Source organism: Ruegeria sp. BE9, assembly GCF_056538765.1.
This window is the reverse complement of sequence record NZ_JBQFTS010000001.1, coordinates 1248183-1304794: the sequence shown is the minus strand read 5'-3', so window position 1 is coordinate 1304794 and position 56612 is coordinate 1248183. Positions and strand designations below refer to the sequence as shown.

Sequence of the window (56612 nt, the reverse complement as noted above, 5' to 3'; positions counted from 1 at the left end):
TGCCGAGTTAACCGGCCCCGACGTGATCTTCCACGTTGGGTAATATGCGTTTGATCGTTCATATTTTCCAACATTTCTGAAGCGTTAAAATTCCTTCAGGATCAATAATCGTGGAATGTCAGGTTTGGTAAATCGAATTATTTTGATCAGAGCGTTCAAGAAATTTAGACGAATGACCAGCCATATCCGGGATCCCATTCACCCTGTTAGACAGAGCGTCAAGGGCGGGGCGTGACACCCCCAAACGTAAAGGATGGGTATGGCGGAAAACCGAAATAGGCTTCTGCATGTCGGGGGAAATTGTCGTACTTTTCGGACCAAACGGTTGGGAGTACAGACCAGGGGGAACCATTTTAGACCTGCAATAGGGGGGCGTAATATTGCCTCCTAACACGCGTGCTTAAGGTTCCAGAAATCTTGTACAGAACGGCACATCAATTAAGCTGCGTGCAAGCAGATCTAATCAATGTGCCGTTTCGACTAAGTTAACCTTTATTGCGTGCCAATTTGCACAGTGCTCCAGACGCAATCGTGGTCGGACAGAGGCGTACCCGTGTCGGAGACGGAGCTTAAAACTCCAGTATCGCAAAGGTCGAAGCCTCTGCCAGCCAGCCAATCCAACTTCATCTTTCTGTCGGGGTGGGGGGTGATGAGGCTTGGTCGGGTCGTATAGCCGGGCGCCGTGAAATCCCAAGAGTATCCATGGCTCTTGGCCAATTCGAACAGAGTTTCCCGCTCCCAATCAAAGTCCGGCGGCAGGTGGTTCCCTGTGTTCAGGTCGCCACCGATTAGAACCGGAATATTGGGCGCGAATTCATCAATGGCTTCAAGCAAAAGGTCGAATTGCGCGTGACGGTGTTGCGCGTCTGCATTGCTTTCCAGATGTGTGGAAACCACGCAGACTGACCCGCTTTCCGTCGGCAGAACGGCGGCAATGGCCATCCTTCCGCCGACCCGAGGTTGACCGGGATCAGCAGCACCGCCATCCGTGGAGAACCAATGTCCGTGATCGTCTAGTCGGATTAACGCAGTGCGCTCAAACGGGACCGTGGACAAAATCGCATTTCCGTGCCAGCCCCGTTCGTTGAAGTCGTCATTGCAAAACGATCGTTCGGTGGGGCCGCCCAAATCGAGCTCGTGAAACTCGACCCCAAAGGCGTAGACCATACCCAGAGCATCGGCCATCTCTTCTGTGGTATGACGCTGGGAGGTCCGCGCCATTCCATGATCGACTTCGGACAACAATACAACGTCCGGTCCAATCGGGCTCAAATGCGCCGCAGTTTCCTTGGGAAACAAGCAACGCTCGACGTTCCAAGCCGCCACAGTGAATTGAGAGGGCAGGCGCTTTGCGCTGTTGTGTCCGCCAACCTGAAGCGCGTTCATGGCCGGAAGACCGGACAGCAGCTCGCGATGGGCCTCAGCAGTGCGCGGCGCAGCCAATATTTTCTGATGCTGTTCCGAAGTTACAGCAGGCAGAACATCAACAGTTTCGGTTATCAAACGACTTTTCCCGTTTCCTTATCGAACAACCGTAGGGCGTCGGGTTTCAAAGTAATGTGTGTGTCGCCGACCTGTGCCGCGTGGTCCTTACCTACCATGACTGTAAATGACTGCCCGCCAAGTACGCCATGCAGCAGGCGGTGGGCGCCAAGCTCTTCCAAAATATCGACGCGGAATGGAACTGTGCCATTTGCGTCAAGTTCAATATCTTCAGGGCGGATACCGAGTGTAACCGGACCGCTGGCGGCCTGTGGGGCCGGCATGATCCCATCATAACCGTTGATCCGAACCTGACCCTGATCCACCTGTGCCTCGATCAAGTTCATTGGCGGGGCACCCATAAAGGATGCAACGAAGACAGAAGCCGGGTTGTGGTAGATTTCGCTCGGTGTACCGATCTGCTCAATCTGGCCAGCGTTCAGAACGATAATCCGGTCGGCCATGGTCATCGCTTCAACCTGATCGTGGGTCACGTAAACGGCAGTGGTGCCAAGACGACGTTGCAGGGCTTTGATTTCGATCCTCATCTGATTGCGCAATTTCGCGTCCAGGTTCGAAAGGGGTTCATCAAACAGGAACAATGCCGGGTCGCGCACCACGGCGCGGCCCATCGCGACACGCTGGCGCTGCCCGCCCGACAGTTGCGCCGGTTTGCGATCAAGGTATTCGGTGAGGTTCAGCATCTTAGCTGCGTCTTGCACCTTGGCATCAATCTCGGCCGCGGGCATGCCGCGGTTCTTTAGTCCGTAACCGATGTTTTTGCGTACGGTCATATGCGGATATAGAGCGTAGTTCTGGAACACCATTGCGATGTCACGATCTGCCGGATCAACGTTATTGACGACCCGGTCTCCGATTTTAAGCGTACCTTCGGTGATGTCTTCCAGCCCTGCAATCATCCGCAGCAGCGTGGATTTACCGCAGCCCGAAGGGCCGACCAGAACGACAAACTCGCCATCCTGAATATTGAAGCTAGTGGTTTCAACGGCCTGAAACCCATTGGGATAAACCTTGCGGATGCCCTCTAAATTGACCTGAGCCATGCGCGTATTCCTTATTTGTCGGATTCTGTAAGGCCCTTGACGAACCAATTCTGGAAGAAGACCACGATCGCCACAGGCGGGATCATGGCCACGATAGCCAGCGCCAGGGCTTGACCGTGTTCGGGGATCTGACTGTCTGTATAGGACAGGACGATCTGTTTGATGCCGCGGACCAGCGTAAAGAAGCTCTCATCCGTGGTGATCAGTGTCGGCCACAGATACTGGTTCCAGCCGAAGACGAACATGATGATGAAGATCGCAGCAATCATCGTCCGGCTAAGCGGAATTAAGATGTCGATAAAGAACTTCCACGGGCTGGCACCATCGATGCGTGCAGCCTCGGCCAATTCTTCGGGAACCGACATGAAAAACTGCCGGAAAAAGAACGTTCCTGTGGCTGACGCGATCAAGGGCACGATCAGGCCGGTATAGGTGTTGGTCAGGCCTAGCTTTTGGATCGCTTCGTAAGACGGCAGAATACGCACCTCAAGCGGCAGCAGCAGGGTGGTGAAGATCATCCAGAAGGCCAACGTAGCAAATCGCAGGCGGAAGTAGACAATCGCATAGGCCGCCATCATGGAGATGATGATCTTACCGACAGCAAAACCGATCCCCAGGATGAACGAGTTCATCAGCATAAGCGTGCCGTCCACTGTTTGTGTAAATCCGCCCTTTTCAAACATGGCGGCGTTGAAGTTCTTACCTAGGTCATCGCCAATCGTAAGCTGCAACCCCTCGCGGTGAATGGTCACCGCGTCATGGCTGGCAGTTGTAAAAGCCAACAAAGGGGGAAGGATCATCAGCAACGACCCAAGGATAAGCACCACGTGGTCGCCAACAGTTTCCCAACGTATTTTGCGAGAGCGGCGGGTTGTGACAGGTGTTTCGAGCGTTGTATCAGCCATTGTCAGCCCCCCTCAAGTATAGTGAATCCGGCGTTCAACCAGCCGGAATTGAAACACGGTCAGGACCAAAACAAGCACCATCAGAACAACGGATTGTGCCGATGACCCTCCCAGATCATTGCCGCGGAAACCGTCCAAGTAGACTTTGTAAACCAACGTCATGGGATTGTTGCCCGGTTCACCTTTCATCAGCGCATCAATCACACCGAAAGTGTCGAACATCGCATAGGTGATGTTGATGATCAGAAGGAAGAAAGCGGTAGGGGCCAGCAGAGGGAATGTGACCTGCCAGAACCGTCCTGTGGCCGAGCGATTATCGATCATTGCGGCCTCGCGCACGGAACGCGGAATGGATTGCAACCCGGAAAGGAAGAAGATGAAGTTGACCGGGATCTGTTTCCAGACCGACACGATGATCATGGCAGTGGCCGTTGCGTTGTAGTCGACCCCTAACTTAAAATCCCAGCCGAAGAACCCAAAGAACTTGGTCATTGGGCCAGTGCTTTGGTCAAAGAACAAAATGCCCAGAAAACCTGCGACAGGGGGCGCGATGGCATACACCCACATCAGTAGTGTGCGGTAAGTTTTTGCCCCACGGATAATTTTGTCGGCTTTCACGGCCAGCAAGAGGGCAATCGCCAGCGAGAAGAAGGTCACGAGAACAGAAAACACCACCGTGAACCAAGCGATGCGCTTGTACTGATCATTGCCCACCAGCGACGTATAGTTATCCGCCCCGACAAAGGTCGATCCGAACCCGAAAGGGTCTTGCAGAAAGAACGAAGATTGTAGTGCCCAACCCGCAGGCCAGTAAAAGAAGATGGCTATAATCATCAATTGTGGCAGCAGTAGCGCCACCGGTAGCCAGATATTGTCGAAGCCCGCGCGTTTCATGACCCGTCCGTTTAGAAGAGAAGGGATGGTCGCGCCAAGACGACGCGACGATCCATAGGAGTGATCAGGGGGTTAACCCTGGGTCTTTGCGAAGCGGGCCAGCAGTTCGTTGGCTTCTGCTTCGATGGTTTCAAAGGCTGTTTCCACGTCGGTTTCACCGGTTAGGATACGGCCGTACTCGCGGTTCATGATGTCGCGAATTTGGACGTAGAAACCCATGCGATAACCTTTGGTGTTCTCACCAGCTTTGTCCTGCAGTTGGTTGACACCCACTGCCGCTGCGGGGAAGCGGTCATAGTGGCCATCGGTCTTGGCAAGCTCATAGGCGGCCTCGGTGATCGGTACATAGCCGGTTTCCTGATGCCAGAAGTACTGGGTTTCAGGTGCGGTTAGGAAACGGAAGAACTCGGCTGTCGCCTTGTTCTCTTCGTCCGACTTGCCCGACATCGCGAACAGAGCGGCACCACCGATAAAGGTCTGTGTCGGCTCGGCGGTAACGGCTTCCCAATAAGGCAGTTCAACGGCGCTGAATTCGAACCCTAGGTCTTTCTGCAAAAGACCGCCGAACGAACCTGACGATCCCAGCCACATGGCCACTTTGCCTTCTTCGAATGGCTTCTGGTTGTCGCCCCAACCGGTACCGTACCATTCGAACATACCGTTTTCTTTCCAGTCGTTCACGGCGGTGAAATGTGCCTTGATGGCGTCGTTGTTCACCAAAATCTCGGTGTCTGTACCGTCATAGCCATTGTTGTTGGTCGCAAACGGCAGATCGTGGCGCGACATGAAGTTTTCGGTGAAGATCCAGGGCAGGTGCGACTGGCTAAGTGCGATATAGCCCGCGTCTTTCAGTGCCGGCGCGGTGGTTGTCTGGAACTCTTCCCAGGTCTTCGGCGGGGTGACGCCTGCAGCTTCTAAGGCATCGACGTTGTAGTACAGAATAGGTGTCGACGAATTGAAAGGCATGCCGATCATCTTGCCGTCGCTGTCGGCATAGAAATAGCGAACACCAGCGATATAGTCGTTGATGTCGAAATCAGCGCCATTATTTGCCAGAAGATCCTGAACCGGGATGGTCGCGCCTTTGGCTCCGATTACGGTTGCGGCGCCGGCATCAAACACCTGCATGACATTGGGCTGTTCGCCTGCGCGGAACGCAGCGATACCGGCGGTCAGCGTCTCTTCGTAGCTGCCCTTGTAAACCGGAGTGATCTTGTATTCATCCTGCGAGGCGTTGAAGTCCTCTGCGATTTTGTTGACGGTCTCGCCCAACTGACCGCCCATCGCGTGCCACCAGGTGATTTCGGTTTCTGCAAATGCAGCGGTCGCGGTGAACGCGATGGTCGCGGCAGTCGCGCAAAACTTCATGTTGGTCATTTCGATCCTCCGGTTCGATTCCGGCCCCTTGCAGCAAAGAGACCGGTGGCATTTTTTGCCAGGTTGTTGCGCAGGCTCTCCTGCAGCGTTGTTCAACGTGCAGTCCTCCGACCTGCTTTGTGAGCCGTGTCTGGATTCTGCACACGTGCTCACATAATGTTACCGTATGACAGTTCGATGAAAGATTTCTAGCAATATTGACAAAATTAACCAAAAAAGAGGACAGCTTGATTGTGACTGACGATGCAAGCAAACCCGCCGAAAGGCCCCGTCGCGTGACCGCGCAAGCCGTAGCTGACGCAGCCGGGGTTTCTCGATCGTCCGTGTCCCGAGCCTTTACTCCGGGTGCCTATCTTGACGCAGGTAAACGAAGAAAAATTCATGAAATGGCGGCACGTATGGGGTATCAGCCCAACGCTTTGGCCGCGGGGTTAAAGGGCGGTCGGTCGCACCTTGTTGCAGTATTTGTTGGCAACATGCGCAGCACCTATGACTCCGAATTCGTGAACCGTTTGGTGGGTGAATTGAACGCGCTGAACAAGTGGCCGATTCTGATCGATGGCGGGGATGACCGGGCCGAATCAGCGATGAAGCAGGTGCTGCGATACCCATTGGATGCGCTGATTCTTCGAGGCGGCAGCATGCCTGGGGCTGTGGTGAAACAGTGCAGCAAGTTCGGTGTGCCAATGATCTCGTCAGGGCGTATCGTCGATGAACCCGGGGTCGACAACGTTTGCTGCAAAAACTCGGACGGTATGCAAATCGCAACGCAAAAGCTTCTTGAGATTGGCCGCACTAAGTTCGGTTACATTTCGGGTATGCCAAGTTTCGCGTCATCTGCCGATCGCAGATCAGGTGTTGTCGATACGTTGGATCGTGCCGGAATAACGCTGATAGCAGAAGAAACCGGCGATTTCACAGTAGAGTCCGGGTACGAGGCGGCAAAGAAAATGCTGCAAGCGCGCGAGTTGGACGCACTTGTTTGTGCAAATGATGCAAGCGCCATTGGGGCTTTGACCGCAGCGCGCGAACTTGGGGTGGATGTTCCGAATACTCTTTCGGTCGTCGGGTTTGATGACATCGAAATGGCGGAATGGCCGATGTTCAACCTGAGTACTGTGAACAATCCTATTGGACAGGCAGTTGATCACGTTATTTGGTTGCTTGAACGCAGGCTGGCTGATCCTGGTAAGCAAAGCGAAACGATCTGGATCAATCCATTCTTTGTGCCGCGCGGCACGCACTAGCTCGTCCCAACCGCTAGGCGACGGAATGGTTTAGTTAATGAACAAGAGCTTGGCCTCGTTCTTGCGCAGAACGCGTGCCGCGGTTTGGCCGTAGGGGTTTGCCGCCCGGTTCTTGAGTTCTGGGAACAGGTACAGGATTTCTTCTTGCGAGGCTTTGGCCAAGCTGTTGAATGCAACGTCTCCGGGGTGAAAGCTCTCGGTTTCGGCGCCGTTGGAAATCACGATCTCATGTTTGTGAAGCAGGAAGTGATAGTAGGTCACTTTCTGAGGGGCGGTGTCTTGGGTAACCCCGTCCATTGACATGAGGTGTTTGGCGGGCACGAGAACAGAGAACTCACCAAAGTGAACCTCATTCTCTGGTCGTGAAATGAGAACCCGATGGTTTGGCGAAACTAGCAGTGCCGAAGAAGGCACGTTTGGCGCGAATACGCCCTTGGATATCCTGATCGGGTTCAGTCTTTGGACATTGTCTGGTGTGGTCTCGACGGTCTTGCTGCCAATCCATTGGATTGAACGATCTGTTCCGTCCGCTGTAGTCACTAGATCTCCGACCTTTAGATCTTCGATCTTAACTTCACCCTTCGGAGTTTGGATAAACGTGCCCTTTGTAAAACACGGAACGTCGACAACGGCCGTTGGGTCTGTGGTATCTGGCGCGTTTATTCCGGTTACGTTTTGAGGGGTTGATGTGTACACAACGCCGGGAACCAGAGGTTCTGAAGTAACGTATCCGACATGAATTCCGAAAAAGCCCGGGCCGTCGATTTCCACTCGGTACAATGTGATCGTGGTGCCGTCCGGAGCTGTCAGGTTGTACTGTTGCTCAAGGTAGATTGGCCCGCTTTCGAAAGTCACCGATCCATCTAGGTTTGTTACGACCCCATTTTGAGAGGTGTCTTCGCCCTGTTCATTTCGGAACTGGTCGCCATCAAAACGCGTGCCGGTATCCGGTTGACCAGCCTCGGTGAACCCACCAGCATCATCGGTCACGTCAAATACGCGACGATCCGTATTCGGATCGAAAGAGGCGGACAGAGTTGCTGTGCCCCCAGATATCGAAATTATGTCCGGCGCGTAGCCGATAAATGAGTAGTTTGCCATGGGTTCTGCTCGAAGATCGTCCACCAATTGTTTAGGTGCTGGTGGATGGTTTTTTCGATTTATCGATACTGGTTAGCCAACGTCGAAGGAAATTGAAAGGGGAGAGGGGCGTAGTTTTTCCCTTTCAGGGTAGGCTAAATGACGCCCCCCCCAAGTGTCCCCATGCTCCTTTGGCAGCTAAACGACGCGAATTGTGCAGGGGTCAGAAAGACATGACCCGCTCAACAAGCCAAAAGGTTGCAATCGCACCGATGCCGTAGCTGATGGTTGTTCCTGCCAAACTGCCTGGTGATCGCCAAAGGGCCGCAGCTTTCGGTGCGATGGCACGCAATAGATAGGCGGTGATCAAAACGCACCCGACAAAAGCAAGCTGCCCGGCTTCTACGCCGATGTTGAAGGCAAGTAGCGCCGCGGCGATGTCCTGTTCGGGTAAACCAATCTCTCGCAAGGCGCCAGCAAAGCCCAGCCCATGCAACAGACCGAACCCAAAGGCGATTACCCACGGGAACCGTTCCGACAAACGTTCTTGCCCGTCCCGGGATTTGAGCGCTTCGACAGCCAGAAACACAATGGACAAAGCGATTACCGCTTCGACCGGAGGTCCGGGGACTGAGATGTGACCAAGTGCAGCCAAGGCCAGCGTTATGGAATGGGCAACAGTGAACGCCGTGACGGCACCGACCAGACGCCAAAAATCCCGGATGAGAACTAACAGGGCAAAGACAAATAAGAGGTGATCCCAGCCTTCCAAAATATGCTCGAAACCGAGTGCCAGATAGCTGCTGAATATACCCAGCGTACCGGGTTTCTCTGGAACGATGTGGTCCGTTTGATCAGGCGTAAGTCGTACTGTCTGGGTTGCTCCATCCAGTGCTTGAAGCCTTAACAAAACATCAGTGCGCTGTGTCGAAAGACCTTGTATTGAGATCGTTCCCTGAGCCAAGCCGTCAGGGCAATCCGATACCCAAGCGGAAATCCAGGCAGAGCCATCGAATGCAGGTTCAGGACCGGTTGATGGGGAGCAGGACGACGGCATTTGGAGTTCGATTGCCATCGGTTTGCCTGTCACATCTGGCTTGCGCCAAAACACTTGCCACGTTGTATCCGACATTTGCCTGATATCGGCAAAACCCGGTTCCAATGCATGACCGAACGCCTGAAAGCCAGGCATCATGGCCAACGTTAAGACAAGCAGAAACCGTTTAATCACTGTTCCAGCCTCCGGGCGATGTCCTCAGGCGATGGGGTAACCAGCTCGTATTTCGCCTTTAACGTTTCGAACTGAGCATCAGACAGATCCGAGGTTAAGCTGCGCCGCCAATCAAAAAGAACATCCTGTCGAATTTGCTCAAACGGAGGCACGTGTGCTGGCTCACTACCATCGATGCGTACGAGGTGAGATCCAAATCCGGATTGAACCGGCCCCACCCATTGGCCCTGTGGTTGCTCCATGAGAGCGGTGTAAAAACCGCGACCAAAGCTGGCGTCCACTTGCTGTGCTGTGCTGAGAGGTATTGCTGCGGGTAATAGGCTGGGTGCACTTACAAGTTGCGCCGGTTCAGAACCATTGTTCAGCGCGTTGATCATAGCCTGGATTTCTTCTTGGTCTGGATTGGAAGCCAAGTTTACTTGCTGAAACGCCACACGACCCGGCACGACAAACCGATCGTTGTTTTCGGCCAGATGGCTCTGCAGGGTCTCATCATCGGGTTCTGTTGCCTGCGCCAGCGACAGAGTCAAAAATTCCATCTTTTGAGCCAGCCTGTTCCGCACCACGGTGTCATTGCGGTCCAGCCCAAGGGCGCGGGCCTCACGAACCAAAACCTCTTGCCGCAACAATGAGGATTGCAGGGCAGAAAGTTCCTCTGGCGTGGGAGGGCGTTGCCATGTGGACTGGAATTGATCAACGAGGCGATCGATATCTTGTTCATCCACCACAATACGGGGGGCTTCTGCTGCTTCCCAAGCAGATGGATTCAGGTAGCTGAACCAAGCAAAAATTGCGACGCCAAGAAGGAAGAAGTGAAACAAAGGTTCTTTGAGCAAGGACATATCTGACCGCGTTTTTGGTTTCAAAACAGGCCGATAATCAGTGTGGCCCGTCCGCTCATCTTAGACAGATGTTTGTCGGGTTGGCGAGTATTAGGTGCTTCTTAAATGTAGGACTGAACGCAATAGACCAGCACACCGGAGATCAGGTTACTTCCAGTGGCGCAGGAAAGATGTGGGCGGCGACTGCAATAAAGAAGAGAACGCTGCCGGTCAGTACGAATACATGCCAGATGGTGTTGTGGTATGGCAGAGACTCGAACAGATAAAAAATAACGCCTGAGGTATAAACCAAACCGCCTGCAATGATCAGGTACAGTACAGTGGTTGAGAGTTCGTCCAGCATCGATTGGCCAGCCCAAACGGCAGCCCAGCCCATCAGCAGATAAAGCGCAAGTCCGAACCACCGAAATCGGTTAGGATCAATGAGCTTTAGTACAGAGCCAAGCGTCGCACTGGACCAAAGGCCAAGTAACAACCCCGGGGTTTGAACGCCCGATATCATAAGGAACGGGGTGTATGTGCCCGCGATCTTGACGTAAATTCCAGAGTGATCGAGGCGGCGTAAAACATCAGACCACCTGTCGCTTTCGATCATGTTGTAAAGCGCAGAAAAGGTCAGCATCAGCACCAATGTCACACCGTACACTGAGGCTCCGAAAACGGCCGCTGGTTCTGAGCTATAAAAGACGGTCATAGTGATCAAAACGGGGGCGGCCACGAGGGCCATTGTCACCCCCAAAACATGCACGACACCGTCACTAATTTTCTCGGATCTGCTGTATGCCGGGCGGATATCTGCAAAAGACCACATATCAATAACTTAATTGCCGTCAGTTGATGCGGCAAGTTTGCGGGCCAGCGAAGCAGTCACAGATTGTTTCGAGCAGAGCGCAAAGATTTCAGTTCGGTTTATCGCTCTGCTTTGGGTCTTTGTATCGGTTTAAATCCAAAATGCCTGCTTGGATTGGTTCGTTCTTTAGAAAGATTTCATAAACCTGATCGCTTACCATCCAGAACTCTGGGCTCGTTCGGCGCACGCCATAGCTTGCGACCACATCCATGAAATCACGCTGTGATCGCACACTTTGAATGACTTCAATGAAGGTGGGTAACTGATTGTTTTTGATTTTGAAAAACAGGTTTGGGTAACTGCCTATCAAGCCCGGTAAAATCGTCAGGGTATCGTCCGTAGGCATTCGTCGCGCGGCTTCGTCGAACAGAAACGCTACGTTTTTGTGCGCCTTATCATGCACCAGCGTGAAAAGGTCAGTTGTGCCGTCATCTTCCTCGAGCAACAGGACTGAGAGGTCGGGCAAATACTGCACCCACTCCCCGGGTTGTTCGGCAAGAACCCGCAGAGCAGACCCATCGACTGGCGAACATTCTGTTTCGGAACATCGGTTGATTGGATCTGATATAGGCCACAGTCCATCACCTCGGGCAAGCAGTATCGAAAAGAACTCCTCTTTCGGCTTGGTGCTCTCAAACGCAATCCCCGTTGGAAAGCTGTTGTCTACATGTCGGCGGTGCCAATAGGTGTGAAACTCGGCCAGCACGCCTTGGTACCAACCCTCGTGCATCTTCTGGCGCGCTTCTTTTGGCATGAACCACAGGAAAGTGTCTTCGCTCTCCATCCTAAGTTCGTCCATGTATAGGCGTGTGGCCAATTGATGCTCGACTCGTCCGAACACATCGTATCCCGCGACAAGATCATAATAGATACGTTCGAGAATGGGATAGTCGATGACCCAGCCGGTTTCGGGGATGGAGCCATGAAACCCGGTCATCGCCGAGGCATTGTCGAAGTGGCGGAAGACCGTGATCAATGCGTTGGGGTTGCTCTGGTCGCCGTCCCATATCGCGTCATAGCCAAAACCGTTGTCGTGCGCTGGGCTGTTTCGATATCTGGCATCCCGAAACTCAAGGTATTTGACCTGATTTTCATGAGAAAACCCTTGCAGGTCACCCAGTGTACCTTCAGCAACAGTTGAAACCGGTAGCTCGAGGTAAGGGGCACCCTCTCGCAAGAAACTGGGGTCGGTGATCGAGAGGTCGGCGTCTGGGCTAAGGAAGCTGACCCAGAACCGATCTTCTATCACATCAACGGCTGTTTCTCCGTGACATACCGGGCCTCGGATAAAGCTTCGAACAAAGAAGAGTGCGTCATCCAAAAGAAACTGATAGCGGCTTCGGACCGGTATATCAGCGAAAGTGCTGAAAGGGTTGCCGCCTTCGGCGTCGCCATAGGGCGGCAGGCTCGAGAGTGTCCAATCGGGCGTTAAGAACAATTGCTCGAACCTCGCCATGCGATCCGGTCCTAGCTGGTAAACGAGGTGCTCCTTGTGCACGATCGTTTCCTCGACCAGTTCAAGCCGGTAGAAAAACGGTGAGGTGCCAGGGTCATCGAAGGGGCGTCGGGTGGCGATGACATCGATTTCTTGTCCGTTCGGCGTGGTCGAACGCACCAACTGAAAGAACCGTCTTGAATTATCTCCTTCGAAATGCAGCCGGGCCAAGAAGAGGTGTTCGTAGACGTACCGGCTCATTAGTTGGCTGCGCAAATCCTGATTGTTCAGAAACCCTTCCCATGTGTCGATTTGTGCTTTGATTGTATCGGGCAGGTCAAATTGTGCAGGAGAAAGCCGTGCGCCGTTGCGAGCCCACGAAACAAGGGTCTCGAACTCGCTGTCTTCAAGAGGGGCGGCTGCGAAAGGCATGCCACCCATTGGATTGTTCTCGGCATAACTTTCGAACTCATCAGGCTTTGGGCACGCCATTGCGCGATCTGTTTCCAATCCGATTTCTTTCGGCACCGGAGCGTTGGCGGGCATTGCATTCTGTCGGCCCAACTCCAGATAGCGTTCGAGTAAACTTGGGGCGGTATCGGACGTGCCGGCACCCTGAGTTACAGAATAGAAGCCAAGAGCCCGCCATTCGGGGGTGGTTTGCGCATCGATACCCAGACGAGTGGGCTGCGCATCTTCGAGGCGCTGGGTGTGATAGACAACTTGCTTACTCGCACCGCGCAAAATCCCATCCGGCGAAGTTAGCTTTAGCTGGCACGGCGCGTCATAGCAGCTGTGACAAACTACACAACGGCGGTCCAGTATCTCTTTAACATCTCTGTAATTGGTCGAGGTCGTTGTCGTCTCAGATGCGCTTTGTGCCGATGTGGCGGAGGGAGCAAGACCAGCTGTCGCAACAAGCAACGCAATAACACCGCTTTGAACAGTCCGAACAGTTAACATTCGCATACCCCAACTTGTGCAACGCCTGTCACGACGTTGAAACTTGGAGCGATTTTGATCTGTAGAGGCGTGCTGATCAAACAAAATAACCTGTGACCCTACGCCAACGCGGATTTTTGGCCGCCAAGGAAACTGCCGTTTGTGACTGTGGTAACCGTTCTAGAGGCGGCGGGTGCGCGGCAACAGCACGTGCCGATAAAGGATATCAGCTGCAAGCAGAACCCCAGCCAAGCAATAAAACAGGATCCCGTTGTAGATCGCCCAGACATTCAGCGGCGTGAAAAAGACGGTAGCCGCAGCGATGCAGGTGTTCACCATCAAAAAGGCCAGCCAAATTTGTGTCAGTTTTCTGGTGTATTCGACCCCCGACGGGGGCAGGTCAGGCTCCTTCAACCTTGCGAGTGTTTCGATGAGAGGCTTCTTTTTCGAAAGGCTGATCGCAAACACCAATGCCATCGACCCGCTCATTGCGACCGGATGTAAGAGGTATGCCTGATCAGCGAGGGCCAAATAGGCGAGGGCCATTACGAGCAGATATAACACCAGTTGCGGAATTAGCAGATCAGCCGCGCTGTGCCGTGTCATCGCGAACCTAAGTATGGTCAGCACGACTGCTGCGGAAAACAGCCACAGGGGCCTTTCCTGCAATGTTCCCCATAGGGCTGCCAGTGGGAAAAAGACCAAAGATGCGACCAGTACAGCGGAAATCGTCGCCCTTAAAATAGGCATCGCCTTTTTGGTCGCTCGTATCAAAGGTTCGCAACGACCACGTCGACAACGTCTTTTACGGTTCGCGCCGACTTGAATTCATCCGCTGAGAACCGCTTACCGATGTCGCGCTGAAAGCGAACGATCAGATCAACGGCATCAATGCTGTCCAGATCCAGATCCTCGTACAAGCGCGATTCCGGCTGAACGTCTTCTCGCGAAACTTCGAAATCTTCTTCCAGGTAAGTCTTCAAAAGTTCCAGAATGTCTTCGAAGTTAGCCGGCTTGGACATTGAGGCCCCCGTTTTCGGAAAAGATCTTTTGAGCCAAGGTCGAAACAGAGTGAAAAGCGCGTTTCACATCGTCAGTGTTGGCATCCAGCTTGACGCCATAGGTCTTTTGAATGGCAACGCCGATTTCCAGAGCATCAATGGAATCCAGCTCTAACCCACCGTCAAAAAGGGGCTCCTTGGACGAAATGTCGGCCTCGGACACATCCTCGAGCGCCAGAGCGTCGATGATCAGGGTCTTCAGTCGGTTTTCAAGCACTTCAATATCCAAGGGAGGTCTCCAGAATCTGTTGTGCATTTCGTGAGAGATGCCGTTTGCGAGTCGGCAAAGGCAGGTCGATATCACACAGTTGCCCGGTCGATACAACGGGCAACGCGGTGACCGTCATGGACAGTTTCTCTGGGGGCACACTGTACCATGGTGAGCCTTTCATCAGGGTGCGGTGGTTCAGTGTAATGGTGATCGGAATGATCTCACATTGAGTGGCGCAAGCGACGGCTGCGAACCCTCTGTGAAATTTCATTTTATTGTCGGCCGGGGTGCGTGTGCCTTCGGGAAAAACAACTATGGATTTTCCGGAATTGATCACATCGATGCAATCCCGAGCCAGTTTTTCAGGGTCTTCATCATTTCGGATATAATTTGCTCCGGTGACGGCTGGTGACACAAAAAAGTTCGAAAAGAGCTGATGCTTCACGATGCATTGCACGTTGGGCATTCTGGAAATCAGCGCGATAACGTCGATCAGGGTAGGGTGGTTGGCAATGATCAATCGACCTTTGCCATTGGCCGAAGGCGCAAGGTTCAGATGGTGCATGTCGCGGAATTCGAAACGGGCGACACCCAGCACGGTCATCAGTTTCAAAAAGAACCTGAAGGCAAAGTTCACACCCAGTTGGCTACGGCGTTCCAGCTCAACGGGGTCTTTTTCGATAAAGGCAAGTAGTCGGAACCAGATCGCCCCCAACAGCAAGCTACCAAAGCCGAAGGCAGAAAAGGAGATGCCGGTGGCCAGCACACGCCAATAGTAGTTCAATTTACGCATTGGCGCATTTCACAAGAATGTCCCGGCGAGTTCCCAAAATCCGCACCTCTGTCAAAGCTCCGCTCAGCAGGCGTACGAAAGATCGGGCGTTTTCCAGTCCGGTAGGGGGCTGAGTTGTCTGATTTTTTGCGCAATTTGAAATTGAGATTTCGTTAACGTGATGTGGCGTTTGGACTGCGGACAAAGACAAGCAAAGCGTAAAGTGATCCTTGGCATCCTCGGACGCGTGGTCCCGATACTCGGTTGGCAGAACGGCATCGTGAAACAGGTATGTAACCGGGCGTTCCGGAGTAAACGCCGCTCGGGTCAGAGCCTCTGTCAAACCCATCGCAAAGCTGTCAGCCCCGGCGGAAATGCCAGTGTGAGCGGATTGAAGCGACTTTATCAAAGTGGCGAACCCAGGAACCGCATTGTGTACGGATGTTGAAAACGCTGTCGGCGAAATAAGTTCCCGCGCATTCAGGTCGTTCAGAAGCTTGAGAGTCTCGGTCATGTCAGAGTAACGCGAGGCAAACACCAGGTCCGAACCCTCAGGATCTTCGGCGCTCAAGTAGGTTCCCAAGGCCGTGCGTGCGAATTCGCTAAGACGTCTGCGGAGCTTTGGGGGCAGGTGGCTATGTGGCGCGTCAACAAAACCGGCGCACTCTTGGCCGTCTTGATCTTTGATCTGGACGCCCCAGAACCGACAGGGGCCCGCGAAAAATGTCTGCTGCGGAAGGGTCAGTTCAGGGGCCCTCCGCTTGCCTTGGCCAATTCAGATTCAATCTGGCTTTGCAGCAGGATAATCCACTTATTGTAGTTCCGGTGAATCCGACCGCCTGATTGAAGCAGGTTAGTGCTGTCGACAAGTTGGATGACGATTTTGTTTGTATCGTACAGGACCTTGACCCTTGCCCGATGGGATCTGACAACAACGGTAAGGTCGACCTGACCCGGGCGTTTGCCAGTAACGGTCCATTGATCACGGGCGCCGGCACCGCGCAGAATTGCGCCTTCGACAGCGCTCATGGAAAGTCTCGTTCCACCCTGCGGTACGACTATTGTCGGGGTGTAAATAGGGGCTTGTCTGGCGATCAGCGGCGGGGTGTAGGCTTGAGTAGTGGGTGCGGCCGAAGAAGCAGGCGTGACGGAGGTTGTGCTTAGCTCCTGTACGTCGCTTACGCATCCTGTCAGGAATAGAGTCAGAGCAATCGAACCAATAATGCTTGAGCGAACTGGCATGTTTCTTCCTGAATAAAGGGATCCAACTTGGGTCTATTATCTCAACGGGTTTGCCTTGTCAGGACCGCTTGGGGCATTCAAGGATGACGTTTGGTCGCAATGGACCTTAACAGCGTCAAGCCGTAGCAGCGCAACAGATGACGAACCCGCATGCTCTCACTCCCGAACTGGTTTTCGCGCAAAGCTGTAGTGTGCTTACCGCGAGCCTGAGTGAGGTGGAGACACTTAGCAGTGGTCCTTTGCAATCATCAGCAATGACCACATCATCACTTCGGTCACAGCAGTCGAAGGCCGTGCGAAAACTGCTGGCATGGGCTGTGCGAGACCGAAAGGGCTATGAGAATGCGGTTCTGAGCGATCCTAAGTCTGGGCCGTTGTCTTATGGATCTGTAATCGCACGAGTTTGGGTTTCGCTTTCACACAGTAGTGATCGTGTCGGGGTGGCCATCTCTGACATCGGACCGGTCGGCTTTGATCTTGAAGTCATCCGGGATCGCCCGAATTGGCCCGAACTTGCGCAGGTTGCTTGGCCAAACGGACCGCAGCCCTCCGATCAAACCGGGTTTTACGTCTATTGGACTCTTTGGGAGGCCTGTGTGAAATGCGATGCCCAAGACATGTTTGCCGAGATTGCCGATCGTTGCACACGATCCCAGCCTGCAGGGTGGGCAAAGGGCAACACCGCAGGGTTCAACTATGCCTTTCGTATTGACGGCCAAAGTGCCCTTGCGGTAGTGCAGCGTCCGATTTGAGCACGCTTCAAACCGCGCGTTCAATCGAAATTGCCGTTACGAGTTTTTTTGACGTTTTAAACGGTATCGGCGTCCTGAAGGGCGCCTTATTCAAACTGATGCGAGCAGAAGAAAATTGAAGCCATACAGGTCTCTTTGCGATTTGCCCCATTGGCCCGCAAGTACGGAGCTGTTCCACGGAACAACCGCCGCTTCAACGGCCGGTGATGTAGTGCGTCTTGCGGGTGCTTTAGCACGGGATATCGCGGACCGTCGCCAAGAAAGTGAAATCGATAGAATAGCGGTCACCTGCGAAGACCCATCGGCCTTTCTCGCTACACTATTGGCGTGTTTTGCGGCGCGAGCCACGGCCATTATCCCGGGTGTGACCTCAGCCGAGGCGCTTGCTGATCGCGATAAGCTTTTCGACTATCTGGTCACGGACGAAGTGGTGACCTCGTCGCTTTCGAAAGACACATTGGCCCCAGACAATGCCGCGTTGGTTATTCCTGAAGCTGAGGCCTGTTACCTGACTTTCTTCACAAGTGGCTCGACAGCGGAGCCGCAGCCTGTGCCAAAAACTTGGCGCCAGATTGAGGCCGAGGCTGAGACTTTGCACCAGCAATTTGGTGCAGATTTGTCAGGTGCTCAGATCATCAGCACCGTGCCGCATCATCACATATATGGTATCCTTTTTTGCCTCGTCTGGCCATTGGGTGCCGGTCTGTTATTGGTTGCTCCGCGCCAAGGCTCGATCGACACTGCGTTGGATCTGGCAGAAGAAATACCATCGGCAGTCGTTTCATGCCCCGCGCACATAATGCGGGTAGGGGTGCGTCAGGCAGCAAGTCGGCCGCCCGTCAAGGTTTTCTCATCTGGTGCTCCGCTGCCCGCGACAGGTGCCATGGCTATTGCCGAAGTGACGGGCGCGCATCCTGTCGAGGTATATGGCAGCACTGAGACAGGCGGGATTGCGTTCAGAACGCAGGCGACACCGGAAGCGGAATGGCAAGTCTTTCCTGGGGTTGAAGTCAAGCAAGCCATTTCAGGCTGTTTGACTGTGCGATCACCTGTGACGCCAAACGCGGACTGGTTCGATACGTCGGATTTGTGCGAACTATCGCCCGACGGGCGCCGGTTTAGGTTGGGCGGTCGCAACGACCGCGTAATCAAAGTTGAAGGAGTCCGTGTATCTTTGCCGCGGATCGAGGCGCTTGCACAGGCTAACGCCTTTGTTTTAGAAGCCGCTGCACTTGGCCTGGACACGGATAAGGGCCACAGACTTGCGATGGTCGCCACCCTCACTCCTGAGGGGGAAAATCTGTTGCAGAGTAAAGGCAAATTCCGCCTTGAGCGCGATCTTTCGACCGCTATCAAAAATGCAGAAAACGCGGCATCTGCGCCCAAGTTATGGCGATTTGTACGCGAAATACCGACGAATGAGCGGGGAAAAAGACAGGTTGCGGCGTTGACCGCACTGTTTTCGAGGTGAAGATGGCAGCGCTCGATCATGGACAGGACCCTCGGGCAATCGATTTGCCTCCATATCGCATCGCTTCGCGAGACGATGATCTTGTTGTGGTGCTGATTGACGTCTTGCCAGATCTGATTTGCCTGATGGGGCACTTTTCGGTTCAGCCAATTGTTCCAGGGATTGCTCTGTTTGATTGGGCTGTACAGCTTGCTGATCAGGTCTTTGCTTGCGGTCGAGCCGTGGTCGGAACGCGCAACCTGAAATTCAAAAAAGTTGTTGAGCCTCACACCAGTCTGGAGCTGACGCTAGAGTATTTGCCCGAGAAAAACCGTGTAAAATTCATTTTCGTTTCGGAGCACGGCCAGCACGCAAGTGGGATTATCGAGTTGGTGCCGGCATGAGTGAACAGGAATTCAAGCCTTGCGCTCTGATCCCCAGCTATAACCACTTCAAAACCCTACCGGCGATTGTTGAGCGGTTGAAGCGACTTGAACTGCCCATAGTCATCGTAGACGATGGCTCTTCCGAACCTGCGGCTTCGGCCATAGCGCAATTGGAACAGGCGGACGGGTCTGTCCATGTCATCTGCAGGGTGCAGAACGGTGGAAAAGGCGCGGCCGTCGTCAGTGGCTTACAAGAAGTCAAAGCCCGAGGTTTCACACACGCAGTGCAGGTTGATGCCGATGGTCAACACGATCTCGATGCGGTTTCCGAATTGCTCGACAACGCCCGGCGGGAACCCAACACGTTGTGGAGCGGCCGACCAGTCTATGACAGCGATGCGCCTTGGGGGCGTCGCATAGGGCGATATGTGACGCATTTTTGGGTCTGGGTCGAAACACTGTCTTTCCAGATCAAGGACACAATGTGCGGCCTTCGCGTTTATCCGGTGGAACGAACGCTGCAGGTTTGTGAGACCGAAGTGCAGGGTCGACGCATGGACTTTGACATCGAGGTCATGGTTCGCATGTTCTGGGGTGGAACTCCGGTGCGTCAGATCCCGGTTCAAGTGAACTATCCCGAGGAAAACCACTCAAACTTCGACGCCCTGCGCGATAACATCGCCATTTCTAAAATGCACACACGGTTGGTGTTCTCGATGCTGTACCGTCGGTTGTTTGGATGGATGTGGTCCGAAAAATCCGGTCACTGGGCCGACCAGAAAGAGCGCGGCACGTATTGGGGAATTCGCTGCGTTGCGACCACTTATCGTGTACTGGGTTCCCGAGCGGCCATGGTGTTGATCGCGCCGGTTGTGATGGTGGCATTTGTGTTCTCGGGCAGCGCACGGCGCGCATCGGGCGAGTTTCTAACGCGCGCCAATGAGGCTGGCGCCCCCTGCGGGAAAACCTTGTATCACAGCCTTTGGCAGTTTTTGAATTTCGGCAGAGCTGCGTTGGACAAAGCCAGCGCATGGAACGGTGATATTCGGGCCGAAGACGTTTGGCTAGGCGCCAGCGTTGCGTCGTTGCGCGACAAGGTTGATGCGGGGCAGGGCATTGTTGTTCTGGTGTCCCATCAAGGTAACCCCGAGGTTCTTAGGGCCGTGGCCTCGAAACACAAGTCTTTCGTGGTGAATATCTTTGCGCACACCAAGCATGCAGAGAACTTCAATAGTGTCCTCAAAAAGCTGGACTCCAGCTCGCACGACCGATTGATCGAGGTTACCTCGCTTAATCCCGTAGTCGCCGGTGAGCTTTATGAGCGGGTGCAAAGGGGCGAGTGGCTTGTAATCGCTGCCGACCGGACACCGGTAGAAGCGCGCGACAATGTAGTCCGCATTCCGTTTTTGGGAGAGGAAGCCGCCTTTCCGACCGGGCCATTCCTAATTGCTCATCTGCTGGAATGCCCTGTGTACATGATGGGCTGTCACAGGCGTGATGGCAGATTTGACGTTACATGGGAAAAGCTGGCTGACCGGGTTCATTTGCCCAGATCAGACCGGGCGCGTGGGCTTAAGGACTACGCAAGTCGATACGCCGCGTTCCTGGAAAATCAGGTCCAAAAGGCGCCGTATCAGTGGTTCAATTTCTTCAATTTCTGGGCTTCGGAGCAGAAAACGCGATGAATATTCCGATAGCAAGCATCACCTTCGGCGACCGAGAAGTCTCTTTTTCCGATGTTGTTCGCCTGGCGCGCCAACCGGGAACGACCGCGGTGGTCAACACATGCCCAACGTACCGTGGCAAGTTGCGGGCAAGTACAGCTTATCTTGACCGATTGCTGGAAGAAGACGGAGAGATATACGGGGTAACAACCGGCTATGGTGACAGTGTCATTCGCGCGGTCCCTCGTTCGCTGGTGCCAGAATTGCCTTTGCATCTTAGCCGGTTTCACGGCTGCGGTCTGGGCGACATGCTGACACCGGAACAAACCCGTGCCGTTTTGGCCGTCCGGCTAAGCTCTTTGACATGCGGATTTTCCGGTGTCAGCGAAGAGTTGCTGGACCTGCTGGCAGGGTTGCTAAATCACAATATCCTGCCACGTATCCCTTCTGAGGGTTCGGTTGGCGCTAGTGGTGACCTGACGCCGCTTTCCTATGTGGCTGCTGCCCTGGTCGGAGAACGGGACGTTCTCTATCAGGGGCAGGTGATGCCCGCAGCACAGGCGCTGAAGATGGCTGGGTTGCGCCCGATCACTCTGCGCCCGAAAGAGGCATTGGCGATCATGAACGGCACTGCCGTTATGACGGCCCTTACCTCACTGGCAATGGAGCGAGCGATCTACCTCGGGAAGCTCACGACCCGAATTACCGCGCTGGCTGCGATCGCTTTAAACGGAAACCCCGCGCATTTCGACGAACGCCTGTTCGAGGCCAAGCCTCACCCGGGGCAGGCCGAAGCGGCGTCTCGTATTCGTGCGGACCTCTCCGATCTGGGGCCGGAGTACACGCCGGCGCGCCTGCAAGATCGATACTCAATCCGTTGCGCCCCGCACGTTATTGGCGTCCTGTTCGACATGCTGCCCCAGTTCTCGCAACTGGTTGATACCGAGATCAATAGTGCGAACGATAACCCCCTGATTGACCCGGACGACCACCGTATTTTGCATGGTGGTCACTTCTATGGTGGTCACATGGCCTTTGTTGCGGATTCGCTTAAAAACCTCGTCGCCAACCTCGCTGACTTGATGGATCGGCAGATGGCGCTGCTGGTCGACACCAAGTTCAACTACGGTCTGCCGTCCAATCTTTCGGGCGCCAGTGAGGCCAGAGCGTCGATAAATCATGGGCTGAAAGCTTTGCAAATCGGGGTGTCGGCGTGGACCGCAGAGGCGTTGAAGAACACCATGCCCGCGAGCGTTTTTTCACGTTCGACCGAGTGCCACAATCAGGACAAGGTCAGCATGGGCACGATCGCGTCTCGCGATGCGTTGCGAGTCTGCACTCTGACTGAACAGGTGGCGGCGGCGCTGTTGGTCTCGGTTCATCAGGCCGTGTTGCTGCGTTTGGAGCGTGGTGAACTGCGTCGTGAACAACTGACGTCCCAGATACGCGACTTTCTGGATCAGCTGAGCCAGACGATACCGCGTGTTGACGAAGATCAGCCTCTGGATGCCGTCTTACGTCAATTGACTGACGATATCCACGATCGTGTGTGGGAGGTATAAGGATGATCTCGGCAAGTATTGAGACGCAAGTCCAGTTCTATGATCTCGATCCAATGGAGATCATGTGGCACGGGAATTACGTCAAGCTGTTCGAAGAAGCCCGTTGCGCCCTGTTGGACAAGTTGGAATACAACTACCCCCAAATGCGCGAGGATGGCTTTGGCTGGCCTGTTGTGGACCTGCGGGCAAAGTATGTAGCCCCAGCCCAATTTGGAATGCGCATTCGTGTGACAGCATCGCTAAGAGAATACCTCAACCGTATGGTCATAGATTATGAGGTCACCGACATAGACACTGGTACCCGTTTGACAAAAGGGCAAACGACGATGGTTTGTGTCGCAGCAGATACCGGTACGCTGCAATTCGAAACATCGGCCACGTTCCGCGAAAAGGTCGAAAAACTAATCGACGTGGCCGCGTGATGGCGCGCGTCTTTTTTCTCCTGCTCTCGCTCTGGGCAACATGTCTTTCGGCCGGGCAAGACACCGCTAAGCAAAGCGGCACTTTCCAACAGACCCGCTACTTGCCCGAACACGACGTGACTTTGGAAACAGCTGGTGCGTTTGCTTTGTGGCCGGGTGAAGGGTTGATTTGGGACACCCAGACTCCGTTTGCTTCGACGTTGATTGTATCCGGCGATGGTTTGTACCAGATGGACCCAGACGGAGGTTTCTCTGCGCTGGATGCCGGGCGCGGGGGGCTTGAGCTGACCATTCTCGACAAGATGCTCTCGGGTGATCCGCAGGCGTTGATCGACGCTGGCATCTTTACGCTTGTTGAAGAGGTGCGCTTACCCAGTGGTGAGACCCGAATTCGCGGAACTATGAAGACGCTGTCGGGCAAAGATGAACCGGTCTCGTTGCGGATTTCCGACGGGCCAGCGCCCGCGTTGAAGGAAATAGTGTTTTGGGGCCGAGATGAGCAGGGGCAAGACTATCAGGCCAGCAAGGTGACGTTCGATTTGGTTGCGGCCGATCAAGCGGATCTGTCGGTCTTGTGGCACCAGTTTCAGGAGGCGCGCTGACCGTGAGCTTTCGACGCCGGGTCACATTGTGGCTCCTTGCTCAGGTGATATGCGTTGCCGTTCTGATAGGCGGCATTTTCAATGGGCAGATCTCTCTGCACAGCGATGTCTCGGCTTTTGATAAGAGCACAAGTCGCAACGCTGCGCTTGACACTGCATGGGCCGAGTTGCGCGCCCGGCAGGCGGGCAACGGTAGCGTATTGGTGTCTCATGCAGACCCGACGCAGGCCGTAGATGCAGCGCTGGCGGTGCAGCAAGGTTTTGCCGCGGTTCCCAAGTTGGCGACCGTTGACTTGACGACGCAGCAGGCGGATGACCTACTTTTTGCAGAACAGTTGCTGGCCGCGTTTCCGGGGGTTCTTTCAGCGAAGGACAGGTTGGATGTTGAACAGTCCGGCGGAGAAGCCGTTCTGGCCCGAGCTCTTGCAGGGTTGGCTGTTCCGGGTATGGCTATGTCTTTTGTTGATCCGTCCCGGGATCCTTTCGATCTGACCGGTAAGGTGTTGTCGTCAGGACTTGGAGATACCCTGCCTGATCAACTGATCAAAGGTGTGCCGGTGTTTCGATCCTCAGATGGAATGAACCACGTTCGGGTACCGTTTGAGGCGCAAGATGACGTAACAGGACTGGCCGATCAGACCGAGCTATCCAATAAGGTGCGATCTGTCGTTAACGAGGTATTGCAGAACCGACCACAGCTTGAGGCGCACTATCTGGGCGGCGCATTTTTTGCAGCTGACATCGCCAAGGCGTCGCGCGCCGAGGCTGAGCGACTGACCTTGCTGTCGGCCGCATGGGTTCTGTTGGTTGTGCTGATTGCCATGCGCTCGATCCGGTCACTGCTAGCGACCGGGCTCGTACTGGGGATCGGTTTACTGTGGGGTATAACGACCGCCTCTCTGATTTGGGGAGGTGTGAATACTGTCGCCCTTGGATTTGCTGGTGGATTGCTTGGGGTCGTTGCTGACTATGTTTTCCACTACTTCTTTGCACGTCCTGATAGTCACGGTCACGTGGCGCGTCCCACCAAGAATGCCCTGATTTTCGGGGCACTGAGTTCGATAGTTGGTTTTGCCAGCCTTTTGTTTGCGTCGTTCGATCTATTGACCCAGATCGCGGTGATTGCTTGCGCGGGGATCGCGGCTTCATTGGCGACAATCCTCTTCCTGTTTCCTGCGATTGGCCTTTTGCCTGTCCGGACGAGCGCTGGTCAAACGCAGTTCAGCACTCAGATGCAGATGCGTCACAAGCAATTGGTTGGCATAGTGATGCATCCGGCCATTGGATTGGCGATGATCGTTTTGGCCTTCTTTGTTCTGAAACCGCCAATGGATGATGTCCGGTCCTTGGGGCACATGCCTACTGGACTCGTCCAAGACGCCGAATTGGCGTCAGCACTGTTTCCAGCAGCCCACCCAACTCGGTTCCTGATGGTTGCAGCCGACGACAGTCAGGACTTGCTGCAGAAAATGGAGGCCGTAGCCCCGTCTTTGCGTCAACTTCAATCAGAGGGCCGCATCAGTTCGGCCTATTTGATTTCTGATCAGATACCCAGCTTGTCTAATCAGGTTAAGACCGCCGAGCTTGTCACCGAAACGCTTGCACTAAGCTGGGTACAGAAAACAGGCTTGGACCTTGAGGAACGCACGCCCGTCCCAGTTACGCTGGAGGGTGTGCGAGCAGTTGCGCCAGGGTATCGCGCGTTGCAAGCGGTATACCAAGCCGGCGATGGACGCGTTTGGGCGGCAATCCCGATTGTTGGGGGAACGGCCGCCTCGGTGGCCTCAGTGGCCGCAAGCCACGAAAGCGTGTACCTGATCGACCCCGTAGACAGCGCAAACAGGGCTTTTGCTCAGTCTCGGAAAGGGGCGCAGGTTGCACTGCTTGCTGCGTTGGGTCTGCTCTGGGCGCTGTTCTGTCTGCGCAATGGCTTTGCCCGTGGAACGCGACTGGCGTTGGTTCCGATGGGGGCGGTGTTTGCTGCTCCTGTGCTGGCCGCACTCGTCGGGGTGCCGCTGAACCTTCTGACCGTGATGTCCTTGTTCTTGGTGCTGGCTATCGGCGCGGATTACGCGATTTTCCTTGGTGATCCCGAACTTGGGACGCATCCGGAAACTTATCGCGCTGTCACGTTGTCGGCCCTCAGTTCGGTTGGTGCCTTCGCCATTCTCGGAACCAGTACGCTGCCTGCCATCCATCAGATTGGCACTGTGCTTTGCGCCGGTCTGGCGGTGGCGTGGGTTCTTTCACCTTTTTCAACTCAAGTCATAGGAACGGATAAATGACGCAGCTTTCGACCTCAACAGGTGTAGCTATCATCGGGGCAGGGCCAGCGGGTTCACTCGCGGCGAAAAGACTGGTCGACGCAGGGCATCGTGTGACAGTGGTGGAGTCCACGCGACATCCTCGGTTCTCGATCGGAGAAAGCCTGCTGCCCTTTTCAATGTTTCCGCTTGAGCGCGCAGGGGTGTTGCCAGAAATTGAGAAGGCTGGCTTCCAAATCAAAACAGGAGCGCGTTTCGTCCGCGGTGCGCAAGCGACCGACATCGACTTTCGCCAGAAATACGAGCCCGGCTGGGGAACGACTTTTCAGGTGCAACGCGCCCGGTTCGATCAAATCCTCGCCGATGCAGCCGATCACGCAGGGGCCGAAATGCGATACGACACGCAGGTGACCGAGGCTGACATTTCGGAGCAGGGTGCGTCACTGTTTCTTCGCGATGTGGATGGTCATACCTCGCGGTTGGATGCGGACTTTGTTTTGGATGGCAGCGGGTTTGGCAGAGTGCTTCCCCGGTTGTTAGACCTTGAGGCCCCGTCCAACCTGCCATTTCGCGGAGCGCTGTTCACGCATTTAGCGGATGGCATTTCCGATCCTGACTTTGATCGCAGCAAGATCGTCATCACAGTCCATCCTCATCACCCGGAAGTCTGGTTCTGGCTCATTTGCTTTTCTGACGGGACCAGCTCTGTTGGGGTTGTGTTGGGCGAGGAGCACGATCTGGGGGCAGATACCGAAGATCATGCGCGCTTACTTTGGAAATGGATTGGCGAAACCCATCTGGGCGACTTGCTGCGCAATGCCCATACGACCCGGCCGGTCGGTTGTATCCGGGGGTATTCAAAAAACGTTCGCACTCTGCATGGCCCGAGATTTGCGTTGCTAGGAAATGCCGCTGAATTTCTCGATCCAGTGTTCTCAAGTGGTGTTACCATCGCCTTACACTCAGCTGACTTGGCTTGTGATGCTCTGCTACGGCATCTTGACGGTAAACGGGTCGACTGGGACGCTGAGTTCGAAACCCCCCTTCGTGCTGGCGTGGATGTTTTCCGGACGTTTGTAAATGGGTGGTATGACCAAAGCTTGCAGCAGGTGATCTTTAACCGACCGGCCGAGATCAATGGTGTCAGCAGAATGGTGACTTCAATCCTCGCCGGATACGCCTGGAATCGAGACAACCCTCTTGTCAAAAAACCGTCGAGCGGACTGGCAGCGATCGCTGGGATGATGGCCTGATGCGACTGTTTACGACGCTTTTCCCAGTTTTGGTTTTGGCGGCTTGTGCCAGCCACGATGATGAGCAAGCAACGCCCCTGCCTGTGCAAGAGCCAACGGTGAAACCGGAAAGCGTTGCGGAACAGCCCGTCAGTGGCAGGACGATCAACTCGTCTGAGCTTGTTTGGACCAAATCTCCGCTGAAGCTACAGCAACGTCTCACGGTCGAAGTAGATGGCGCTTCACGTCAGGCCATGGCGTTTCTAAGCTTGTCTGATGATGTGATCGAGATGCAACTGTTCGATCCGTTGGGTCTACCAGTTGAGACAATCAAATGGATCAACGGACAACCGCAAGAGATCGGAGCAACAAAGCTGCCTGCGCCAGTCACTCCGAACCATATCTTGGATGACATTGTCGTCGCCTTTTGGCCGTACGAAGAATTGGCCCCGCTTTTGAACTCTGGTCTGAGTGTCGCGCAAGACGGCCGTGGCCGCAGCGTTAGACAGGGGTTGCAGTCGCTGGTCACAGTCACATATAGCGAGACCGCCGATCCTTTGGCCGAGCTAACAATAAACAACCATCAACACGGCTACATTCTACGAATATCCTCAGCGGAAGTGTCATGACCAAGCAACCGTACTTTTTGAACGACCTGGGCATTTCCTGCGCCCTAGGGCAGGGCAAAGAGACGGTCCTTGCAGCACTGCTGGCTGGCGACCAATCGGGCATGAAGCCTGATGACACATATTTGCAAAGAGGCGAAACTGTTGTGGGGGTCGTGTCGGATCTACCTCAGACTTTGCCTGAAATGAGTAGGGCCGGGTGCTTTGATACGCGCAGCAACCGCATTCTTTTCAGCGCGATTTCCCAGATTGATGAAGCGATCCGAAACGCCGTTTCTCTTTATGGGCCTGAACGCATCGGTGTTGTAATAGGCGCAACCACTAGTGGAATAGAAGAAGGACGGGTCGCTCTGTCGGGGGAGGATGGTGTTTTACCGGAAGACTTCCGTATCGAGACGCAAGAGCTTGGTAACCCTTCCGATTTTGTGTCCCGGCTTTACGGGATCCTCGGCCCTGTATTCACCGTGTCGAACGCATGTTCGTCAGGGGCAAGTTCGCTTGCGAGTGGAGCGCGACTATTGGCTACTGGTCAATGTGATGCAGTCATCGTCGGCGGGGTAGACGCGTTAGCAAGCCTGACGCTGAATGGCTTTGATGCGCTCTCGTCTATTGCGAAAGGCCTGTGCAACCCGTTCTCAGCTAATCGCAAGGGCATCAATATCGGTGAAGGTGCGGCGGTTTTCCTCATGACACGGCAATCGTCTGAGGTTTCGTTGCTTGGCTGGGGCGAGACGTCGGATGGTTACCACATGAACGCCCCGGATCCCTCGGGGAACGGCGCCATCGTAGCAATGCAAAAGGCGTTGGAGATGGCGACGTGTGATGCAGGTGATATCTCTTACGTGAATCTGCACGGTACTGGCACACCTGCCAATGACTCTATGGAATCTTTGGCGGTGTCACAGGTTTTCGGCGGCGACGTACCGGTGAGTTCTACCAAGCCAATGACGGGTCATACGTTAGGGGCCGCCGGGGCGATAGAGGCAGGCTTTTTGTGGTTGTTGCTGTCGCGCCCGAGTTCCGAGACGACATTGCCACCACATCTGTGGGACGGACAGCTTGGACCGGATTGTCAGTCGCTGAATTTCAGTAAAGCAGGGACAGCCTATGAAATGCCATCTGACAAGGCGGCAATGATCAGCAATTCGTTCGCATTCGGCGGCAACAATTGCAGCCTTGTTCTGGGCAGAAGTGGAACGCCATGACCTTAGCAAGCAGTGTAACTACCGAAGCCTTTGATGACATCACGCAGTTCATGCCGCATGACAAACCGATGGCTCTACTCTCGCGGTTGGTTGAGGTCAAACAAGGACGGTTGGTGGCTGAGGTGCAGATTGGCCCAGCGACAATGTTCTACCGGCCTGAAGAAGGTGTGCCCAGCTATCTGTCTTTGGAATATATGGCGCAAGCGGTTGCTGCGTTAGACGGATTTTGGAAATCACAGCGCGGGAGTGTTCCGTCAATTGGCTTTCTTTTGGGGACACGATCAATGCCGCTCTCGCGTCCTTTTTTCAAGGTGGGTGAGGTGCTTACCGTCACCGTCGAAGAGCATTTTAATGATGGTAATATGGCGTCTTTTGAGGGGATTGTCGTGAGTGGCTCCGAGACGGTAGCCGTCGCGACGTTAAGCGTGTATTGCCCCGACGGGGCCGAAGTGACTGAGGGGGTTCAACATGCCTGAACGCATTCTTGTCACAGGTTCAAGCAAGGGGATCGGGGCGGCGATCGCTCTGAAACTGGCAAACGATGGGTTTGACATCGCGCTGCACTACGGGCGGGACCGCGACGGTGCAGAAACACAGGCTGAAATGATCCGAAAACAGGGTGGAACCTGCGGCTTGTTGTCCTTCGACATCGCAAACCGTGCCCAATGCCGCGAGGTCATCGAAGATGATATTGATCGGAACGGAGCATTTTTTGGTGCAGTACTAAACGCCGGGATAACTCGGGACGGCGCGTTTCCGGCGCTGACTGATGAAGACTGGGACGGTGTGGTCGATACAAACCTCAATGGGTTCTACAACGTATTGCACCCGCTTTTGATGCCGATGATCCAGCGCCGCAAACCGGGGCGCATCGTCACTATGACCTCTGTTTCCGGGATAATCGGTAACCGGGGTCAGACAAACTACGCAGCGTCTAAGGCAGGGTTGATCGGAGCTTCCAAGTCTTTGGCGATCGAGCTGGCCAAGCGCAAGATTACGGTCAACTGTGTGGCCCCCGGTGTTATCGATACAGGCATGACTGCTGAACTTCCGGGTGACATGGTTAAAGCTCTGGTGCCCATGCAGCGTTCGGGCTTGCCCGAAGAGGTCGCCAGTCTTGTTTCATTCCTTTGTTCGGATGGTGCGTCCTACATCACGCGGCAGGTAATCGCCGTAGACGGAGGGCTGCAATGACACGGCGGGTAGTCGTAACGGGTATGTCCGGCGTCACCGCTTTGGGTGAGACATGGGGCGAAATTCGGCAGCGGATGGAGCAAGGCCACACTGGCATTCGATACATGCATGAGTGGGACGACTGCAGTGATCTGAACACTCGGTTGGGCGGGCCGATTGACAACTTTGAACCGCGTGACCACTACAACCGCAAGACCCTCAGAACTGCTGGAAGGGTCGCGGCACTTTCGATGTATGCCACGGACAAGGCGCTCGAGATGTCGGGTTTGGCGGGGGACGCTGATCGCCTGACCTCTGGACGCGCGGGCATCGCTTACGGATCGTCGTTCGGTAATGTCGATCCCGTCGTCGATTTTGCTCGACTGCTGACCGACCGGACTGCGCGCAATCTGAGCGCGGCCAGCTATATCCGTATGATGAGCCATACGTCGGCCGTCAACATTGGTATCCACCTGGGGCTGACAGGGCGGATTTTTCCGACATCCTCGGCCTGCACATCGGGCAGCATGGGCATCGGCTTCGCCTATGATGCGATCAAAGCGGGGCAACAGGATATTATGCTGGCCGGTGGAGCAGAGGAGATGAGCGTCGGCATGAGTGCCGTCTTTGATACGCTGTTTTCAACCAGTGCTCAGAATGATCACCCTGAACTAACCCCAAGACCCTATGACGGCGCGCGTGACGGACTGGTGATCGGCGAAGGCGCTGCAACACTGGTTCTGGAAGAACGAGAGCACGCAATTGCTCGAGGCGCTCCGATTTTTGCTGAGCTTGTTGGTTTCGGCACTAACTCAGATGGCAGTCACGCGACCCGACCGCAGTCGGCAACAATGCAGACCGCCCTCAGATTGGCGTTGGAAAACGCGGGACTTTCGTCGGATTACATCGGCTTCGTCAGCGGTCATGGTACGGCCACAGATGCTGGGGATGTGGCGGAGGTTCATGCAACTGCAGCCGTTTTTGATCGTCCCGTCCCCATGCACTCGCTCAAAGGCCATTTTGGGCATTCCCTTGGAGCGTGCGGAGCCATTGAGGCTTGGTTAGCGATCGAGATGATGAATGATGGCTGGTTTCCGGCAACCGCAAATCTTTCGACCGTTGATCCAAGGTGCGTCCCTGAGAGCGTGACAATACCTGACTTCTTAATAAGCGAAGCCCGCTCACTGAGCCCTGACCACGTGATGACGAACAACTTCGCGTTTGGTGGCATCAACACCTCGCTCATCTTCCGAAAGGTCTAAACGGCGCTTATGCAGGACGTGGTCTCACCGATCTTGGTCACTGGCGGGGCGGGCTATATCGGCGCGCATCTTGTCCGGCACCTGATTAATCAGGGTTGCGAAGTTGTGGTGGTCGATGACTTGTCTAACGGACGCCGTGAGCGTTTGCCTGCTGGGGTACCATTTTATGAAACCTGCATCAGTCAGAAGGCAGAGATTTCTAGCATTCTGGCCCGACATGAATGCCGGGCCGTGGTGCATCTTGCAGCGTCTACATCGGTTGCAGAGTCGGTCCGCGATCCAATGATGCACTTCAGAAACAACCTGTCCCACAGTGTTGATCTTCTGGATGCATGCCAAACCGCAGGTGTTCGTCATTTTGTTTTCGCCTCAACGGCGGCTGTATACGGAGATGCGCCGCACGGAGTCGTTTCCGAAGACACGCTTTTGTCGCCGAAATCCCCTTATGGCGTGTCCAAGAAGATGTTCGAAGACGTGCTGATCAGCTCGGCCCAGCACTATGGAATGAACTGCGCGATCCTTCGGCTATTTAACGTCGCAGGACGTGGGGCCTTTATGAAGGGTGAGAGCATGGCAGGGGGTGAGCCAAGTTTGCTGGATGCTCTGGCGACTTGCCTGACGCGTGTGCGGAATATCGGTAACGCCGAGTTTCGTATTTTAGGCAACGACTACGATACGCCGGACGGAACATGTGAGCGGGATCTGGTCCATATTGACGACGTGACCGAAGCCTTCTGGCGCAGTATCCGGTTTTTGTCCGACACTGGTGAAAACCTGATGGTGAACTGCGGTAGCGGTACAAGCCTTTCGGTCAATCAGATTGTCCAAAGATTTCGCACTGTCATCGCCCCTGCGATTGAGCCGGTATACGCGCCAAGACGCAGCGGAGACATAGCCAGAATTTGTGCTGACATCAGTGCGTTGCAGCGCGCAACAGGGTGGGAGCCCGTCCACAGTGAGCTGGACGTGATCCTCAATTCGATCGCTTAAGGCAGGCGTAGCTGCTTTCAGTAAAGGGCGCGTGCGCCCCGTTCCGAATACGCAGTGATCAAACTTGCTCGTGTTACCGTTTGGAAACTGCACGGCTGTTGCGGGGCAGCTCGACGCTTGCCTCCAATCCCCCAAGCTCTTGGGACGTGCCTAGAACAAGCTTGGCTCCGTAGGCGTTCAGTAGGTCCACGGCGATAGCCAATCCCAACCCGGTTCCAGTGATGTTGGTATCTAGGCGGCCGCCAGAGCGCAGCGCTTCTCTCTGGGATTCCTTTGGGATTCCGGGGCCATCATCCGCAACACGTAAACAAATGCCGAGGTCATCCAATTCCACTGTCAACTGGACGACTCTGTCGCTCCATTTAAAAGCGTTATCCAACAGGTTTCCGATGACCTCTTCGATGTCCTGGGAATCCATGCGTACCCAGAGGTCCGGGGGACAGCTGGTGGAAAAAGACTTACCTTCTCGGTCTGCCATGATTGAAAACAGGCGCGAAAGCCGATCCACCGACGCGGTCAGGTTGGTGCGCGAGTGGGTCAATTCTGCAGTGTTAGAGGCCCGCATTCGGGCCAGAGAACGGCTAAGCTGTGCATCAATGCGGTCCAGCGCTTCTTGCGCAACCTCGGTCTTTGCTCCTTTGGTCGACAGGTCGGCCAATTCATTTCTTAAGATAGTCGCCGGTGTCTTTAACGAATGCGCGATGTCGGCGGCCTGTCTGCGAGAACCGGAAATGATGTCGCGATTTCGTTGTAAAAGTTGGTTCAGTTCCTCGACCAGCGGAGAGACTTCTTCCGGGTAGTCATCCGGCCTAAGCACTTCGTCTTTGTCCCAGCGATGAGCAACGTCCGCACGCAGTTTGCGCAAGGGTTTCATAATTGCCGACATGATCAAAAGCGAGCTCATGACACCGATTACTCCGACCAATGCGAAAACAGGCCAAAGGCTCTGCTGGGCCGCGCGGCGTTCATTTAGCAACTGGCGCTGACTTTCTGATACGCTTACGCCCCACACTGTGCCGTCTTCGTAGGTAATAGTCTGATAGGCGCTTCGGACTATTTCGTTGTCAGGTCCGGGTGTGTTCCAGATTACGGTGCCCACAGAGGAACCTTCGGGTTCAGCGATTGTTTCGTCAAACATCGAGGGCGAGGTGTAGATTTCACCGTCGCTGCTCGTGACTTGCCAATACCGTCCCGAATAAGGTGTGCCGTATGCAGGATCGAACAGCAGATCGCTTAGCGCTTCGGGGGCTTGTGTAGTGACACTCAAGCCGACAACCAACTGGGTGTGCTTGTCCTCAAGATTGCTGTCGAACCTCTCAAGGACTCTGGCGTCAATGAAAGAAAAGACTGCAATCGTTCCGACAGCTACCGAGACTGCACCGGAAGTGATCCCGCCCAGCAAGGCACGTTGACGCAGCGATAACATCCGACTCAATCGATCATATATCCACGACCTCTCACTGTGGAGATCAAGTCAGAACCCAGTTTTTTTCGCAACCGATTTATGAACACTGCAATCGTGTTAGAGTCGCGGTCCCCGTCGTATTCGTAGATATGCTCTGAAAGCTCGGTCCGAGATATTCGGCGCCCAGAGTTGACGGCGAGGTATGTCAGAACGGCGATCTCTTGCGCCGTCAGCTCAACCGGGATCCCGTCGACTGTGACCCGTCCGGTCCGAGTGTCCAGCGCCACATTCCCTTTTTCGATGATCGGGTTGAGCTGACCACTTTGACGGCGCAGGATGGCCCGGACACGCGCTGCAAGCTCAGGCATATGAAACGGCTTGATCATGTAATCATCAGCGCCGGCGTCCAGCCCGTCTACGCGTTCACTCCACCCGTCTCTTGCGGTCAAAATCAAAACAGGAGTGGTGATTTCTGCATTTCGCCATTCGCGCAGTATAGATATGCCGTCGCGTTCGGGCAGACCGATATCCAAGATGATAACGTCGTAGGGTTCAGTTGAGCCCAAATGTAGAGCCTCAACCCCGTTGTGAACGACATCAACGATCCGACCTTCGGCACTAAGCAGCCTTTTGATTTGGTCGCAGAGGTGAGGCTCATCTTCTGCAAGTAGAACTCTCATACAAAGAACCTATTCAATTTTGGTCTGCCTCTTCAAGGTTACCTATTTCCCTTACCCCCGCCATTGCCGCCGGAGTTGCCGCCACCGGAGTTGCCTCCGCTGTTGCCACCGGAGTTGCCGTTGCCATTTCCGCCAGAGTTGCCTCCGCTGTTGCCACCGGAGTTGCCGCCGCCATTTCCGCCGGAGTTGCCTCCGGAGTTGCCGCCGCCATTTCCGCCGGAGTTGCCTCCGCCGTTGCCGCCAGAGTTGCCTCCGCCATTGCCACCGGAGTTGCCTCCGCCGTTGCCGCCAGAGTTGCCTCCGCCATTGCCACCGGAGTTGCCTCCGCCGTTGCCGCCAGAGTTGCCTCCGCCATTACCACCGGAGTTGCCGTTGCCATTTCCGCCCGCGTTGCCTTTGCTGCTGCGGTTTCCAGCAGCATTGCTGCTTTGCACACTTTTGTTCGTTAAGCCAAAGGCGTTAGTCCGAGGTGCCTTCGCAGTCCTGGACTTTGCGCGCGCGGCCTCGGAAATTTGTCGACCAACTGCTGATCTATTGGAAACAACGGCTCCTGTTTTGGCATTTACGATTACACTTAAAATTTTGCCGTTTGGTTTCTTGACCAGGATTCTGTAGTAGATCTCGTCTGCTTTAAAAGCACGTGCATCGACCGGGGTGCCGCCAAAAACCTTCTCCACCCCTTTGATGACACGCTTAAGGCGTATGGCCTTTCCAGTGCTTGTCGCCGCCCGCAGTTCAGACTGCTTCAGTTCTTGCACGGCCGAATACCCTTCCTCGGTGAGGAAAAGAACCATCAGACAGGCAATTAGCAAGAGCTTCTTCATGTATAACACTCTGAAAAACCAGACGTACTACTCTACATAATTCAAGATGAACTGAAGGTGAACGAATAGTTAGCCGCCCGTTTAACTGACCTGCATTCAACTAGAGGGGTTAAATGGTGATTCGGGTTCTTTTGTGTCGTGTGTTCGACACTTTCTAAGAAGTTGATCAAATTTCGATCTTTGGGGAAGTAGTGAAAGTCTCATCGTCCTGCATACTTAAAGTGTCTTGCATTGCTCTAGCCCTCATGGGCTCCGTGGCAGTTGTGATGACTGTCGCGGCCCCAGACTATGCGTTTGCAAAGCCTGGGAACGGAAACGGCAAAGGCGGTGAAGGCAAGGGTGGTGGCGCCGGTAAAGGCAAAGGCGGCGAAGGCAAAGGCGCCGGCAAAGGCAAAGGCGGCGAAAGTAAGGGCAAAGGTTCAGGCAAAGGCAAGGGAAAGGGCAGTAGTGTAGGGAAGGGGGGAGGCAAGGCAGAAGCCAAGGCAGTGGGCAAGACCCGCGCGGGTAAATCCCGAATTGGCCGCCTTGACTCAAAATCTACGAAATCGAAGTCCTTCAAAGGCGGTAAGTTCTCTTTGAGGGACTTGATTGGCGGCAAGCAATCCAAAAGCAAAAAAACAACTGAACGTAAGGTTGCAAACGTAAACCGCAAATCCAAAAGCCGAACTCCTCTGGAGAAATCTGTTCGCCCTGTAGTGCGGCGGGCTGAAAACACCTATGCCAGCTTACTTGGGGCGCATCCTTCGGAGCTCGGAGCGTTAAATGCTGCCAATGCGAGCGAGAATGCTCTGAGAAACGCGGCGCCAAACTCCAGAGTTGGTCGCATTGCCACATACCGCGACACGGTTTTGGCAGGAGACGAAATCAGGGACGATTTGGAGGAGGCTCAGGAACTGTTGGACGGTTTGGATGAGCCCGAACGTCCACTTTCCGAAATCGAGGACGATCTCAAGGACGCTCTGAACGACGTCCAAGAAAATGCGGAGCGCGTTGCAGAGTTGGAGGAGGAGCTGGAGCAATCCGACGATCCCAATCTCGAGGATGAGTTGGAGCAAGCTCAGAAAGATCTGGATGCCTCGAAAGACGCCGCCGAAGAGTTGAATGACGAAAGGAAAGCGGCGGTCGAATACGACGAAGCCGTGACCGAGGTCGAAGATCTCACAGATCAGGTTGAAGACCAGGAAATAGCCGAGAGAGAAGCCTTGGAGGACGCGGCAAATAAACCTGTGACGGATGAAGTGGAAGAGGCAGTGAAGGACCTGTTGGGGATATAGATTCGATCAACCTAAAGTAGATTAAAGTTAGATCAGGAATTTTCCCTCTACCGTTAGGCTAGATCGGTGTAAATTAGTAAGATACTTCAAAACAAATTCGTAGAGAAAATCGGTTCATTGGCTGGAAGTGATTTTCGATTGGATAGATAGGTATAAAGAAAAAGTGCTTATCTATTTCTCTCAAATATTTTTTCGTTAAATGCGATTTCAGGAAGCGAGAAACCTCAATGCTCCTCAGTATTATTTGTGGGGCATGACGGTTGAGTGTCTGCCTGTTCGAGACGGGTTGCTAGTTGAAGCAGCCCATTTTTCCGAGCGCGTATCAGATAAATTTTTGTTGGGCATCCATCTCTGTTTGGGTGTTCGTATTGTGCTCACTGACTTCGCTTTCGGTGTCGATCTTGGTCGCCGTTCTTTCTCGGTTGGGGGAATGTGAAGATCGCCGCATTGCGATCCGCGTTGGTGCGATCATTGGGGTAAAGGTTCTATTAATTTCTTGTTAATAAATAATTAATATTCACTCTCGTTGAAAATTGAACGTCTCTCTCAACTCTTCTCCCAGACCTGTGAGGCGGTCTTGCTCTCACTCTAGCCACTGATGAGAGTCTGAAGCGCCAGTCTGGGCGGCGGCGTGTCGTTCGGCGTGACTCTGTGGTGAAACCTGGGAAGCCACCGCGCGTATTCACTCATGTGAAGTAGTCTGGCTTGGATCTGCGATTCAGTGCATTCGCCACGCAGCAAGCTGCGGACACTAAAATGAGGTGAAATGGAAATCTCCCTTTTGGGTTTGGTTTGGAGTTTCGGAGTTTAACGTCGGCAGGAGTGGAAACAGTTTTCTGTATTATGTCGCTTTGATTTGCGGATATTGGTGAAAATAAAAGGAAAAAAATCAGCGCTATTTAAGAACCTTTGTGACCGAACAGAATCAAAAGAAGTCCATGGTCATATTTTCGAAAATGTGTGTCCGGATTCTGTCAAAAAAGTGCCTTAGAGGAAAACAAAAACACGTTTAACGGGAAAAATTTTGTGTTTGAGGGGACGTTGCCACGTCTTGCGCTTGGTACTGATTGAGAAGGCTAGGGGGTCAACCTCGTGTCTGTGCACAACAAGCACATTCTGAGTAACAGACTGGAGAACAAGTTATGTTGAATGGAATTCGTAAAATCTTCGTAAAACTGCGTCGTGATGAAAGCGGTGCAACGCTTGTCGAATACGGTATTGCACTGTTCATCGCCATTGCGGTGGGTGGCACAATCCTGACAGGACTGGGCCAAACGACTGTCGGAAACTTTGAAGACGCCGACACAGTCGCAGCGGATCGTCCAACGACTGGTGGCGGCACCTAAGCCAAGGATCGAAGAAACCTCTGATCCCCTCGGAAGAGAGGGGATCAGGTACAACCTTACTTGAACATTTTAGTTTACTGCCAACTGCTTAACACGGCGCGTGATCTGAATGCTGTCTGGTCGGGATAACCCCAAAGATTGGAGAGAAAAATGCGTGTAAAATCATTGATGATGACCATTCTAGGGGTTGGTTTGGCCGGTGGCGCGGTCCTGATTGCGCAAGAGCAACTGCAGAGAAACCAGGCCGCCGCGGATCCCACGATCGTTCGAGTTATTGCGGTAGCCGAAGAAATTCCCTTCGGATCGCCGATTGAGCGACACAAGTTAACATCCATCGAATGGCCCGCGGACTCGGTTCCTGGCGGGGTCTTCACAAGTTTTGATGACGTACTGCCAGAACAGGGCAACGATCCGCGCCGGGCGAAACGTGCCTTGGCGCCCGGAGAGATTCTGCTGGCGACCAAAGTCTCGGATTTTGGGGAAAAAGTCACTATTGTTCAAACGCTTGGTGAAAACAACCGAGCGATGGCAATCAACGTTAACGCTCAAACGGGCGTAGGTGGATTTGTAACGCCGGGTGACTTTGTCGACATCGTTTTGACACGCGGCAAGAATGAATCTCTGCGCGCGGTAACAATCCTACAGAACATCCGGGTTATCGGCGTTGACCAAACCGCCGACGAAGAACTTGATCAGCCCGGCGTCGCCCGGACCGTAACTGTTGAGGTTACACCCGAACAGGGTCAACGCTTGGCATTGGCGCAAAGGGCCGGTCGTCTAAGCCTGTCGCTCCGTTCGTTGCAGACAGAGGATGACGAACCTTTGGAAGCCATCCGTCTGAGCGACATTCTGTTGGAAAAATCACCAGTAGAAGATGGCGGACCCAAGCCTGTCGTCAAAGTGCGCCGCGGTACATCTGACATTCAAGAAGTACCGGTGTCCGTCACGACAACTCAAACCAATTAAGCACTTCACTCAAACTCAAGAACGGAAGGGTCAGAGCCATGTTTTCCTCAAGCAAATTCAAACAGAACGAAGAAGGGACTATTCTGGTCTTCGTCGGAATTTGCATGGTGGTGATTGTCGGCATGGCGGCATTGACCTTTGATCTGGGGCGCATTGCATCCACGCAGACGGATCTTCAGGCTTATACTGATCACGTGGCATTGGCGGCAGCCGGTGAGTTGGATGGAAATGGCGATGCCATCACTCGCGCAACGTCCGCCGCCGAAGAAATGATCCAAGATACTCAGTTCTTCGCAGAAGGTAGCCGGGATTTGGGCTCGGCTTCGGATTTCACTTTAAGGTTTCTAAGGGATTTGCCAGATTCCTCCGCTGACCCTAGAGACGAAGATGATGTCTCTGGCTTTTACACCACGGATCCTGAACTGGCGGTTATGGTTGAGGTCACTGCGACACCCAGAACCGTCTTTCTTCCCTTCGGTCGCACCCTGGCGCGCATGATGGGGGTCGCTGATCCAAGAGGGGACGTGCACGCGGTCGCAATTGCTGGTTACACACAATACGCCTGCGATGTGACACCGTTGATGTTCTGTATTCCACCGGATTGGACGGCAAACGCGAATGTTGGATCGACAATCAAGCTACGTACTGGCGGGAATAACTCGGCTTGGGGGCCTGGTAACTTCGGATTTCTCGACCCCACAGATATTGGGATCAATCCTAACGGCCCCTGTGCAGGCGAAACTGGTTCAAAGCTTTACATCTGCCTAGTCGCGGCTCATGGGAACCTAACGCAATGTGTTTCTCAGCGTGGTGTGGACACCGAGCCGGGGCAGCGTAACGGGATTGGCAGTGCCATCTACAACTCTCGCTTTGACATCTTTCAGTCAACGATGAGCAATCTGAAAAACGATGATGCTTATGCGCCAGGACCGCAGGTTATCTCGGGTTGGGAAAACACCGGCGGTAGCTGCCTGAAAAACAACCCTGATCTATCCACGGATACGATGCCGTTCCCACCAGATGATTGCTTTGGCTCCGATGGCCTATGCAATGGTAGTCGATTTGGAGACGGTGATTGGAACAGTGGGCGCACAGCATACCTGGAAATGAATTATGGCAATGGCCCCGATGGTACTCTGGCAGCGCATCCTTTGGGTCCTCCTGCTGGCACTACGCGTCATCAGATCTACTTGAATGAAATTACACGGGCAGCAGGAGGAGACGTTCTTTCCAATCGCAGCGAAACCGGGCGCCCGCAATGTGCGAGAACGACTATACCGATCGATGAAGCCGATCGCCGGACATTCATCGCAGCCGCCGTGAATTGCACCGACAATCCCGTCAGTGGCCGCGCGGAAAACATTCCGGTCCAGGAGTTCGTGAAAGTCTTTCTGATCCAACCATTGGAACAGTCTTCGGGTACTGATTTTGACATCTACGTCGAAGTTATAGAGCAGGTTGGCGGCGGAGCCGGCAGCAGCAGCGAAGACGGGATTTTCCGTGATGTTGTGAGGCTGTACAGATGAAAAAGCTCATCGAATATCTTGCCCGCTTCAAGCGTTGTGAGTCCGGTGCTCCGATGGTCGAATTCGCGATGGTCCTCCCTCTGATCCTGGTGTTCTTTGCCGTGATCGTCGAAGGAAGCCGCATCACCTGGGTTCATCAAGCAACTGCTGCAGGTGTGCGCGATGCTTCTCGGATGATTGCGCGGATTGCGCCGATCGATGCCTGCACCTCAGGTGGGGTCAGCGGGTATGATGACATGGTTACGGGCATCGTAGAAAACCGTTTGGACGGATCCTCTATCATGCCGATTGGGACAACGGTGATTGATGTAACGCCTAGCTGCATTTCTCGAACCGGCGCCTACCGCATTGACCCAACTTCTGTTGTTCAAGTTACAGCGGAAATCCGCATTGACTACTTGTTCGGTAGCATCTTCGGGTTTTTTGGAACGTCACGGAATTCGCTGAACACGGTGATTTCCGACCAAAGCAGGATCTTTGGGGTATGAGAAAGATGCTTCATACCATCCGGTCATTTTGGCGTCAGGAAAAGGGTGCGGCCCTTGTCGAGCTTGGAATGGTTATTCCTCTGTTCCTGCTGCTTATTTTCGGAATTTTGGAATACGGCCGCCTATATTGGTCGACGACGATGGCTCAGAAGGCAATGCAAAAGGCGTCGCGGCTAGCGACTGTCGGACCACCGCAATGCGGTGCACTTCCATCAACACACACTTTGTCCGGCACAGCACCAGGAGGCACACGGTTCGGTGTTCTTTGCCGAAGCGGTGACTTCTGCGCGTCGCCCAACCTTCCTGAGCCGTGCAGTTTAGACACGTCGACTAACTATGGCGGCCGTATTTGGGATGAGATCGCAGCCCTGATGCCATCTGGTTCGGGCCCGGAAAACGTGCGTTTCACTTATTCGCACGACCCGCGTCTGGGTTTCCTTGGCGGTCCCTACACGCCTGTCGTGACGGCAGAGTTGGTGGGGACTGACCCTTCAATAGACTTGAATGGGGACAGCGTTCCAGATTTTGAGTTTCAATTTGTCTTGCCGCTGGGACCACTGGCGGCGCTGGCCGCAAGCGACCCGGCAATCGCGTCGAGAAAAGCGACCGCCATTTCAATTCCCGCAATGAGCACATCGGCCCCGGCCGAAGACCTCGGCGTCGGGGTCCCTGAATAAGGAGTAAGATCATGACAGCCAAACAGATTTCAGTTTTATTGATTTCGCCGGACGAGCAGATCTATTCGGCAATTGAGGGGTCTCTGACTGGAGAGGCTAACTGCAAGTTCACGGGGCGTCAGGATACCATAGCCGGGGTGAACGGGGCGGCCATTTCACTGACCTCACAGCACGACGTCGTTCTGTTCGATGTTGACGAAAACTCCGAAGATTTGATGCAGACGGCCCGAGCAATCTGCGACGCCAGGATGCCGAACGCTATCATCATTGCGCTGGCCTCTGAGAACTTGCCGTTGGAAAAAGCCCGCCAGCTAAAGAAGCTAGGGGTAGATGACGTTTTACCCCGCACGGCGGTAGACGAAGAGATTGTTCCGCAACTCGATGAAATCCGTGCTCGCCGGCAAGCGCAATTGCCTGCCGTTTGGGGCGGGCAGGCGACATTGGGCAAAGTTATCGCCGTTGCAAAATCACGAGGTGGTGTCGGATCTTCGATCGTCGCGGCAAACATGGCGAATGAGCTTCAGTCCAAGGAAGGCTTCTTCAAGAAAAAAGCGGCGAACGAAGTCGCCCTGGTGGATCTTGATTTCCAGTTTGGTTCGATTGCGGCTTTGATGGATATCGAAGAGAGCGACGCGATGTGGCGCATGGCGATGGAAGAGAGCATCCCTGATGGCGCCTTCCTTGAGCAAGCCATGGTCAAATCTCCTTGTGGCGTGGACATTCTTGCTGCTCCTTCGCGCTTCGGTCCTCTGAGCGCAATCAAGGAAGAGCAAATTACGGCAATTCTGGACAGCCTCAAGCGCAGCCATGATTACATTGTCGTCGATCTGCCGCGCGCGTTGGTTGAATGGATCACGCCCGTTCTGACGCAAGCTGATCGGTTGTATTTGGTAACCGACGTAACGGTGCCATCCGTTCGGTCCGCTCGTAAGCTGATGGATTTCTATCAAGCCGAGAACCCGGCGTTGGATATCCAACTCATCGCAACTCTTGAAAAGAAACCGCTCATTCCTGCGGCTCATCATCGGGCAGCGTCTAAACTTCTTGAGAAAGAGTTTGCGCACTGGGTGCCGAAAGACGATCGCACGGTCCGAGAGTCCGTCGACCGAGGTGTGCCATTGCAAGAAGTTTCCAACCGCGCTCCGCTTACTCGGGCAATCCGTAAGTTGGCGCAGGAAACGTCGGTTTCTTTGCCACCGCGTGTTGGCCACTAATAGGTCGCTCCCCATCAATTCGTGACGGTTACAAAAGTAAGAAGGTTATAGACATGTTTCGTGAATTCGACAGAACGGGCCGAGCAGCGCCAGAAGCAGCAAAAATTGTTCCGTTGGACACGAACCAATTTGCTGAAAACGTTTCGGATATTACGGCTTTCGAGGCCGAAAAGATGGAAGCCCAGCGGGGCATCGAAATGGATCGCATCGACCTGAAGGCGCGGATGCACAATTCCCTGCTCGACAAGCTCAACCTGGCGGTCATCGAGAAAGTAGAAGAAGAGACGCTGCGAGGGGAAATCGGCAAACACGTCACTGATCTGCTGAGGGCCGAGGGTCGCGCAATGCGCAGCGAAGAGGTCAAGCTCTTGGTCGAAGAGCTGATGCACGAAGTTCTCGGGCTTGGACCGTTGGAGCCGCTGTTAGCAGACCCAACCATCAACGACATCCTTGTGAACGGTCACAAACAGATTTTCGTCGAACGTTCCGGTGTTCTGGAACAAACATCCGCACGTTTCAGAGATGAGCGTCATTTGCTTCGGATTATCGACAAGATTGTAAGTCGGGTAGGGCGCCGTATCGACGAACGTCAACCTTGGGTGGACGCGCGCTTGGAAGACGGCAGCCGGGTTAACGCAATTATTCGACCCTGTGCGTTGGACGGCCCAGCCCTGTCGATCCGTAAGTTTGCACGGGTTCCGCTAACAATGCAGCGTCTTATCAAGAATGAGGCGTTAAACGAAAGCGCTGCAACCTTGTTGCGCGGCCTTGTCGAAGCGAAGATGAACGTTTTGATCTCAGGCGGCACCGGTTCGGGCAAGACGACAATGCTCAACGCCTTGTCCTCATACATCAGCCCGCGCGAGAGGATCGTGACCATCGAAGATGCGGCCGAGCTCCAGCTGCAGCAGGAACATGTTCTGCGCATGGAAACGCGTCCAGCCGGGTTGGACGGCACAGGTGCAGTCGCCCAGCGAGATCTAGTGCGGAATGCCCTTCGTATGCGTCCAGATCGTATCATCGTGGGCGAGGTGCGCGGCTCAGAGGCCTTTGACATGCTTCAGGCGATGAACACAGGCCACGACGGCTCGATGACTACTGTTCACGCCAATAGCCCGCGCGATGCTTTGTCTCGGGTTGAACAAATGGTGCAGATGGGTGGGATTGAACTGCCTCACTCTGCCATCCGGGCAACCATTGCCTCGGCGATCCACTTTGTGTTGCAGCTCAATCGCCTGTCTGACGGTACCCGCCGCGTCACGTCGATTGCGGAAATCACGGGGATGGAAGGCGACATTGTCACGATGCAAGACATCTTTGTCTTCAAGCGTGAAGGCAAAGATGAAGCTGGCAACATATTGGGCCGGTTCAAGGCAACTGGAATTCGTCCCAAGTCCAGCGACGCCCTCGCGGCAGCAGGTGTTGATCTGTCTAACGTGAAATTCGCTTAAGGAGGGTTGATCATGTTTGATAGTATTCGGTCCTACTTCTCGAACATTAACTTTGACGCGCTTATCGGCCCCGAGATGCAAATAGCCGGGTTCGACGCCAGGTTCGTGATTTCACTGCTCATTTTCCTCGGCGCCTTGCTTGCTTACGAGGGTGTCCGGCAGTTCCTGAAGCGTGGTGAAAACCGGGAAGAGGCAATCAATCGCCGTATTCAGATGCTCAATCAGGGAAAAACCGGTGAGGATGTGTTGTCCCTGCTGAAGCCCAAGGAAGCCAAGCCTTTCCTGAAGTCTTTTCCCTTCGTTGGTGACTTGCCTGGAGCGCTTGCGGCTGCTGGTTTGACCATGTTGCCCGAGATGTTTCTTTTGGGATGCGGAGCAGCCTTTTTGATTTCCGCCATTGGCGGCTCGATGGTGGCTGACCCGATTAAGGTCATTCCTATTTGCGCGCTGGTTTTTCTTATTCTTCCTCTAATCTACTTGGGAGAAAACCTTAAAAAGCGAAGAGCCAGCCTGATCAAACAGCTCCCAGATGCTCTTGATTTGATGGCGCGAGGGTTAAAAGTCGGTCACCCCTTGAACTCTACGTTGCAGAGCGTCGCAAGTGAGATGCCCGATCCGATCGGAACAGAGTTTGGGCTTGTAGTTGATCAGGTCGCCTATGGTGAAGAGTTGACGACTGCAATCAAAAACATGGCTGACCGCGTTGAGGAAGAAGATATCCAATACCTTGCGGTGGCCCTGACCATGCAACACGGAACCGGTGGTGACTTGGCCGGAATTCTCAGAACTTTGGCAAGCGTGATCCGGGCAAGGATGTCGTTGCGCCGGAAGATCAAGGCGATCTCTGCCGAGGGCCGTATGACTGCTTATATCCTGTCATTTATCCCTGTCGGTATTGCGGGGGTCATGACAGTAATGACGCCGGACTACTACGGGAGCGTCATGCATTACCCAGTTTTCTGGCCGGTTATGGGGGGCATAGCTGCCGCGATCGTGGTCAATGCGATCGTTCTTTTTAGACTTGTAAACTTTCGAATCTGAGGAGGGACCTAGGCATGGAGTATCTGAACACAATCCTCGACGGCGGTCTTGCGACTCAGGTTCTTATTTTCACGATTGTTATCATTGGAGCGATCATCGCGTTCTTTGGAATTTCGTCTTCCTTCAGCGAGCGCTCTACAGCCGCTGATCGCATGATGCCAAAACGTCAGCGGCAGACCCTGTCCAGAGTTGTTCCTGAGAAAGTCGAAGGTGACGCCCCCACGGGCTTGAGCGCCGCGTTAATTCCCAGCGATGCCAGCCTAAGGTTTGAAGTGGGCCAGGTTCTGGCTCGTGCAGGTTTTCGCAGTCAAAACGCTATCGCGAATTTCTATCTCCTCAGATTGGGCAGCGCGACCTTTCTGCCGTTGGTCTTCCTTGTTCTGATGAGCTGGCAACCTGCAACAAGTTTTGGCGCCCGCATTGGTGACTATATGTCTGGGCTGAACTCTTTCGAGATTTTCAGGAACCTCGGACTGCTGTGTGGTATCGGTTTCTATATCCCTCAATACTGGATGAACTCGCGGATCAAAGATCGCAAGCGCCGTATGGAAAATGCCTTTCCCAATATGTTGGATCTGCTTCAAATCGGTATCGAGGCAGGTATGGGCTTCGATCAGGCTTTGCTCAAAGTTGCAGTGGACATGCAAACGGTTTCCCCCGAGATGTCCGAGGAGATTTTGATTGCACTAAGTGAGATCCAGGCAGGTCGTGACCGTGAAATTGCATTGATGCGGATGGCACGCAGAACCGGCATCGATGAGATGAGTTCCTTCGTAAGTGTCGTGTTGCAGTCCACGCGGTTTGGCGTTCCTTTATCCTCAGCTTTGACCACATATGCCGAAGAAATGCGCGAGTTGCGTGAACTGCGTGCGCAGGAAAAGGCGAACAAGCTTCCGGTTCAGATGTCCGCGGTTATGGCGACCCTTATGTTGCCGTCCATCGCAGGTTTGATCCTGGCGCCGATCGTAATTCGTTATATCGAAACGTTTGCCCAATAAGGTGGCTCGGCGCCGTGAAGGTGCCAGCCGTTAGTTCAACGACATGATCGCGAGGATGAGGCCCGAAGGCCCGATCGCAATTCCCATCGGGAACTTTTGGGTCTGAAAAGTTGCCTCAAGGGCGGGCAGTGGCTGCTTAACTAGCTTTCTGCACAGTGCCAGAGCGATCATCCCAATGGCCATCGTGAATGAAAGCAATAGCATGTAAGTCGAAAGCGCCGGCACGGGAATCGCCAGAATAACTATGGGCAACATTTTCGCGTCGCCGCCGCCTAGCCAACCCAGAGCGAACAGACCAACGCACAGAATAAAGCTGACGGATGCTGCGCCGAGTCTAAGTAAAGTTTCGTCGAATCCCAAAAACGGCAGTGTGACCAAGAATAAGGTCATACCGATCAAGCAGTATGTATTGGGAATGCGAAATTGCGTCAGATCAGTCCAAGCAATTGCGACAAGCAACGGGGTGAACAGCCAAAGCGTTACCCAAGATTGCCATGTCAATTCAAACATTATGCGCGGGCCTGATAGTGTATCCCGTGAATAGCTTCGCGTTCTTCCAATGAAACCAGCTGACGTGCAAGCATATGAAAGCTATCCAGCGACGTTTTGGAATAGATGTGTTTCAGGTGAGTCCGGACTGTTGCCGGACCAATATTCAATTCGTCTCCAATCGCCTGCGGAGACAATCCACGAGAAATGAGAACGCAGACCCGCCATTCAGCGCGGGTTAGCCCCGCTGGGTTTTCCATGCTCATGATCAATGCGTTCTCGATCGGCTTTTTTAGCTTCACCAAAGATTGCCGGGATATGGCCTCGATAACCAAACCGGGACGGCGTCTTTGGTAGATTTCGGACAATTCTCCAGCAATCACATCAATACCATGTCGGTAGTTGCGATCTGCGTTGCGGCAAAAGTGAAGCTCAAGAAAGTCGAGCTCGTTGCCATTGTTATCTAGGCAAATGAACAGAATATCGTGGATTTTCCGATGCGACATCCAATCAACAACGCCAGTCGAAAGCTCGGTTTCTTTTTTACCTTCTTCCAGGTAGCTGAAAACCGATGCGCGCTTTGGCTTGTTCCTAAACGGACCTAAAATCTCATTTGTCAGCGAGAAATAGATTGGACGAGTTCCGGATTGATTCCGAGTATCTGCGCGGGCCGCGATTCTGTCAGTGCGTTTGTTTAACCAAACACGACTGATCATCCCGCAGTCTGCGCCGAATGCGTCTACAATGGATTCAAGCGCTGCATCCAAAACGATGCCGCCCTGGCTCCATTGAATAAAGTTAATTAGTGCCTTTGTGTGTCGCGTGTCAGGAAGCCACGCTCCGCTTGTGCCACCACCAAGTTCCATCTTGTACCAACTCAAACTTGTAACAACTCATACTCATCACCATTTACTTGGCTTTTTTTGTTAACCTACTCGGGGCCTCACTTCGCACAGAATACATCAAGCACCTCAAACGTCACATGTTTTGTAAGATTATCGGGTGTTTGACATCATTATTGTTGGGCAATTAGCAACAGTACTTGTTCTGGGGGTGTATTGCGCGAGAATTGTCTCTGTTTGATACGTGTGTTAGTTGAAATTCGCATCGCTGAAGAGATTTTCGTAGCGGGGCTTGGGCAACCTGCAGGGCTGGGTGTTTAGCCCCTTAATAGGTGCAGATTGCTGTCAAGGATTTGACGTACCTGCTTGCCAATCGCCGGGGCCTCGGATTCCCTTGGGCCGGCAACGTTCAGAACAGCGCAAGATTGATCGATTAGCCATACCCGAACCTTTTCAGAGCATTTAGCAATGCCGTCTCTCAAGTCCACGACCAGATGCGGCTTTGCAGCAGCTTCCGCAAAAACGATTGTTTGCTGAGTGCCGGGGCTGGTCGATCCGTCGACGAAGATAAGCGTGGCATCGCTGTTCTCGGCGTTGCGCTTTGTCCTTTCGACTACGTCTTCGGCCTCTGTTTCTGTCAGGCCCTTGAAGCCGTCCGGTATTCGGCCTGCTTCGTTCGTTCGACCTTTCGGAACCCAGCCGCCATACGCAAGTCCATTTTCCCGTGCGAATTCCAACGCGGTAATGTCCACACCAGTCTGCCCGCCCGATACAATCTTCATATCCTCGCCCTTCGTTAACATAGGGAGCTTAGTTACAAGGCGCTCTTTCGGCAAATTGGGGGCCACCTTTCTGATTTCTGGGGGAATTCACGACTTGCCCCAGTCGGGCAAAAGGTAGTTCATGTCGAAAAGGCCCGGTATCCAGAAATGGCGCGGTCCAAACCACAGTTTTGTAAAAATAAGCCAATTATCTGGCATCAAGCAGTAACTTACAGGAACCAATAGTGTTAAGCGCCCTGATTAGTGCCGTTGCGCAGCGGTACATGGATATTCGGCTAAAGGCATCGGGCGGGTATGCCGTTCGTATTGTTGAGCGGCCGGGCCTGTGGATGCAGGAACAAGAGCTCGAAAAACTGGTCGCCGATCTGCGAAAGGTGGCTGGAAAAACTCTACCCGCTGGTGAGCTGACCTATGGTGTCTTCGCTGGCGATCGAGACAGGCTCAGGCAATCTGTCATAACTCTGGTCACACGCATCGATGATCAGACGCCGGTAGCTTTTAATGCTCTGGCCCTCATGGAGAATGATCTGGGACACCGCTCCGAAGAGGTGTTGCACCTTGGCTTGGTGATGGTTGACCCAAACTTGCGTAGCCAAGGACTCAGCTGGGTTTTGTATGGCCTGACCTGCGTTCTCATGCTGTTTCGGAATGGTATGCACCCGCTGTGGGTTTCGAATGTTACTCAAGTGCCTGCGGTCGTAGGGCTAGTGGGGCGTGGGTTCGCTCGTGTATTTCCGACACCGGATGGAACAGAACAGAACCGCCGCAGCCTTTTGCATCTTCTGCTTGCTCGCAACATCATGAGGCAGCACCGTCATGTGTTCGGTGTTGGGGAAGAAGCGGGGTTTGATGAAGAGCGCTTCGTCATTACCAACGCCTACACAGGTGGTTCAGACCATTTGAAGAAATCATTTGCCAGCGCAGCGAAGCATCGGGATCAAGCCGTCAACGACTTTTGCCGAGATCAGTTGGACTACGAAAGAGGCGACGATGTTCTGCAGCTAGGACAAATGGATGTGCCGACTGCATTATCCTATATCGGTCGCGAGGTTCCCCGGGGATCTTTTGCTGCTGTTGCTTTGGCAGTGGCGGCGGCCGTCCTCCAACGTCTTGCGATACCTCTTTGGCAGTGGACTGACACGCAAAGAGACTTTGGCATTTTACGGGCAAGGGAGCAAAACAAGTGACGGCTTTTGATTACGCTGATTTCACGAACCGTAATCTTGGTTTCGTTACTGAGGAAGAACAGAACACCCTGCGCGACGCCTGTGTTTTTGTCTGCGGAACCGGTGGGATGGGCGGCAGCGCCATTATGACTCTGATCCGGGCGGGAGTGGGGCGGATGATCCTCGCGGATCTTGACCGCTTTGAGGTCTCCAACCTCAACCGTCAGCTTTTTGCGACGTTGAAAACAGTTGACCATGATAAGGCTTTGGCCACGCGTGATCAGTGTTTGCAGATCAACCCGGATGCAGAGATCGAAGTGTTGGGTGCGGATTGGCCTGACCATGTGGAACGCTTGGTCGAAACCTCGGACGTTGTCATAAACGGCACCGATGACCTGGGGGCTAGTCTGCTGCTGTACCGAACCGCTCGGGCCAAGGGGCGTACTGTAATTGATGCATACGCTTCGCCATTGCCGTCAGTTTATGTGACCGCGCCCAGTGATCCCATGCCAGAAGAGCGTTTTAATTTCCCGACCCAAAAAACCGCTTGGAATGCGCTTACCAATGATATGCGCGACGCGGCAGCTGCGGCAGAGGCCGAATATGTTTTGACCCAGTCTTCGTCCAGGCATCATGTCGATTTGGCGTTGGCAGGCGAGGTGATCGCAGGTAAGCGCAGTCGTATGTCCTTTGCGCCAATGGTGATCATGGCTGGGACGCTTATGGGGGGCGAGGCGCTGAACTCAGTACTGTCTCGTCCACATGGCGCGGACCATCGCGGTTGGTTTCTCAACCCGCACAAAGGCAAGATTGAGCGTCCATTGCCCGGTCTTTTAGCGGCTGTGATGCGCCCATTGGTTCGTCGTCAAATGAACAGGTTGTTAGCGCGATGACGGTTGGGGCGAGCTTGCTGGCTGACTCTTGGGTTTCTTTGTGCGCCGCGCTGGGCGCGCTGGCTGTTTTGATACACTTGCAGGACCTGGTTCAAAGGCCTGAAATCGCCAGACGGTTTCGTTTCTGCCTATGGGTTCTGGTCGTCTTTATGCTAGCTAGGATTGGTCATTGGAGTGGGTGGGGCTGGCTTTTCTCATCTATTACAAATAGTTGTGCTGCAATGCTGCCTTTGGCTGCATTGCTACTGGCCGAGGGGTTGTTACGGCGCCATGCTCCGCCACCTTTAAAACAGATCTGCGCCTGGGGGGCGGTGGCATTCACGTTGCTGGGGCTTCTACAGTTCAGCAGTTTAGAATTCACGCGTTTGGTCGGGCTGTTGTTTTTCCAACTTGTTGGACTTGGTGGCGTAGCACTTTTTGTTTTGCGTCGAGACCAGGAAAGCCTTTCGTCAACTGAAAACAGGACCATCAAACGGATGAGCCTGTCCTTTTTGTTGATCCTCCCATTTCTGGCGACTGACTTTATGCGCATGTCAGTCGTGGACATGCCGGTCCGGCTGGGTGGTGTGGCGGTGTTGGTTCTGTGCTGGTTGTCGATCGGCCTGAATCGTCCCGGTTTCCGATCGTGGGAGACATTGCGGAGTTTCGGGATCGTCTTTGTTGTCACTGGTTTGCTGACACTGGTTCTCGCTGGCATCGTACCGATGGATCTCAGGTCGGGTGTACAGGTGATGGCTGTCATTGTGTCCACTCTTATCCTGTTGGTGATTTGGCGTGCTGCAGCCGCGTTGAGAGTTGAGGATCGACAGTTTGTTGCCTTGCGCGAGATCGCAGAGGCCACCGGGCAGGGGGCAGAGGCAAGCATGGCCTTGCTGCGCCGCGCCGCAGGTGCTCCGAATGCAGTTTTGGTCTCGGAGCCCGAGTTGTTCGACATGGACTTGGAGGCTTTGCGCGCGAAGCTCAGTGAAACACCAGTTCAACAGCTGGGTGTGTCGGCTGATGAGCAGATCAACTGGTTGTTTTCCCGGTTCGACGCAACTCATGCAGTGATGTTGTCCGTCAGGCCATTGCAAGTTGCTATGCTCAATAGCCCTGAGATCGCGGTGTTGGACGGCACCGGTGGTGGGCTTAGGGCGGTTCAGCGGATGGCTGGAATTGTTATGGCAGGGGCAAACCATGATTGAGGTTCGCGAACGGGACTTCGCGAGTTTCTTCGCAGCCCCTTTTTACGCCTATGGCCCAGACACGCCTTATGTCTCGCCCATGAAAGGGGATTTGAGGCGGTTTCTTTCGATCAGTAATCCACTATTTACTGACCGGTCTGACTTTACCTACTTCACCGCCTTTCGACGGGGGCATCCTGTGGGCCGGATTACGGCCCATCTGCATCGCGCTTCGAACGAATTACACAAAGAAGCTCGCGGGTGCTTTGGGTTTTTTGATTGCGCCGATGACCCCGACGCTGCAGCGGCCCTGTTAACCGCGGCTGAAAGCTGGACTCGTTCCAAAGGTATGGCGCGACTGGTGGGTAACTTTAACCTGACTGCAATGCAGCAGGCGGGCGTTATGACCGGAGGGTTTGACCACACCCCTTTCACGGATCAAGTCTGGGGTGCGCCTCATTTGCCCGGGTTGTTAGAGGCAAACGGGTATTCGCGTCATTTTCCGATGAAAACATTCGAACGCCGCCTTGATACCACTCGGGCTTCACAGATTTTGCCTGACGGCCAACGTGCGCATCTTTTAGAGCAAGGGTTCTCTTTCGCACCTGTGTCGCGTTCGACCATAGAAGAAAGGCTCGAGGACGCTCGGGCTATTCTTAATCGCAGCTTCAAAGACAACCCGATGTTCGTACCGGTTACGGCGGAAGAGTTTAGTTTTCAGGCTAAGGATATGAAATGGGTCATGGATTCCCGAATTTCCAAGGTTGTGCATTATGAGGGAAGACCAGCCGGAGCGGTGATTGCCATACCAGACCTTAACCCGTTATTGCGGCGCCTACAGTCGCGTGTGCGACTTTCGCTGCCTTGGCATTATCTCAGGTACAAAGCCCGTCGAAACCGTGCGGTCGTGATCTTCCAAGGTGTCATGCCCGAGTTTCAAGGAAGGTCTGTGAATCCGCTTATGCTGAGTGAGATGACGCGAGACATGATCGCCGCAGGGTACAAAACCGTCGGAGGAACATGGATAGCAGATGAGAACCACGCCAGTTTGAGACAAGCAGAAAAAGCGGGGGCGAGCCCTCTGCATCAATTGCATCTGTTTTCAAAGGAACTGACCTGATGAACTCCAAAGAATTCGAAGATGTAGTTGCAAAGGCGATGCTTGCGCCCTCGGCTCACAACACCCAACCCGCGCGGTGGGCGTTGGAAAACGGGGTGATCCAAGTATTCGCCGACCTATCGCGGCGCTTACCTGTCGGCGATCCAAATGATCGTGATCTTGAGGTTTCTTGTGGTGCCGCTGTCGAAGCGACGGTTCTGGCACTTGCCTCCAAGGGGGGCGGTGCGTCGGTGACTCTTGCTGAACGCGCGGAAAGTAACGGCCTGCGGCTAATAGCAACAGTTGAGCCCAAGGGCGTTGCGAACCCGGAAGATGCAGCATTGGCCTCCCAGATCGACAAACGACTGACGCATCGCTTGGGCTTCGCGCCGACAATCAATACAGCATTTGAGAACTGGGCCGCGGACCACATGGTCTTGGTGACTGATCGGGGTCAGGTCGACTGGCTTGCAGCTCAGATCGACATCGCTTCGGCCAATGTGATGCGATCGAAACCTTTTCGGTCAGAACTGCTAACTTGGATGCGTTTGCGAAAAACCGATCCGAATTATCACGCGGATGGATTGAATCGGAACGTCCTGGCGATGGGGGCGGCGACTGCGGCGATAACTCCAGCGGTTCTGGGAACTGGTGTATACGACTTGCTTTTCAAGTTGGGCCTTGGCCCGACCTTGTCCGGCGAGGCCGCCAGGACGAGCGAGGCAGGCGCAATAGTGTTGTTTCACTGGGCCGAAAATGGATCAAACGTGAAAGCTGGGCGGGCGTTTTATCGAACATGGTTGCAAGCTACCAGCCGAGGGCTTGTCGGCTGGCCCGCAGCGGCGCTGGCGGATGACCTCGCGACGCGACAGGCTGTTTCAGAACGGTTTGCGCTGCCTCAGGGTAGGGTGCTTTTCAACGCATTGCGGCTGGGAGTGGCAAGCGGAGCCACTCCCAACCGCGCACGCTTGTCTTTGCGCGATGTGATCGTTTAAGCGGCGATATTGTCGCCGACCTCCTTCAGCAGTTTTTCGGTTTTCGCTTCCTCAATTCGATTGTGCAAACGTTGGGATTCTTCGCGGTCACGCAGGGTTTTGGTGATCGATACGGTGGTGTGAACCAGCATAAGAGCTGACATAGAGTAGAAGCCTTTTGCCGCAAAGCTGGCTTCTAGAAAATAGATGCCGCCTGCCATCATCGCCGCAGCGACAATGAATGATGCGATGGTGAACACGTTCCATGCGTTGGACTGCGGCAGGTTCATTGTTTCTTCATTATTCATTTTCGTATCCCTTCTGTTTCAGTAGTTTGTGTTGAGTTTGTTCAGCTCGATTTTGACTTGCCGTTTTTGTGCGCTTTCTTTTTCAGGCGCTCGAGAACTTCGTCGGTGCTGGATCGCAAGGGTTTGCCGCAGCCTGCTTCGGCCAGCCGGTCACGGACAGTCTCAGCTGAGCCAGAGGCTTCTAATGCGGTCATGGCACGGGCTGTCGCGTCCATTTCGCTTTGGCGTTCTTGTAGACGGTGCAAGGTGTCCTCAGCCTCGCGCAGGGTAGACAGGCCACTGTCAGGTGCCACTTGTTGCAGGCGTTGTGTCTTGTCCGTTGCAGTGGCCAGTCTTTGGCCGCGCTGAAGTTGGCGTAAACGGGTTTCGGCTTCACGCAGTACGGTCCGCAGTCGAGCAATTTCGGTGTCGAAACGGGCTTGGGCCTGAGTGGACACGTCTCGTTCGGCCTCCAGGTGGGCGATGGTATCGGCAGCGTCACGCGCCAGCGCTTCGCGGTTCTGTTGCAGGGCTTCCAGAGTACGCGTTTCAAGGTCAGCGATCTGCTGGGTCAGCCGATCGTGTTGTTTTTTCTCTTGTTCATTCTGCGCCATCGCTACAGCGACGGCCTTGCGGGACATTTGCACGGCATGGGCGCAGTCGCGGATCTGCTGGCGCAAAATGGGTAGCGCGTGGCGATCAGTCACCGCCGTTGCGGCCTCATGGGCACGGCCTCTTAACAAAGTGGCAAACTGTTTGAACATCCTTGGCTCCTCATTTATGAACATTGTTCATGAAATGACCATGCGATGATTCTGAACGTCGTTCAACAATAAAATTGAACAATGTTCACAAAATGAGGGGCTGGGGATATAAGTGGCTAAAACAAAAAGAGAAATTCTGAAGGAAAATCTTCTGAATGCGGCAGAGCAGAGGGTTAAATCTGAAGGTTTATCTGCGTTGCGCGCACGAGACGTTACTAAAGATGCCGGTTGCGCCCTCGGCAGTCTTTATAATGCGTATGAAGATCTGGACCTTTTGATTCTGGCTGTAAACTCCAGAACTCTTGCCCGTTTGCATACCGCTTTGCAGGAGGCATCTGCGTCGAAGACTGCGCCAGAGGAAAAGCTAATGGCGCTAGCTCTGGCGTATTTAGATTTCGGTACAGAAAACCCGAACTTGTGGGCGGCTTTGTTTGATCATCGAATGCCGCCCGGGGTGCCTGTTCCAGAATGGCATTTGGAAGAGCACGCGCAGTTGATTGCTGAAGTCATGGAACCGCTTTCTGAAATCAGCGCCGGTTTGAACGAAGAAGCACTGGCTTTGCGAGCGCGAACCGTTTTCTCGGCGGTTCATGGGATCGTAAAATTGTCACTTGAGGGCAGGTTTGTGGCTCTGGAAGCGGATGCACTTAGAGCCGAGTTGTCTGACTTTGTACTTCAGTTTCTTCGTGGGTATCAGGCCGCATAGCTGGATAATCGGGAAGATCGGCTGAGGTCGTGGCAACCATCCTTCGTACAGTGGGTGATCGGATGCGATTGGCAGAGTGACGCTCTGCCCGCTACGGGCGGCATGGTAGATAGCGGTGACCAGGGCGACAGAAGCTTCGCCATCCGCCAAAGTAACCGCGGTGTTGGGAGCGGAGGCCAGCGCTTTGCCAACTTCGGTGAAAAAGCCCTTGGAACCCATTGGGTTCAGAAGGCGACTTTTCCAAAGCAGCATCAACGGCCGCCTGACGTGTCGGATCCAGGGCAACAAATGTCCATTTGATGGTGCCCGGGGCATAGGGTTCGACACTGGATGTGGCCGTGAGATGTTCGAACACTATACGTATTCGGGTTTCATCCCGTGCAGCGCCGAGTGTTATACTGCTGGTACACAGCGCCCCGGACTTCATGGTAAAGGCTATCGACGCGCAGTCTTCGGTTTCGATAGGGTTCACCCTTGTTGTTTTCATCGCTGAAACAGCGGCGATTGGCCCGGCAATATGCGTTAGAAGATCGTGATTGTGGATTGCGTGTCACAGAACAGCTCCACCGCGCTCACCCTGCCAAGTCCCTCGCCCAGGTATCGCGTAGTACTCAGTTCCATGCGACAAATGTGTCTCAAGCAAAGCTATCTGAACCTCTCCGGTCAAACCTGCGGACTGCAAGTGGCGTAGCTGAGAAAACGAGGGAATCCATCTGTATTTGAAAACTGGAAAGACCTGCCTGTTCGCCTGTTTGGCGGCATTCTTGATACGCTCAACATCTGCTATCGAACTGGCGAGGGGCTTTTCGCCCCGCGTTTGAGTGCCCCGGTCCCAGTGTGGTTGGCAAAACGGCGGATGACCTCTTCTTCAGTTTCTTCGAACAACTCAATCTCATCATCCATTGAAGGTACGGCAATATTCGTCCGTTGCCCTAAACGGCTGTTCACTTGGCGGGCATGTTAAATGCTGTCCCAAATCTTGGGCCGAAAATTGCTGTCATAGATCAGTTTGATGCTGTTAGATTTCAGCCATTCGATCAGTGCAAGCCGGACGTTGTGTGGAAGGATCGCGTCCGCAATTCCAGATAAGTAAAGCGCGTCATATCGCGCTAATATGCTGAAGTTACAGTCCGCGAATAGGCGCCTCGCGGCTGACTCGCTGCGCCAATAAGTAAAGCTGCGCTCTCCTTCTGGGGTTGTCGAAATAGGATAAAGACCAGGAGATTTGCCCGGGAGAGTTTGAATTGAGGACGCACCGATACCACTCCCTTGATGAACTCTCATATCCGTTGAGACATCGGGTCGTCACCAAGGCAGGTCACATAATCGATG

The 56612-nt window shown here is 54.0% G+C and carries 60 protein-coding genes (2 of these 60 cut by a window edge); 32 read left to right on the top strand and 28 right to left on the bottom strand.

Translation table 11 applies throughout. The annotated features are described in order from the left end of the window. The 6 genes from ACR0EO_RS06370 to ACR0EO_RS06345 all read right to left on the bottom strand — a co-directional run. Positions 1–62, bottom strand: partial view of a trimethylamine methyltransferase family protein gene (locus ACR0EO_RS06370; RefSeq protein WP_480688086.1) — the beginning only. It extends 1480 nt beyond the left edge of the window; the window shows 62 of its 1542 coding nt (coding positions 1–62); it begins with the start codon at positions 60–62; the stop codon falls past the left edge of the window. Positions 63–492: 430 nt separating this feature from the next. Then, on the bottom strand, positions 493–1503 hold the full coding sequence (locus tag ACR0EO_RS06365; RefSeq protein ID WP_480688084.1) for an endonuclease/exonuclease/phosphatase family protein: 1011 nt from the start codon (positions 1501–1503) through the stop codon (positions 493–495). Next, positions 1500–2546, bottom strand: coding sequence for an ABC transporter ATP-binding protein (locus tag ACR0EO_RS06360; protein ID WP_480688082.1), 1047 nt, complete (start codon positions 2544–2546; stop codon positions 1500–1502). The genes ACR0EO_RS06365 and ACR0EO_RS06360 overlap by 4 nt, the downstream gene beginning before the upstream one ends. Positions 2547–2557: 11 nt before the next feature. Next, positions 2558–3451: a sn-glycerol-3-phosphate ABC transporter permease UgpE gene (ugpE, locus tag ACR0EO_RS06355; protein ID WP_480688080.1), complete on the bottom strand. Its 894-nt coding sequence runs from the start codon at positions 3449–3451 to the stop codon at positions 2558–2560. 12 nt (positions 3452–3463) lie between these two features. Next, positions 3464–4345, bottom strand: a complete 882-nt coding sequence (locus ACR0EO_RS06350) for an ABC transporter permease subunit (protein WP_480688078.1) — start codon at positions 4343–4345, stop codon at positions 3464–3466. A 72-nt stretch (positions 4346–4417) separates the two neighbouring features. Continuing rightward, entirely contained in the window at positions 4418–5722 is a 1305-nt protein-coding gene (locus ACR0EO_RS06345) for an extracellular solute-binding protein (protein ID WP_480688076.1), read from the bottom strand. A 233-nt stretch (positions 5723–5955) separates the two neighbouring features. Here ACR0EO_RS06345 and ACR0EO_RS06340 point away from each other — a divergent pair, with 233 nt between their 5' ends. After that, complete coding sequence (locus ACR0EO_RS06340; RefSeq protein ID WP_480688074.1) at positions 5956–6969, top strand: LacI family DNA-binding transcriptional regulator; 1014 nt, start codon at positions 5956–5958, stop codon at positions 6967–6969. 30 nt (positions 6970–6999) lie between these two features. Here ACR0EO_RS06340 and ACR0EO_RS06335 read toward each other — a convergent pair whose 3' ends face one another. The 11 genes from ACR0EO_RS06335 to ACR0EO_RS06285 all read right to left on the bottom strand — a co-directional run bounded on the left by ACR0EO_RS06335 (position 7000) and on the right by ACR0EO_RS06285 (position 16635). After that, complete coding sequence (locus tag ACR0EO_RS06335) at positions 7000–8070, bottom strand: Hint domain-containing protein (RefSeq protein ID WP_480688072.1); 1071 nt, start codon at positions 8068–8070, stop codon at positions 7000–7002. A 202-nt stretch (positions 8071–8272) separates the two neighbouring features. Next, positions 8273–9280 (bottom strand): HupE/UreJ family protein, encoded by a 1008-nt coding sequence (locus tag ACR0EO_RS06330; RefSeq protein ID WP_480688070.1) that lies wholly within the window; start codon positions 9278–9280, stop codon positions 8273–8275. Beyond that, a complete protein-coding gene (locus tag ACR0EO_RS06325) occupies positions 9277–10122 on the bottom strand; it encodes a peptidylprolyl isomerase (RefSeq protein WP_480688068.1) in 846 nt (281 codons plus the stop codon). The genes ACR0EO_RS06330 and ACR0EO_RS06325 overlap by 4 nt, the downstream gene beginning before the upstream one ends. 142 nt (positions 10123–10264) lie before the next feature. Then, a complete protein-coding gene (gene trhA, locus ACR0EO_RS06320) occupies positions 10265–10933 on the bottom strand; it encodes a PAQR family membrane homeostasis protein TrhA (protein ID WP_480688067.1) in 669 nt (222 codons plus the stop codon). 88 nt (positions 10934–11021) lie between these two features. Further along, a complete protein-coding gene (locus ACR0EO_RS06315; RefSeq protein WP_480688065.1) occupies positions 11022–13370 on the bottom strand; it encodes a fatty acid cis/trans isomerase in 2349 nt (782 codons plus the stop codon). Between the two features lie 159 nt (positions 13371–13529). Then, positions 13530–14099 carry a COG4648 family protein gene (locus ACR0EO_RS06310; protein ID WP_480688063.1) on the bottom strand — a complete coding sequence of 190 codons (570 nt, stop codon included), beginning with the start codon at positions 14097–14099 and terminating at the stop codon, positions 13530–13532. 20 nt (positions 14100–14119) lie between these two features. Next, the gene (locus ACR0EO_RS06305; RefSeq protein WP_480688061.1) at positions 14120–14371 is read right to left on the bottom strand and encodes an acyl carrier protein; all 252 of its coding nucleotides are present in this window, start codon (positions 14369–14371) and stop codon (positions 14120–14122) included. After that, positions 14355–14639 carry a phosphopantetheine-binding protein gene (locus tag ACR0EO_RS06300; RefSeq protein WP_480688059.1) on the bottom strand — a complete coding sequence of 95 codons (285 nt, stop codon included), beginning with the start codon at positions 14637–14639 and terminating at the stop codon, positions 14355–14357. The genes ACR0EO_RS06305 and ACR0EO_RS06300 overlap by 17 nt, the downstream gene beginning before the upstream one ends. Continuing rightward, positions 14629–15414, bottom strand: a complete 786-nt coding sequence (locus ACR0EO_RS06295; RefSeq protein WP_480688057.1) for a lysophospholipid acyltransferase family protein — start codon at positions 15412–15414, stop codon at positions 14629–14631. Before ACR0EO_RS06295 ends, ACR0EO_RS06300 begins: the two co-directional genes overlap by 11 nt. Continuing rightward, the gene (locus ACR0EO_RS06290) at positions 15407–16081 is read right to left on the bottom strand and encodes a beta-ketoacyl synthase chain length factor (RefSeq protein ID WP_480688251.1); all 675 of its coding nucleotides are present in this window, start codon (positions 16079–16081) and stop codon (positions 15407–15409) included. The genes ACR0EO_RS06295 and ACR0EO_RS06290 overlap by 8 nt, the downstream gene beginning before the upstream one ends. A gap of 53 nt (positions 16082–16134) precedes the next feature. Beyond that, positions 16135–16635 carry a hypothetical protein gene (locus ACR0EO_RS06285; protein ID WP_480688055.1) on the bottom strand — a complete coding sequence of 167 codons (501 nt, stop codon included), beginning with the start codon at positions 16633–16635 and terminating at the stop codon, positions 16135–16137. A gap of 293 nt (positions 16636–16928) precedes the next feature. Here ACR0EO_RS06285 and ACR0EO_RS06280 point away from each other — a divergent pair, with 293 nt between their 5' ends. The 15 genes from ACR0EO_RS06280 (at position 16929) to galE (ending at position 32225) form a co-directional block, all read left to right on the top strand. Beyond that, a complete protein-coding gene (locus ACR0EO_RS06280; RefSeq protein ID WP_480688053.1) occupies positions 16929–17387 on the top strand; it encodes a 4'-phosphopantetheinyl transferase family protein in 459 nt (152 codons plus the stop codon). A 115-nt stretch (positions 17388–17502) separates the two neighbouring features. Beyond that, positions 17503–18858: an AMP-binding protein gene (locus ACR0EO_RS06275; protein ID WP_480688051.1), complete on the top strand. Its 1356-nt coding sequence runs from the start codon at positions 17503–17505 to the stop codon at positions 18856–18858. A gap of 2 nt (positions 18859–18860) precedes the next feature. After that, a complete protein-coding gene (locus ACR0EO_RS06270) occupies positions 18861–19241 on the top strand; it encodes an ApeI family dehydratase (protein ID WP_480688050.1) in 381 nt (126 codons plus the stop codon). Next, the gene (locus ACR0EO_RS06265) at positions 19238–20908 is read left to right on the top strand and encodes a glycosyltransferase family 2 protein (RefSeq protein ID WP_480688048.1); all 1671 of its coding nucleotides are present in this window, start codon (positions 19238–19240) and stop codon (positions 20906–20908) included. The genes ACR0EO_RS06270 and ACR0EO_RS06265 overlap by 4 nt, the downstream gene beginning before the upstream one ends. Next, entirely contained in the window at positions 20905–22449 is a 1545-nt protein-coding gene (locus tag ACR0EO_RS06260) for an HAL/PAL/TAL family ammonia-lyase (protein ID WP_480688046.1), read from the top strand. The genes ACR0EO_RS06265 and ACR0EO_RS06260 overlap by 4 nt, the downstream gene beginning before the upstream one ends. A 2-nt stretch (positions 22450–22451) precedes the next feature. Further along, positions 22452–22871, top strand: a complete 420-nt coding sequence (locus ACR0EO_RS06255) for an acyl-CoA thioesterase (RefSeq protein ID WP_480688044.1) — start codon at positions 22452–22454, stop codon at positions 22869–22871. Then, the gene (locus ACR0EO_RS06250) at positions 22871–23473 is read left to right on the top strand and encodes a LolA family protein (protein ID WP_480688042.1); all 603 of its coding nucleotides are present in this window, start codon (positions 22871–22873) and stop codon (positions 23471–23473) included. The genes ACR0EO_RS06255 and ACR0EO_RS06250 overlap by 1 nt, the downstream gene beginning before the upstream one ends. Before the next feature lie 2 nt (positions 23474–23475). Continuing rightward, the gene (locus ACR0EO_RS06245; RefSeq protein WP_480688040.1) at positions 23476–25758 is read left to right on the top strand and encodes an MMPL family transporter; all 2283 of its coding nucleotides are present in this window, start codon (positions 23476–23478) and stop codon (positions 25756–25758) included. After that, a complete protein-coding gene (locus tag ACR0EO_RS06240; RefSeq protein ID WP_480688038.1) occupies positions 25755–26990 on the top strand; it encodes an NAD(P)/FAD-dependent oxidoreductase in 1236 nt (411 codons plus the stop codon). Before ACR0EO_RS06245 ends, ACR0EO_RS06240 begins: the two co-directional genes overlap by 4 nt. Next, a complete protein-coding gene (locus ACR0EO_RS06235; protein WP_480688036.1) occupies positions 26990–27598 on the top strand; it encodes a DUF3261 domain-containing protein in 609 nt (202 codons plus the stop codon). The genes ACR0EO_RS06240 and ACR0EO_RS06235 overlap by 1 nt, the downstream gene beginning before the upstream one ends. Further along, positions 27595–28800 (top strand): beta-ketoacyl-ACP synthase, encoded by a 1206-nt coding sequence (locus ACR0EO_RS06230; protein WP_480688034.1) that lies wholly within the window; start codon positions 27595–27597, stop codon positions 28798–28800. The genes ACR0EO_RS06235 and ACR0EO_RS06230 overlap by 4 nt, the downstream gene beginning before the upstream one ends. Further along, positions 28797–29276 carry a hotdog family protein gene (locus ACR0EO_RS06225; protein ID WP_480688032.1) on the top strand — a complete coding sequence of 160 codons (480 nt, stop codon included), beginning with the start codon at positions 28797–28799 and terminating at the stop codon, positions 29274–29276. Before ACR0EO_RS06230 ends, ACR0EO_RS06225 begins: the two co-directional genes overlap by 4 nt. Continuing rightward, complete coding sequence (locus ACR0EO_RS06220; protein WP_480688030.1) at positions 29269–29994, top strand: 3-ketoacyl-ACP reductase FabG2; 726 nt, start codon at positions 29269–29271, stop codon at positions 29992–29994. The genes ACR0EO_RS06225 and ACR0EO_RS06220 overlap by 8 nt, the downstream gene beginning before the upstream one ends. Next, positions 29991–31235, top strand: a complete 1245-nt coding sequence (locus ACR0EO_RS06215; RefSeq protein WP_480688028.1) for a beta-ketoacyl-ACP synthase — start codon at positions 29991–29993, stop codon at positions 31233–31235. The genes ACR0EO_RS06220 and ACR0EO_RS06215 overlap by 4 nt, the downstream gene beginning before the upstream one ends. A gap of 9 nt (positions 31236–31244) precedes the next feature. Next, positions 31245–32225 (top strand): UDP-glucose 4-epimerase GalE, encoded by a 981-nt coding sequence (gene galE, locus ACR0EO_RS06210; RefSeq protein WP_480688026.1) that lies wholly within the window; start codon positions 31245–31247, stop codon positions 32223–32225. Between the two features lie 73 nt (positions 32226–32298). Here galE and ACR0EO_RS06205 read toward each other — a convergent pair whose 3' ends face one another. From ACR0EO_RS06205 to ACR0EO_RS06195, 3 genes are read right to left on the bottom strand one after another with little or no spacing between them, the layout of a single operon-like run. Continuing rightward, entirely contained in the window at positions 32299–33651 is a 1353-nt protein-coding gene (locus ACR0EO_RS06205) for a sensor histidine kinase (protein ID WP_480688249.1), read from the bottom strand. A gap of 5 nt (positions 33652–33656) precedes the next feature. Beyond that, complete coding sequence (locus tag ACR0EO_RS06200) at positions 33657–34310, bottom strand: response regulator (RefSeq protein WP_480688024.1); 654 nt, start codon at positions 34308–34310, stop codon at positions 33657–33659. 38 nt (positions 34311–34348) lie between these two features. Beyond that, positions 34349–35134 (bottom strand): PepSY domain-containing protein, encoded by a 786-nt coding sequence (locus tag ACR0EO_RS06195; protein ID WP_480688022.1) that lies wholly within the window; start codon positions 35132–35134, stop codon positions 34349–34351. A gap of 266 nt (positions 35135–35400) precedes the next feature. On the opposite strand from ACR0EO_RS06195, the gene ACR0EO_RS06190 reads away from it, so the two are divergent. From ACR0EO_RS06190 to ACR0EO_RS06145, 10 genes are all read left to right on the top strand, one after another. Continuing rightward, complete coding sequence (locus ACR0EO_RS06190; RefSeq protein ID WP_480688020.1) at positions 35401–36408, top strand: hypothetical protein; 1008 nt, start codon at positions 35401–35403, stop codon at positions 36406–36408. 1142 nt (positions 36409–37550) lie between these two features. Continuing rightward, entirely contained in the window at positions 37551–37754 is a 204-nt protein-coding gene (locus ACR0EO_RS06185) for a Flp family type IVb pilin (protein ID WP_480688018.1), read from the top strand. A 150-nt stretch (positions 37755–37904) separates the two neighbouring features. Next, a complete protein-coding gene (gene cpaB / locus ACR0EO_RS06180; RefSeq protein WP_480688016.1) occupies positions 37905–38720 on the top strand; it encodes a Flp pilus assembly protein CpaB in 816 nt (271 codons plus the stop codon). Between the two features lie 38 nt (positions 38721–38758). After that, a complete protein-coding gene (locus tag ACR0EO_RS06175; protein WP_480688014.1) occupies positions 38759–40246 on the top strand; it encodes a pilus assembly protein TadG-related protein in 1488 nt (495 codons plus the stop codon). Continuing rightward, the gene (locus tag ACR0EO_RS06170; RefSeq protein WP_480688012.1) at positions 40243–40734 is read left to right on the top strand and encodes a TadE/TadG family type IV pilus assembly protein; all 492 of its coding nucleotides are present in this window, start codon (positions 40243–40245) and stop codon (positions 40732–40734) included. Before ACR0EO_RS06175 ends, ACR0EO_RS06170 begins: the two co-directional genes overlap by 4 nt. Then, a complete protein-coding gene (locus ACR0EO_RS06165) occupies positions 40731–41411 on the top strand; it encodes a TadE/TadG family type IV pilus assembly protein (protein ID WP_480688010.1) in 681 nt (226 codons plus the stop codon). Before ACR0EO_RS06170 ends, ACR0EO_RS06165 begins: the two co-directional genes overlap by 4 nt. An 11-nt stretch (positions 41412–41422) precedes the next feature. Next, positions 41423–42625, top strand: a complete 1203-nt coding sequence (locus ACR0EO_RS06160; protein WP_480688008.1) for a CpaE/TadZ family protein — start codon at positions 41423–41425, stop codon at positions 42623–42625. A 53-nt stretch (positions 42626–42678) separates the two neighbouring features. After that, entirely contained in the window at positions 42679–44076 is a 1398-nt protein-coding gene (locus tag ACR0EO_RS06155; RefSeq protein ID WP_480688006.1) for a TadA family conjugal transfer-associated ATPase, read from the top strand. 12 nt (positions 44077–44088) lie between these two features. Further along, positions 44089–45117, top strand: a complete 1029-nt coding sequence (locus tag ACR0EO_RS06150) for a type II secretion system F family protein (RefSeq protein WP_480688004.1) — start codon at positions 44089–44091, stop codon at positions 45115–45117. Between the two features lie 14 nt (positions 45118–45131). After that, complete coding sequence (locus ACR0EO_RS06145) at positions 45132–46115, top strand: type II secretion system F family protein (RefSeq protein ID WP_480688002.1); 984 nt, start codon at positions 45132–45134, stop codon at positions 46113–46115. Between the two features lie 30 nt (positions 46116–46145). Here the strand turns inward: ACR0EO_RS06145 and ACR0EO_RS06140 are convergent, their stop codons facing one another. From ACR0EO_RS06140 to ACR0EO_RS06130, 3 genes are all read right to left on the bottom strand, one after another. Beyond that, complete coding sequence (locus tag ACR0EO_RS06140; protein ID WP_480688000.1) at positions 46146–46625, bottom strand: A24 family peptidase; 480 nt, start codon at positions 46623–46625, stop codon at positions 46146–46148. Beyond that, entirely contained in the window at positions 46625–47485 is an 861-nt protein-coding gene (locus tag ACR0EO_RS06135) for a helix-turn-helix transcriptional regulator (protein WP_480687999.1), read from the bottom strand. Before ACR0EO_RS06135 ends, ACR0EO_RS06140 begins: the two co-directional genes overlap by 1 nt. A 278-nt stretch (positions 47486–47763) precedes the next feature. Next, positions 47764–48228 (bottom strand): putative molybdenum carrier protein, encoded by a 465-nt coding sequence (locus tag ACR0EO_RS06130; protein WP_480687997.1) that lies wholly within the window; start codon positions 48226–48228, stop codon positions 47764–47766. Between the two features lie 224 nt (positions 48229–48452). On the opposite strand from ACR0EO_RS06130, the gene ACR0EO_RS06125 reads away from it, so the two are divergent. From ACR0EO_RS06125 to ACR0EO_RS06105, 5 genes are read left to right on the top strand one after another with little or no spacing between them, the layout of a single operon-like run. Continuing rightward, positions 48453–49415, top strand: a complete 963-nt coding sequence (locus tag ACR0EO_RS06125) for a hypothetical protein (protein WP_480687995.1) — start codon at positions 48453–48455, stop codon at positions 49413–49415. Further along, on the top strand, positions 49412–50287 hold the full coding sequence (locus ACR0EO_RS06120) for a HesA/MoeB/ThiF family protein (RefSeq protein WP_480687993.1): 876 nt from the start codon (positions 49412–49414) through the stop codon (positions 50285–50287). Before ACR0EO_RS06125 ends, ACR0EO_RS06120 begins: the two co-directional genes overlap by 4 nt. After that, positions 50284–51471 (top strand): hypothetical protein, encoded by a 1188-nt coding sequence (locus ACR0EO_RS06115; RefSeq protein WP_480687991.1) that lies wholly within the window; start codon positions 50284–50286, stop codon positions 51469–51471. Before ACR0EO_RS06120 ends, ACR0EO_RS06115 begins: the two co-directional genes overlap by 4 nt. Further along, on the top strand, positions 51464–52570 hold the full coding sequence (locus ACR0EO_RS06110) for a hypothetical protein (protein ID WP_480687989.1): 1107 nt from the start codon (positions 51464–51466) through the stop codon (positions 52568–52570). The genes ACR0EO_RS06115 and ACR0EO_RS06110 overlap by 8 nt, the downstream gene beginning before the upstream one ends. Next, positions 52570–53544, top strand: coding sequence for a hypothetical protein (locus ACR0EO_RS06105; RefSeq protein ID WP_480687987.1), 975 nt, complete (start codon positions 52570–52572; stop codon positions 53542–53544). Before ACR0EO_RS06110 ends, ACR0EO_RS06105 begins: the two co-directional genes overlap by 1 nt. On the opposite strand, the gene ACR0EO_RS06100 is transcribed toward ACR0EO_RS06105, so the two are convergent. Beyond that, positions 53541–53831: a YiaA/YiaB family inner membrane protein gene (locus tag ACR0EO_RS06100; RefSeq protein WP_480687985.1), complete on the bottom strand. Its 291-nt coding sequence runs from the start codon at positions 53829–53831 to the stop codon at positions 53541–53543. The two genes, ACR0EO_RS06105 and ACR0EO_RS06100, sit on opposite strands and share 4 nt — an antisense overlap. Before the next feature lie 41 nt (positions 53832–53872). Next, complete coding sequence (locus ACR0EO_RS06095; RefSeq protein WP_480687983.1) at positions 53873–54574, bottom strand: PspA/IM30 family protein; 702 nt, start codon at positions 54572–54574, stop codon at positions 53873–53875. A 112-nt stretch (positions 54575–54686) separates the two neighbouring features. Between ACR0EO_RS06095 and ACR0EO_RS06090 the strand changes: the two genes are divergently transcribed. Beyond that, positions 54687–55280, top strand: coding sequence for a TetR/AcrR family transcriptional regulator (locus tag ACR0EO_RS06090; RefSeq protein ID WP_480687981.1), 594 nt, complete (start codon positions 54687–54689; stop codon positions 55278–55280). A 91-nt stretch (positions 55281–55371) separates the two neighbouring features. On the opposite strand, the gene ACR0EO_RS06085 is transcribed toward ACR0EO_RS06090, so the two are convergent. The 3 genes from ACR0EO_RS06085 to ACR0EO_RS06075 form a co-directional block, all read right to left on the bottom strand. Then, positions 55372–55767, bottom strand: coding sequence for a hypothetical protein (locus tag ACR0EO_RS06085; protein WP_480687979.1), 396 nt, complete (start codon positions 55765–55767; stop codon positions 55372–55374). A gap of 473 nt (positions 55768–56240) precedes the next feature. Next, positions 56241–56564 (bottom strand): PfkB family carbohydrate kinase, encoded by a 324-nt coding sequence (locus tag ACR0EO_RS06080; RefSeq protein ID WP_480687977.1) that lies wholly within the window; start codon positions 56562–56564, stop codon positions 56241–56243. Continuing rightward, a protein-coding gene (locus tag ACR0EO_RS06075; RefSeq protein WP_480687975.1) for a hypothetical protein crosses the window boundary here: on the bottom strand, positions 56561–56612 show its 3' portion. Its footprint extends 131 nt past the window's final position; only the last 52 of its 183 coding nucleotides appear in the window; its start codon lies off the right edge, out of view — the gene reads right to left on this strand; its stop codon occupies positions 56561–56563. Before ACR0EO_RS06075 ends, ACR0EO_RS06080 begins: the two co-directional genes overlap by 4 nt.

Coding starts and splice junctions, on each gene's coding strand:
- ACR0EO_RS06310 (WP_480688063.1), bottom strand. CDS start 14,099: ATGCCTATTTTAAGGGCGACGATTTCCGCTGTACTGGTCGCATCTTTG.
- ugpE (WP_480688080.1), bottom strand. CDS start 3,451: ATGGCTGATACAACGCTCGAAACACCTGTCACAACCCGCCGCTCTCGC.
- ACR0EO_RS06305 (WP_480688061.1), bottom strand. CDS start 14,371: ATGTCCAAGCCGGCTAACTTCGAAGACATTCTGGAACTTTTGAAGACT.
- ACR0EO_RS06220 (WP_480688030.1), top strand. CDS start 29,269: ATGCCTGAACGCATTCTTGTCACAGGTTCAAGCAAGGGGATCGGGGCG.
- ACR0EO_RS06335 (WP_480688072.1), bottom strand. CDS start 8,070: ATGGCAAACTACTCATTTATCGGCTACGCGCCGGACATAATTTCGATA.
- cpaB (WP_480688016.1), top strand. CDS start 37,905: ATGCGTGTAAAATCATTGATGATGACCATTCTAGGGGTTGGTTTGGCC.
- ACR0EO_RS06215 (WP_480688028.1), top strand. CDS start 29,991: ATGACACGGCGGGTAGTCGTAACGGGTATGTCCGGCGTCACCGCTTTG.
- ACR0EO_RS06095 (WP_480687983.1), bottom strand. CDS start 54,574: ATGTTCAAACAGTTTGCCACTTTGTTAAGAGGCCGTGCCCATGAGGCC.
- ACR0EO_RS06160 (WP_480688008.1), top strand. CDS start 41,423: ATGACAGCCAAACAGATTTCAGTTTTATTGATTTCGCCGGACGAGCAG.
- ACR0EO_RS06195 (WP_480688022.1), bottom strand. CDS start 35,134: ATGAAGAAGCTCTTGCTAATTGCCTGTCTGATGGTTCTTTTCCTCACC.
- ACR0EO_RS06265 (WP_480688048.1), top strand. CDS start 19,238: ATGAGTGAACAGGAATTCAAGCCTTGCGCTCTGATCCCCAGCTATAAC.
- ACR0EO_RS06175 (WP_480688014.1), top strand. CDS start 38,759: ATGTTTTCCTCAAGCAAATTCAAACAGAACGAAGAAGGGACTATTCTG.
- ACR0EO_RS06105 (WP_480687987.1), top strand. CDS start 52,570: ATGAACTCCAAAGAATTCGAAGATGTAGTTGCAAAGGCGATGCTTGCG.
- ACR0EO_RS06185 (WP_480688018.1), top strand. CDS start 37,551: ATGTTGAATGGAATTCGTAAAATCTTCGTAAAACTGCGTCGTGATGAA.
- trhA (WP_480688067.1), bottom strand. CDS start 10,933: ATGTGGTCTTTTGCAGATATCCGCCCGGCATACAGCAGATCCGAGAAA.
- ACR0EO_RS06325 (WP_480688068.1), bottom strand. CDS start 10,122: ATGTCCTTGCTCAAAGAACCTTTGTTTCACTTCTTCCTTCTTGGCGTC.
- ACR0EO_RS06295 (WP_480688057.1), bottom strand. CDS start 15,414: ATGCGTAAATTGAACTACTATTGGCGTGTGCTGGCCACCGGCATCTCC.
- ACR0EO_RS06350 (WP_480688078.1), bottom strand. CDS start 4,345: ATGAAACGCGCGGGCTTCGACAATATCTGGCTACCGGTGGCGCTACTG.
- ACR0EO_RS06255 (WP_480688044.1), top strand. CDS start 22,452: ATGATCTCGGCAAGTATTGAGACGCAAGTCCAGTTCTATGATCTCGAT.
- ACR0EO_RS06155 (WP_480688006.1), top strand. CDS start 42,679: ATGTTTCGTGAATTCGACAGAACGGGCCGAGCAGCGCCAGAAGCAGCA.
- galE (WP_480688026.1), top strand. CDS start 31,245: ATGCAGGACGTGGTCTCACCGATCTTGGTCACTGGCGGGGCGGGCTAT.
- ACR0EO_RS06140 (WP_480688000.1), bottom strand. CDS start 46,625: ATGTTTGAATTGACATGGCAATCTTGGGTAACGCTTTGGCTGTTCACC.
- ACR0EO_RS06085 (WP_480687979.1), bottom strand. CDS start 55,767: ATGAAAACAACAAGGGTGAACCCTATCGAAACCGAAGACTGCGCGTCG.
- ACR0EO_RS06270 (WP_480688050.1), top strand. CDS start 18,861: ATGGCAGCGCTCGATCATGGACAGGACCCTCGGGCAATCGATTTGCCT.
- ACR0EO_RS06345 (WP_480688076.1), bottom strand. CDS start 5,722: ATGACCAACATGAAGTTTTGCGCGACTGCCGCGACCATCGCGTTCACC.
- ACR0EO_RS06285 (WP_480688055.1), bottom strand. CDS start 16,635: ATGCCAGTTCGCTCAAGCATTATTGGTTCGATTGCTCTGACTCTATTC.
- ACR0EO_RS06080 (WP_480687977.1), bottom strand. CDS start 56,564: ATGAGAGTTCATCAAGGGAGTGGTATCGGTGCGTCCTCAATTCAAACT.
- ACR0EO_RS06130 (WP_480687997.1), bottom strand. CDS start 48,228: ATGAAGATTGTATCGGGCGGGCAGACTGGTGTGGACATTACCGCGTTG.
- ACR0EO_RS06110 (WP_480687989.1), top strand. CDS start 51,464: ATGATTGAGGTTCGCGAACGGGACTTCGCGAGTTTCTTCGCAGCCCCT.
- ACR0EO_RS06360 (WP_480688082.1), bottom strand. CDS start 2,546: ATGGCTCAGGTCAATTTAGAGGGCATCCGCAAGGTTTATCCCAATGGG.
- ACR0EO_RS06225 (WP_480688032.1), top strand. CDS start 28,797: ATGACCTTAGCAAGCAGTGTAACTACCGAAGCCTTTGATGACATCACG.
- ACR0EO_RS06260 (WP_480688046.1), top strand. CDS start 20,905: ATGAATATTCCGATAGCAAGCATCACCTTCGGCGACCGAGAAGTCTCT.
- ACR0EO_RS06150 (WP_480688004.1), top strand. CDS start 44,089: ATGTTTGATAGTATTCGGTCCTACTTCTCGAACATTAACTTTGACGCG.
- ACR0EO_RS06230 (WP_480688034.1), top strand. CDS start 27,595: ATGACCAAGCAACCGTACTTTTTGAACGACCTGGGCATTTCCTGCGCC.
- ACR0EO_RS06235 (WP_480688036.1), top strand. CDS start 26,990: ATGCGACTGTTTACGACGCTTTTCCCAGTTTTGGTTTTGGCGGCTTGT.
- ACR0EO_RS06115 (WP_480687991.1), top strand. CDS start 50,284: ATGACGGTTGGGGCGAGCTTGCTGGCTGACTCTTGGGTTTCTTTGTGC.
- ACR0EO_RS06240 (WP_480688038.1), top strand. CDS start 25,755: ATGACGCAGCTTTCGACCTCAACAGGTGTAGCTATCATCGGGGCAGGG.
- ACR0EO_RS06250 (WP_480688042.1), top strand. CDS start 22,871: ATGGCGCGCGTCTTTTTTCTCCTGCTCTCGCTCTGGGCAACATGTCTT.
- ACR0EO_RS06205 (WP_480688249.1), bottom strand. CDS start 33,651: ATGTTATCGCTGCGTCAACGTGCCTTGCTGGGCGGGATCACTTCCGGT.
- ACR0EO_RS06145 (WP_480688002.1), top strand. CDS start 45,132: ATGGAGTATCTGAACACAATCCTCGACGGCGGTCTTGCGACTCAGGTT.
- ACR0EO_RS06315 (WP_480688065.1), bottom strand. CDS start 13,370: ATGTTAACTGTTCGGACTGTTCAAAGCGGTGTTATTGCGTTGCTTGTT.
- ACR0EO_RS06170 (WP_480688012.1), top strand. CDS start 40,243: ATGAAAAAGCTCATCGAATATCTTGCCCGCTTCAAGCGTTGTGAGTCC.
- ACR0EO_RS06165 (WP_480688010.1), top strand. CDS start 40,731: ATGAGAAAGATGCTTCATACCATCCGGTCATTTTGGCGTCAGGAAAAG.
- ACR0EO_RS06200 (WP_480688024.1), bottom strand. CDS start 34,310: ATGAGAGTTCTACTTGCAGAAGATGAGCCTCACCTCTGCGACCAAATC.
- ACR0EO_RS06100 (WP_480687985.1), bottom strand. CDS start 53,831: ATGAATAATGAAGAAACAATGAACCTGCCGCAGTCCAACGCATGGAAC.
- ACR0EO_RS06190 (WP_480688020.1), top strand. CDS start 35,401: ATGACTGTCGCGGCCCCAGACTATGCGTTTGCAAAGCCTGGGAACGGA.